This is a genomic window from Adhaeribacter sp. (assembly GCF_057359045.1).
This window is the reverse complement of the sequence record NZ_JBMQUD010000143.1, coordinates 1-40586: the sequence shown is the minus strand read 5'-3', so window position 1 is coordinate 40586 and position 40586 is coordinate 1. Positions and strand designations below refer to the sequence as shown.

Here is a 40586-nt window from a genome sequence, read left to right as displayed (position 1 = left end):
CCCGAAATATTTACCGATGCCAGCGGCAAAGCTACCCCGGTAGCCAAAATGAATAACGAAGGCGTAACCGGTAAATACATAAGCAGCGAGGGCAAACAAGGCGACGATGTGTGGGGTACTCGCGCCAAGTGGGTAAACTTAACCGGCACCATTGGTCAGGAAAGAGTTTCTTTGGTATTGCTGGATAATCCGCAGAATGTTGGTTACCCCACTTACTGGCACGCCCGCGGTTACGGTTTATTTGCGGCTAATCCTTTGGGGCAAAAAGCCATGAGCAACGGCAAAGAAGAACTAAATTATAAGCTGGCTCCCGGCAAATCGGTTACTTTCCGGCATAAGCTTATTATTCATTCGGGTAGCAACCTCACTACCGAGCAAGTAAACACCGAGTTTGGGAAATTTTCGGGTACTAAATCCTGAGTTTACCTGATAAGTTTAAGTATAAAAAGGCTGTTGGTTTACCGGCAGCCTTTTTTATTGTTTTTTGCTTCAAGTCTCAGTATAATCTTGTCTTAATCAAAAGAAGTTGCACCGGGTACTTAGACCAGTAAAATAAGAATGTTGATTTGGGTAAATTACTTATTTTAATGGATACCAATTTTTATAGAAATAAATAAAATTTATAGCCAAATTTGAAGCAGGAGATTTAAGCTAATTTTCTTTTGTATGCACCGCCTTATTTGTTTAACCTTCTTTTATTCCTTTTTAGTTGTAATTACGGCCCAGGCTCAATCCGATTCGGTGCAAGTGGTAAAAGCAAAATGGCGCGTAAAACGCCTGGCTCCGGGCGTTAAATGGAAACAATATTGGTTTAATCACTCGCTTTTTAATTCCAATCAAAATATAAACATACTCGAGGTTAAACCTAAACGCCGGATAATATTTGATTTAGGTTTTGAGCCGCAGGAGTTGGTGCTCACGAGTAGTTTTGGCCAACGAGCCAATGCCTTAGCAGCTTTAAACGGCACCTTTTTCGATGTTAAAAACGGCGGTTCGGTAGATTATATCCGGGCCGATGGCAAAGTAATTAACGAAAGCCGGTTAGGCAAAAGCGGTAGCCGCGCTCCGCACCAGCGGGCCGCCTTGCTTTTTGATAAAGGTAAAATACAGATAGCTAAGTGGGACAGCACACCCGATTGGGAAAATAAGCTACCGGCCGAAGACGTAATGGTATCTGGTCCCTTGTTAGTTTTAAATAAAAACGCCGAACCCCTAGACTCGAGTGCTTTTAACCGTACGCGCCACCCCCGCACCGCCGTAGCCGTTACTGCTAAAAACCGCGTATTGTTAATTACCGTTGATGGCCGGCACGAACAGGCTGCCGGCATGAGCTTATTTGAACTACGCGATGTTTTGCGGTGGCTAGATACCCGCGATGGATTAAACCTGGACGGCGGCGGATCTACAGCCCTCTGGCTGCAAGGTCAACCCGAAAATGGCATTGTTAACTACCCTACCGATAATAAAAAATGGGACCATGCCGGCGAACGCAAAGTTGCTAACGTGGTACTGGTAAAACGCCGAAGAAAATAATCCGGAAAAGAAATAATTACCGGGGTTAAAATATAGTTGCCGTTTAATTTATATTTTATCGGCAAAGCCTATCCTATTGGGAATATTTTTTTATCGGATTGATTCTGCAAAAAGGTAACACAAAGGGGGGCGATTAGGTTAAAAAAAGATTTCTGAAAAAATAATAAATATTACGCCAGCGTTTATTTGGGATATAGCACATTATTGCTTAAATCTGTACCCGTAAAATCAAAAGGGCATAATTATTGAAATTGATTATTTGGTTGCGCCAAGCAGCCGCTAATCAGTTAAAGAAATATTTAATTTAGGTAAAAGTAAAAATCAATGAAAAGGAGTTTATCAAACTGTTTTAAAGCTGCCGGGGTGCTGGCAATTGTGTTAGGTTCATTTGCCTTTACCGGCAAACCTGTAGAAAATGCAAATGAAGTTTACCAGGCTGGTGGTGCTGCTGCCCTTAAAGGCAAAGCTTTAATGGACAAAAGCGATTGTAATGCCTGCCACTCGGTAGATAATAAAATTGTAGGTCCGGCTTTTAAAGAAATTGCCAACAAATACAAAGGCGATAAAGCTGCGGTAGCCAAATTATCCGAAAAAATCATTCAGGGTGGTGCCGGCAACTGGGGCGAAATTCCCATGAGCCCGCACCCGCAAATTTCACAAGCCGATGCCGGTGAAATGGTAAAATATATTCTTTCTTTAGCACCGGCTGCACCGGCTGCTAAACCCGCCGCCAAGCCAGCCGCTAAACCGGCTACCAAAGCTCCGGTTAAGAAAAGCTAATTAATAATTACGTTAACCTGATTTAAAGGCTGGTACTGGTGTATCAGCCTTTTTTATTTATTTTTTAGCTGTTGCTGCATTTATTTCGTTTTAACCATCTAAAAACACTAACCCAACGATGAAAGCAATTATTTTACAGGAAGCCGGTGGCGTAGAAAACCTGGTACAACAGGAAATTCCGCAGCCGGAAATAAAAAAGAACGAAGTATTAATTAAAGTAAAAGCCATTAGCCTGAACCCCGTAGATATAAAAACCCGGAGCGGCAAAGCGCAATACAACCAGCTTAAAACCGAGCCGCCCGTTATTTTGGGTTGGGATGTAGCCGGTACGGTAGAATCGGTAGGCGAAGAGGTTAGCAAGTTTAAGGCTGGCGATGAAGTTTTTGGTATGGTTAATTTTCCGGGCCACGGCAAAGCTTATGCCGAGTACGTAGCCGCCCCGGAAACTCATTTGGCAATTAAGCCGGCCAATATTTCGTTTCAGGAAGCACCCGCCGCAACCCTGGCCGCTTTAACGGCGTGGCAGGTACTAGTGCACCAGGCCAAAGTGCAGCCGGGGCAACGGGTGTTTATTCAGGCGGCCGCCGGTGGAGTAGGCCATTTTGCGGTGCAAATAGCCAAACACCTGAACACCTATGTAATTGGTACCGCCTCCGGCGCCAACACCGAATTTCTGCAGGAGTTAGGCATCGACCAGCACATAGATTATACCCAGGAACAATTTGAAGAAGTACTGCCGGTAGTTGATTTTGTGCTGGATACTTTGGGTGGCGATACCGTGCCCCGATATTTTAAAATATTAAAAAATGAAGCGCAACTCATTAGTATTGTGGGCGGGGTAACCGACGAGATGAAAAAACGAACCGAAGCCTTACACATTAAAGGCGCTAATTACCTGGTGCATTCCAGCGGTGATGATATGGCAAAACTGGCCGAACTTTTAGAAGCCGGTATTATAAAAGCCCATGTATCGCAGGAATTTGCCTTTACCGACATGGCCGCCGCGCATAAGCAAATAGAAACCGGTAAAACCCGCGGCAAAATAGTCGTAAATGTGTATTAGATTGGCAAGGGAACAGCTTTTAATGTAGATGGCACTGTAAATTAAAATGGCAGTTTAACCAGCGTATTAGAATAGCCCGGAATATTCAGGTAAAAGTTATTTTAGATTCTTTAGATAATATTGCCCTACTTAATTTGCCTAAAGGCTTTTAAAGTAGGGCAATATTATTTAAACTGGTGATTTATAAAGGAATGGTGCGTTTTTCGGTGTTGCTTTGCTGTGCGGCTTCTATAATCCGGATACCCAACATGGCTTCTTCGGGCTTAACGGCCAGCTCTTTCCCCTCGCGAATGGCCTCGTACATGTTCTGGTAAAAATGCTGGTAATTGCCGGCTAAAGTTTCGATGGTACCTTGCAAATGCAGACCGTTTACCTGGGTATTGAGTAAGCCCCAATAATTTTTTTCTTCGGTACCCCAGTTGGTTTCGGTGGGCAGGCGACCGGCTTTTAAAGCATCTTCCTGCGGATCGAGGCCATGCTTTATAAAAGAACCTTCGGTGCCGTGTAAAATATAGCGCGGGCCGGGTTCGCGTACCAGGTAACTCGATTTTAAAGTAACCCGCAAGCTGGCGTAATGGAGGGTAATGTGGTAATAATCATCTACTTTGCCTTGGGGCCGCTGAATGCCTATGTCGGCGGTTACGGCGGTGGGGGTGCCAAATAATACCAATGCCTGGTCTATCATGTGCGAACCTAAATTATAGAGTATGCCGGTGCCCGGTGCGGCTTCTTCTTTCCAGGTGTTGGCTTCTATGTAATTGCGGTAGCGGTCGTAATGTGCTTCAAAATAAACCAACTGGCCCAATAAATTTTGTTTAACTACTTGTTGTACCGTCAGGAAATCGCCGTCCCAGCGCCGGTTCTGGAAAACACTAAGCACCCGGTTATTCGCTTTGGCTAAATTTATTAAAGTTTGCGCATCCTGGCTGGTAACGGTAAAAGGCTTTTCTAAAATTACGTGTTTACCGGCTTCCAGTGCCTGTTGCGCCATGGTTAAATGCAGTTCGTTGGGCGTGTTAATTACCAGCAATTCCAGCGCATCGTCTTGGAGCAAATCGGCAAAGGTTTTAACTACTTTTACCGCAGGATACCGCTCCGCCGATTTATTAGAAGAACGTTCCAGTACGGTTTGTAGCTTAAATCCGGGGTGGCTCGCTACCAAAGGCGCATGAAAAACCAATCCCGACATGCCATAAGAGGCCAGGCCAACGGTAATGGGGGTAGAAGCTTCGTTCACGTTTTTAAAGTTTTAGTTAAACGTCTAAAATTAAAGAAGTCTTTTAAATATTCAGGTATTAATTATGCAGGTATTAAATTTTAGGCAGTCTGCTGAAAAGGCTCCGCAGAGAAATGGGGTAAATTATTAGGCAATTAATAACGCTAAAGAATATATTTATAAAATAAACCCTAAAATCTGGCTATGTTAAAATTATATGTGTTGCTCGGTTGGGCAGTTTTATCGGTTTTTACCGGCGTTGCGCAGTCGGTACCTAAGCCCACAGACCGGCAGTTGGCCTGGCAGCAAATGGAAACTACGGCTTTTCTGCATTTTACGGTAAACACCTACACCGATAAAGAATGGGGCGATGGTACCGAAAGCCCGCAAATATTTAACCCAGTAAATTTTAACGCCGATAAGTTAGTAGGCATTTTAAAAGAAACCGGTTTTAAACTGGTAATAATTACTGCCAAACACCACGATGGTTTTTGTTTATGGCCGTCTAAAGTTACCAGCCATTCGGTGGCCAGTAGCCCTTGGCAAGCCGGTAAAGGCGATGTGGTAAAAGATATAGCTGCAGCCTGTAAAAAGCACGGTCTTAAATTTGGGTTTTATTTATCGCCCTGGGACCAGCACGAGCCTACTTACGGCACCGCACAATACAATAATTTTTACAAGGCCCAACTGCGCGAACTGCTCACCCATTACGGCGAAGTATCGGAGGTTTGGTTTGATGGTGCCAAAGGTAAGAATGCCAAAAATATGGAATACGATTTTAAGGGTTACTGGGAGTTGGTGCGCCAGTTGCAACCAGGAGCCGTTATGTTTTCGGATGCCGGGCCCGATGTACGTTGGGTTGGTAACGAAGCGGGTAACGCCGGCGAAACCTGCTGGTCTACAATAGATACTACAGGCATGGCACCCGGCAAAGCCGATTCTAAATATTTAAATACCGGTGACCCCAACGGCAAGTTGTGGATTCCGGCCGAAACCGATGTGTCTATCCGGCCAGGCTGGTTTTACCACGCCGCCGAAGACAGCAAAGTAAAAACCGGTAAGCAACTGGTTAATTTGTATTACCAATCGGTGGGGCGCAACAGTTTACTTTTATTAAATATTCCGCCCAACCGCCAGGGCCTTTTTGCCGAACCAGATATAGCGAGTTTGCGGGAGTTCCGGGACATTTTAAACGAAACTTTTAAAGATAATTTACTCGCCGGTCAGAAGAATAATAAAAGCCTGACCGATACTAAACTAAATACATTTATCTCCCTGCCTGTTGGTAAACCGGTGGTCTTTACTTTACCCCAGCCAACTACCTTCGACCGGGCCTTGTTCCAGGAAAATATTGCCGCCGGGCAGCACAACGAAACCGCTTTACTGGAATATTGGGACGGTAAAACCTGGCAGAAAATAAACGAGTTTACTACTATTGGCTACAAACGGCTGTTGCGGTTCCCGGCCGTACAAACAAATAAAATCCGGCTAACGGTGGTTAAAGCCAAAGCGCCCGTGCAATTAGCCGAAATTGGTTTGTTTAAAGCATCGGCGCGGGAATAAAATAAGGCTTAATGCGAGTAGTAATATTTTATTAAACGCAAATTTTCGCGAACCAACAGAAATAAGTGAGCAGAAAATTAATATTGGGAGAGGTTGGGTGTAAGTCTCTATTACAAAACAAAAGCGCCGGCATAATAGCCGGCGCTTTTGTTTTGTAAACGAATACTATTATTTCACCATCGACCAATCGGCGAGCCAATCAACCAAAAGCGTTGTCCAGCTTTTGAGGGCGGGATTATCGAGGGCCATGCCTACCCCGTGTTTGCCGTGCGGATACACGTGTAAAGCATACGGTACTTTGTTTTTAGAGCAAGCAGCGGCAAAACGCAGACTGTTTTCTACGGGTACACCGGCATCGTCGGCGGTATGGAACAAGAATGCCGGTGGATTTTGGGCCGTTACCTGCTGGTCGTTCGAGAATTGCTGCAGTAATTTTTCGTCGGCATTTTTTCCTAACAAAGCTTCGGCAGAACCTTTGTGGGCAAATTCCTGGAAAGAAATTACCGGGTAGCCCAATATTACCCGGTCGGGCCGCGCCGAAACTTTGCCGGCTAAATTATCTTGTGGGTCTTTAAATAATTCGGGTTGAGTAGCAACCGTAGCCGCTAAGTGGCCGCCGGCGCTAAAGCCCATAATGCCAATGCGGGCCGCATCAATATTTAATTCGGTGGCCTGGTTGCGGAGCAGTCTAATGGCCCGGCAGGCATCGGCATAAGGCAAGGTATGTTTTTCCGGCGATATGTGGTAGGTTAATACCGCACCTACAATGCCTTGGGCCGCAAATAATTCGGCAAAAGGTTGGCCTTCGTGGGGAGCCAGGTTGCGGTAACCGCCGCCGGGGCACACTACAATAGCCGCTCGCTTTTGCGCCGAGGTACCTTCGGGAATATATAGTTCTAAACGGGGGCGGCCAAATTTTTCGTGTACCTGGTTGTTCGGCGATTTATCGGGCCAGAGGTTAATGGTTTTGCGCACAAAATTAAGATTGTTAAGTTCTTTTTCGGGAGTGGTGGCCGTAGCAGGTAAAGATGCCAGCCCCAAAGCACCAACCAGGAGCGAACTATCTTTTAAAAACTGCCGACGATTAGGAGAAGCCATAGTTACTATTTTAGGTTTATGGTAGATAATCTGTTGCGGCTTAAATTACCTAATTTTACCTAAAACAAATAAGTTTAATCTTTAATTTCTGGCGGGTAAAGCTCTTTTTTATTCAGCCAATATTAAGGAGTATCTAAATGTATTTGATTGCCGGTTTTGTATAACCAGTTTCCAGGTCTTTATTTTGTCAATTAATTTAAACCTAAGTTGAGAAGAACCGGGTTTTCGGAAAAGTTTAAAGGAAGCCGGCGTTCGGCAATAATGCCGTATAATGATAAAGGTAAGTTTAAAGAGTTTTGCTAAAATGGGAGAATTGTTTTTTTTAGAAAGCTGGTTTGTTAAAAGGTTAACAATAAAGGTTTTACTTTAAGAAGTTACCAGCCCCATCGAACTTTTTACCGGCTAGCCCGTCTATTATGCTAAATTCCGGCAGCAAGAGCAGCTAACAAACAGCCGGCGTAATATTTAAAAAATATTGGTAAAGTTTAGTCCCGGTTTTAGATTTTTGCGCAAGAGGCAGAATTAAACCAGTTAATCATTGATTTAAATATTCCGGAATAATCAATCTAAATACAAATAAATAAGAGAGTTAAAAATGAAGTACAATCAATTAGGCGATAGTAATATTAAAGTGTCGGCGATTACGTTTGGGGCCTGGGCTATTGGTGGCTGGATGTGGGGTGGTGCCGACCGGCAAGATGCGCTGGCCGCTATTCAGAAAGCAGTAGATTTAGGTATTACTACCATTGATACGGCTCCCATTTATGGGTTTGGTTTAAGCGAAGAGCTGGTAGGAGAGGCCTTGGCTGGCAAGCGCCAGCAAACCCAGATTTTAACCAAATACGGTATGCGCTGGGATAATAATGAGGGTAATTTGGCTTTTATGTCGAAAGATAATAACGGCCAAGATATTCCGATTCATAAATTTGCCGGTAAAAAAAGTGTAATCCAGGAGTGTGAAAACAGCCTCCGGCGCTTGCGTACCGATTATATAGATTTATACCAGATTCATTGGGCCGACGTAACAACCCCCATTGACGAAACCATGGAAGCGGTGGCGCAATTAATACAAGAAGGTAAAGTATTGGCCGCCGGGGTTTGTAATTATACCGCTGAGCAAATGGCTACTGCGGAGCGTACGGTAAAACTGGCCACCAACCAGGTGCCTTACAGCATGGTAGAGCGCGACATAGAAAACGATGTTACGCCTTATTGCCTGGAACACGGCAAAGGCATATTGGCGTACAGCCCGCTGCAAAGAGGTTTATTAACCGGCAAAATTACGAACGATTACCAGTTTGAAGAAGGCGATCATCGGCCGGGCACCAAACACTTTAAACAGCCTAACCGCGAACGAATAAATAATTTTCTGGACCAGATTAAACCTATTGCCGAAGGGTACGGCGCTACTTTGGGGCAGTTAGTTATAAACTGGACCATACAGCAACCAGCCGTAGTTTCGGCTTTGGTAGGAGCCCGTAATCCGGCACAAGTAGCCGAAAACGCCAAAGCCCTGGATTTTATGCTTACCCCCGAAGAGATAACCCAAATAAATAATTTGCTGGATAAACTAGAAATAGTGGGTTAGGCATTTGGTGCTAAATATTTAAAAGCTTTGTGTTACAATATAAAAAGCCGCCGGATATTAAATCCGGCGGCTTTTTATAATTATTTTTTATCTACGCCAACTACTTAGTCGCAATGGCCCGGACCGGTAATGCCGTTGTTATAAGCATCCAGAATACCGGCTAATTGGGTAAACTGGTCTTTCAAAGATTTACTGGCAGCAACTTGTGCGGGCGTATTGTTCATAAATAAACTGGTTGCCGTGTTATAAGCCGTCATTACAGCACTTGGAGCCGTAGCACCCGCGGCCAGGTTAAGCTTGGTGGCCACGTATTGGTGGGCTAAAGTATAGTAAGCATTGCCGCGTGGCTGTACTCCCAAAATAGAGTAGTAAGTTTCTCCGCTTGAGAAGAAATTAGTAGTTTCTATACCGGCCCACGCATCATCATAGTGTTTAGAATCTGAAGCGTGATTTTTCCAGTAGCCCTGGGTACGGGTACAACCGGTTTCGGGCACTTCCCGCGTAAACATAATATCATCAATAGCGCCGGAACCATTGGGTACATTGGGAGGTGTAGCCCCTTGGCCCTGGATTATTTCCATCCAAACCACGCCGGCCGTATTATTTAAATCTATTACTTGTGAGGTGCCATCGCCGGCATCGCCCATACCCGGAACTACTTTCTCATACAACAAATTAGACTGATCGGATGAACCATATAGTCTTATAATAATGCCTTCTTCATTATCCAGGTAAGTTAAGCTATTTAAAGTAACCGTGCCCATCGAAGAGAAGTTAACCGACATAACCCCACCCCAGGCATAGTCATCGGGTACCTGGTAGTTACTGTTATGGTTAATAATTAAAGCATTACCGGAGTTGGCGGCGGCAGCTAAATCACTGTCATCGCTCGGCGAAATAGGGTCGCTACTGGTATTAAATAAATTGGCCCGGTTATCTGTAGAATATTGGCCGGGGTTGGTTGCAGAGTAATTGCCGGCCCCACTATAAAATCTTTGGCGGGCGTCTACAGTAACAAGTGCGCCTTCCTGGCTGGTAACGGTCGTAACAAAGCCAGAGCCATCTCGGGTTGCACCATTATCAAAAGTAATTTTATCCGCTATCATTGCGTCATGAGAACTGCTGATTTTTGCCAATTCGGCCGCACCTTGCTCATCGGGATTACAGGCAAACAGGAAAGAAGCCATAGTGGCTACTAAACAAGATTGGAATAGAGTTTTTTTCATGGTGATTTAAAGAATAAAAGGTTGAAAAATTTATAAAGCGCAATAGCTTACAGGTCAAAAAAAATTACCTGTAACGTGGGGTAATAATTCTAATAGAAAAAACGGGTCTAAAGTTTTACCGTTGAATTGTAGTGCAATTGTAAATTATAAAAATTATAATTACAAGCATTCTTACGATTATTTTAGTAATAATGTTCAAGAATAAATCAAAATAATTATAAATAAAATTTTTGAAATAATACCTTTTAGAATGGCTGGAGAATTCCTGTTTACAATAAGTACGTTGCTTTAAAAAATGCTTCAGTCTTATAATAAAGTAAAATATACTTAATTTTTAACAACCTTGGTTTTTGTTAATGTAGCTTATAAGATTGAACAAATAGTTGCTCATAAATTTTAATAAAATATTTGTCTTATTTAATAAAGTGAAATAGTAATATTTGGTATTAGAAAAATTATTAATCGTCTGGTTTGCTAATGTGCTTTACTTATAGCTAAATTTATAGAATTTAGAATTAAAAGTTTTCTGAATTCCTTTATACCAATTGCGTGGTTTTGGAAATAGGTGGCGGGGCTTTAAGAATAAATTTAGGAATTATAAGTGGAAAGTATTCAAAATTCTGAATTATCGGATTTGCCAGATGCGCTTAAACCTAACAGCGGTTTACCGGAAGTAAATACTTTGCTCACCCCCAAAGCCACTGTTACCGACAAAGAATTATTTATCAGGCAGGCCTTTACCTCCGACCCCCAATTAGGCTGCGAATTGCTGTTCCGGCATTACTACCAGGCTCTTTGCAGCCATGCCGTCCGGTTGCTTTATTCCAAAGCTATTGCCGAAGATTTAGTTTCCGAAGTTTTTTACCAGTTTTACCAAAAAGGTACGTACCTGCACATAACTACCTCTTACCGGGCTTACCTATATAAAGCCGTCCGAACGCGTGCTATTAATTATTTGCGCTGGGAAACCAAACGTACGAGCACATTAGATAATCTCTCAGATATTTTAGAAGCGGCAGGTCCGGACCCGGATGCCCTGGCCCAATACGAAGAACTTTACCACCAGGTAGAAAATGCCCTGAATGCTTTACCCGCCAAACGCCGGCGCATTTATTTAATGCATCGCTTCGAAAACAAAAAATACGCCGAAATAGCTGAGGAACTGCACCTGTCGGCGCGTACGGTTGAGGTGCAAATTCGGAAAGCCAGCCATTTTTTACGCGATTTACTGAGCCGGTATTGGATGCTCCTGATTTGCGTAGCTTACGCCTTTGGTATGCATTAAATATTGTTGGCAGAAGTTTATATCGGCTATACCAATTTAACTTTATCCTAATTCTTCTATCTTTTCTAACTTACCCGCAGCGGAACAACTTGGCCGCACCCCCAGGCTATTAGCACGGAAAATATTAGCTTTTAAAAATAAATAAAAAAATATTCGCTTTTGGGTAAGGGTTTTTTCTCACCTACTTGTCTTATCATCAGAAACACCCTAAAGGATTTCGGGCTTATGTCTTTAAATACTTCCATAACCAAAGAACTGCTGTTTGCCTACTTCTCCGACCAGGTTTCGGCGCTGCAAAAGCAAATGATTTTGCAATGGCTGGAAGAACCGGGCAACGAAGAGTTTTTTTTTATGTGCCTGCACGAGTGGGAAATTAAAAATCTGCAGTATGCGGCCAATACCAACCAGGCCATTGGGCATTTTGATGAAAAACTCCGGCAAGCGCCCGACCTTGTTGCCAGCAACTATGCGGTTAACTATAATACGTACCAGGCGCCGTCGGTTAACTGGTATAAATGGCTGGTAGCGGCTTCCGTGATTTTGGTTTTGGGTTTTGGCAGTTGGTTTTGGCGCGATACTATTTTATACAAAAGTTACAGCACCGGCTATGGGCAAACGAGCCAGATTCATTTAAGCGATGGCAGTAAAGTGGCCTTAAATGCCAACTCGGTGTTACGGGTACCACGTTTTGGTTTTGGTAGTGCCAGCCGCCAGCTATTTTTAAAAGGCGAAGCTAATTTTTCGGTGGTGCACCAGGTTAATCATCAAAAGTTTACGGTATTAACCGATTCGGTGTTTAAAGTAGAGGTATTGGGTACTGAGTTTACGGTGTTTGCCCGGCCCCGGCAAACCAAGGTTGTGTTGTACAAAGGCAAAGTAAAAGTTTTATACGGTCAGCTGGAAAAGGCTCCTGTAACCATGGCACCCGGCGATTTAATAACCGTTGATAAAAAACAGAAGAAACTGCAACGTAAAAAAGTATCGCACCCCGAAAATTTTGCAGCCTGGCAGCAAAACCGTTTTGTTTTTGATAATACCTCTTTAACCGAAATAAAATCGATACTGGAAGAAAACTATGGCTTGCGCGTAGCGCTTAACGGCGAGAACTTAGCCCATAAAACCATTTCGGGTTCGTTTAAAGCCAAAACGGCCAGCGAACTGTTGCAGGCAATTTCTGAAGTACTGGAAATAAATGTAATCCGGGAGAATGAACAGGTAACCTTAACGGATTACCATTAAATAAATATAATCCACCCAAATATAAAACCATGCAAAACAAAAGACTTATTACCCTTAGCCCATAACCGCTTACCCCCGCTGCAGTTGTAAATATTACAGCTAGCCTCCAGGCATATCTTTAAATATTTATAAAGTATTTAGCTTTTGTAGTTGCGGCATTTTTGCGGCCTGGAAATGTATTGTGCTTTTTTTAAGAGCCAGATTAAGTTAAAACTTAGCTGACTGGTTCTAATCCGTTTAACTTTTTAGCCCCATTAAAAATGAAGAAAAACGTATACAAATTGGGTTCCTGTGGTATGTTGCTGGCTTATCTGGCAACCTGGCAACCCCAAAGCCAGGCGCAGGCACTAGCTTATACTAAGCATGTGCAGCATGCCACCGGCGGCGCATCGGCTACGGTAACTACGGTTAAAGTAAAAGATGCCCTAAACGATCTCCGGCGCTATTATAAAGTAGATATTTTATTTTCGGACCAAATGGTTAAAGATTTGGATGTGCCCCAGAACCTGGTGGATTTAAGCCAAACTTTAGAGAAAAACCTGGAAGCCGTGTTAAAACCGGCCGGCCTGAAATTTAAAAAAGCAAAAGATGGTTCTTATTTAATTACGCGGTCGGTAATGCCAGCCAGAAAAGCCGAGGTGCCGTTGCGGTCGGTATTGGGATTTGCCACTACCCAAAGCCCAGCTAGTTTAATTGAACGGACAATAACCGGGCAGGTAACCTCTGATACCGGCGAACCCTTAATTGGGGTTACTGTGGTGCAAAAAGGTACTACCAATGGTGCTACTACTGATATTAGTGGAAAATATACTTTAACCGTACCAGATAATGGCGGTACCCTGGTTTTTTCGTTTATCGGGTTTGTAACCAAAGAAGTGGCCATTGGGAATGGCGCAACGCTTAATGTTTCTTTGGTGCCAGATGCCAAAGCCCTGGAAGAAGTAGTGGTAGTGGGTTACGGTACCCAACAAAAAAGCCTCGTAACTGGTGCAATTTCGTCGGTTAAAGCCGAAGAATTGGCTACGGTATCTTCTACCCGGGTAGAGCAGGCTTTGCAAGGCCGTACCGCTGGGGTTACTGTTTTGCCCGCTTCCGGTTCGCCGGGTGCCGGTATGCGTATCCGGATTAGGGGAACGGGTTCTAACCGCGGTTCTGAGCCTTTGTATATTGTAGATGGGGTACGGGCCGGCGGCATTGAGTACCTCGATCCTTCAGAAATTGCCTCGATTGAAGTACTGAAAGATGCTGCCTCAGCGGCTATTTACGGGGCCGAAGGAGCCAATGGGGTAGTTATTGTCAGTACCAAAACCGGCCGGTCCAATACTTCAGAAATCAGTTATAGTGCCCAGTATGGCCAGCAATCGGTAGGTAAATTAATGCCTATGATGAACCCCCAGCAGTACCAGCAATATTTAACCGCTGCCGGTAGCATTGGTGGGCCAACTGCGGCCGATGTAGAAGCGGCCGGAGGTGGTACCAATTGGTTCGACGAAATATTTAAAACTGCTCCGCAGCATCACCATTCTTTAACTTTTAGCGGCGGTACCGAAAACTCTACTTACCTGGTGGGCGGCAATATTTTTTCGCAGCAAGGCGTAGTGGGCGGCGATAAAAGCCGGTTTAACCGGTACACTTTGCGCTTAAACTCCGACCATAAAATAAAATCGTGGTTAAATATTGGCGAACGCTTGTCGTACTCGCATTTTAATCGCCGCAGTGTGGCCGAAAACGATGAATTTGGTGGTTTAATCAGCAGTGCCTTGTCGCTGGACCCGCTTACGCCCGTAATTTATACCGGTACTTTGCCAACTCACGCACAAACCGCCTTAACCGCCGGTCAGCCTTTAACCCGCGATGCCAACGGTAATTATTACGGCATCTCCAATTTTATCCGCGGTGAATACGGCAACCCTTTGGCCCGCATTCAGAACGCCCAGGGCGGCATCACGCAAAATAAAATAGTAGGTAATGTTTACGCTGATATTGAGCCGATTGCAGGCTTGAAATTTACTTCGCGCTTTGGCGTAGATGCAGCTTTCCAGCGCGAACATAACTGGACGCCCAGGTTCTGGTATTCCAGCGAAAGCCTGAATACGGTAGCCAATGGTTCTGATAGGCAAGACAATTGGTTTAACTGGCAATGGGAAAACTACGCTACTTACCAAAAACAAATCAGCGACCACAACTTTACCTTGTTATTGGGTACATCGGCAGTTAAACGGATGTGGAATTATATTAATGGATCCTATTCTGGTTTGTTTAGAGAAGAAGACCGTTTTTCTTATGCCGATGGTACACCCAACGATTTGGATAGAATTGGCAGCAACGCCAATGTAAGCACTTTGGCCTCTTATTATACCCGCTTATCTTACGATTATAAAGGCAAATATTTATTTAATGCTACCATTCGGCGCGATGGCTCTTCTTTATTTGCTTCCGATAAAGCCTGGGGTACTTTCCCGTCGGTATCGGCGGGTTGGGTAATCTCTAATGAAAATTTCTTCCCGCAAACGGCTATTAATCAAATGAAGTTACGGGCCAGCTGGGGTCAAAATGGTTCTTTGTCTAATGTAAGCATCGGCGAATGGGTGTCGGCGGTGTCGGTTACAGGGCGTTATCCCGATGCCAGTAATAATTATTTGGTAGGCGCGGCACCCACCACGCTGCCCAACCCCGATTTAACCTGGGAAACCAGCGAACAATTAGATTTTGGTATTGATTTGGGTTTACTGAGTAATCGCTTAACCTTTACCGCCGACTTTTTTAACAAAAAAACAAAAGATTTGCTTACTCCGGGCGTAGCACCGGGCTTTGTGGGCGCTTCTTTACCGGTTGTGAATGGCGGTGATGTGCGGAATCGCGGCTGGGAATTTGAACTGGCTTACCGCAACAATGCCGAAAACCCTTTTCAGTACGAGATATCGGGTAATGTTACCATGCTTAAAAACGAAGTGACGTATTTAAACCCGAACGTAAACGAGATTAGTGGTGCCGGCGTGGGTACCGGCTGGACAGCTTCTGTCTTTAAACAAGGTTTCCCTATCTGGTATTTCCGCGGCTATAAAACCGATGGTATTTTCCAGAACCAGGGCCAGATAGACGAATATTTAACCTCAACGGGTATTACCGGTTATAAGCCCAAGCCCGGCGAGCCGGTTGTTTTAGATACCAACGGCGACAAACAAATATCGCCCGCCGACCAAACCTTTATTGGTAGCCCGCATCCTAAAATGGTTTTTGGTACCCGGGTAAACCTGGCTTACAAAGGTTTCGATTTACTAGCCTTTATTCAGGGGCAGTTTGGTAACGAAATATTAATGGGCTTTAGCCGCACCGACCGGCCGACCGCAAATAAGCCGGCCTTCTTTTACGAAGACCGCTGGACCGGCGAAGGCAGTACCAATAGCTGGTTTGCCCCCAATACTTCCAGTGTTTATATGTATAACAGCGACCTGATGGTATTTAGCGGTTCTTACGCCCGGATACGGCAATTACAATTAGGCTATACTTTCCCCAATGCACTTACCAGCCGGGTTAAAATGCGCAATGCCCGGTTTTACGTGTCGTTAGATAACTTCTTCACCTTTACCAAATATCCGGGTCTGGACCCGGAGGCCGGTAGCAACAATGCCAACAGTTTAGGTATAGACCGGGGCACTTACCCGGTACCCCGCTTATTCATGACTGGCCTTTCCGTTAATTTTTAATTTGTAAAAGAAGCAATTATGAAAAATATATCTTTTAAAAGTGCGGCTTTGGGTCTGGCAATATTATTTACCACCGCTGGTTGTAAAGATTTTCTGGACCAGGAAATACCGGGTAAATTATCGGATACAGAATTTTATAATACCGATGCCGATGCTTTACAAGCCACCACGGCCGTTTACGATATGATGCAGGCCCATTACAACACCGCTTGGAGCAGCATTTATATGGTAAAACTTATGCCTTCCGACGAGAGCAATGCCGCCGGCAGTGGCCCCGGCGACCAACCCGGCTACCAAACCCTCGATGATTTTAGCTTTGATGCCGAAAATGATATGGTACGTTGGGCCTGGCGCATCTCGTACAACGCAATTTACCGCGCGAACAAAGTTATAAACAATGTGCAACCCGAAAACGATTTACGCAAAAGGCTGATTGCCGAAGCCAAAGTACTGCGGGCTTACAATTATTTTGAGCTGGTAACCCTTTGGGGCGATGTGCCTTTGGTATTAGGCGATATTTCGGCGAGCCAATGGTCTAGCACGCCCCGTACTGGCAAAGCCCAGATTTACGAACTTATTCAGAAAGATTTGCAGGAAGCTATCCCGGATTTACCTTTAAAAAGTGCCTACACCGGTGGCGACCGGTTCCGGGTTTCTAAAGGCACGGCGCAAGCGTTGTTAGGCAAAGCGTTTTTATACCAGCAAAAATGGCCCGAAGCCGTGCTACAGTTTGAAGCGGTTATTTCTTCGGGACAGTATAGCCTGGAGTCGTCGGTAGGCAAGGTGTTTTCTAAATCCGGGGAATTTGGCCGGGAGTCGTTGTTCGAGATTTCGTATACCAACACCGAAAATTATGACTGGGGAAATTTCCCCTGGGGTGCGCAGCCCGAAAGTAATATTCACATTCAGTTAATGGGGCCCCGGAGCGATTTTTATACCAAAGCACCCAACGATTCGCTTATTGGTGGTTGGGGCTTTAACTCGCCCAAAGCTAAACTTTACCAGGCCTACGTAGCCGCCGGCGACGTAGAAAGAAGAAGTGCCACGGTTATGTCGGAAGCGGAGCTAATAGCCAGCGGCGGCAAATGGACGGCCCCCAATGCTTACGATTACGAAGGCTATTTCCAACGTAAATACGGCACCTATAGCATGCAAACCGGTAATCCGGTATCAGAATTGAACTATGGCACTAACTGGCGGCTTATACGGTATGCCGATGTGCTGTTAATGGCCGCCGAAGCGCATTATCGGGCCGGACTTGATGGTAAAGCGCGGGAATATTTAAATGCTGTGCGGGTTCGCTCTAAATTAGCTCCCATAAACCCAACGGGCGAGGCGCTGTTTGCTGCTATTGTAAGAGAACGGCAATTAGAATTAGCTTTTGAAGGTTTCCGGTACCAGGATTTAATTCGGTGGGGGTTAGCCGCTCAGGAATTAGGGCCGCTGGGTTTCCGGGCAGATCGCCACATGTTGCTGCCCGTGCCGGGCGAAGATGTCCGGACCGCCGGTTTACCGCAGAACCCCAATTATTAGTGTGTTTTTTTAATAGCAGTAAAAAGGCTACCTCCATAAGGTAGCCTTTTTATTTTTGTATAAGTACCCGGTAATAACGAAAATATATTTTTGAATAAACCTGGTTTCTTAAATCATGAACCTGTGAATAAATGATTACAACAGGTAAAAGGTGCATTAGAGAAATTGTAGTAGCTGAATATTTAAAGCCGAAATAATTCTTATTTATAAGTTAAAATATATTACTTACAAGAATATGTTGGCAGCTTTTCCTACTTTAAAAACCGACCGCCTGATACTGCGGCAAATAACTCCGGCTGACCAGATGCACGTGTATTTGGGGCTATCTAACCGGCAGGTAATAAAATATTACGGAGTAGAATACCATCGCTACAACGATACCGCCGAGCAAATTGAGTGGTACCAGGAGCTTTACAAAACCCAGTCCGGGTTATGGTGGGCCCTCAGTACACCCACCGATGCGGCTTTAATGGGTACCTGTGGCATTTATAATTGGCAGGCGCAGCACCGAAAAGCCGAAATAGGTTTTTGGTTATTGCCGGAATATTGGCAAAAAGGCTTTATGGCTGAGGCTTTACGGGTAATAATTGATTATTTATTTACGCAATTAAACCTGCACCGCCTCGAGGCTTACGTCGAAACGCCTAATTTGGCCTCGGCGAATCTACTGCAACGTTTAGGCTTTGCGCCGGAAGGAACGTTGAAAGACTGCGAAATCAAAAAAGGCAATTTTATCAGTTTACATATTTTTGCCCGCTTAAACAAATAAATTCCGGCAATCTGCTCTTAGAACCGATTAAGCATTTGGAGCACACTTTTCATGTAAGTAGCCCCAATGGGAATATATTTATCGCCAATAATAATGCTGTTATCTTCTATAGAGCCTATTTTATCCAGGTTAACAATAAACGAGCGGTGCACCCGGATAAATTTATTGGCCGGAAATTTACTCTCAATCGACTTCATGGTAGAGTAAACAATGGTCTTTTTATCTTTGGCAACAATGTGTACATAATCGCCGAGGGCTTCAATGTAATATATATCGGCAAACGGAATTTTAACGAGCTTTTGCTCTACTTTTACAAAGGTAAAATCAGTAGAATTGTTCTGGTTTTGTTGTTTTACTTTGTCGAGGGCGCGCTGGGCGGCAATCAGGAACCGAGGATAGGTAACGGGTTTTACCAGATAATCTATTACGTTTTGTTCAAAGGCTTCCACGGCGTAGTCGCGGCTGGCGCTGGCCATAATTACCATGGCCTCTTTATTTAAGGTAGACAGCAGATCTAAACCCGACATCTCCGGCATTTCTACGTCCAGCAGCAATAAATCTACGGGTTGCGACCGCAGGAGTTTAGACGCCTCGAGGCTGCTGTTACATACCGAAACCAACTCCAGAAAATCTGTGTTTTGTACAAACTTCTCTAATACTTTAGCCGAAAAAGGATCGTCATCAATTATCATGGTTTTAATGCTGATGCTTTCGGTGTTGGTGATTATTGACATATTGAAGCTGGTTAATGGGTGGGGGTTAATTTAGTTGCAGGAAATTATTCTAATATTCTGACAATGTTAGCTAATAACTTTAAAAGTAATAAAATTTAATAAATACAATTTAAAACAGGGCTAAAATTACAAAAAATATTCTCTTACCCAATAAGGTGGTACTAATTAATGTACTCCCTCATTAGGTAGTTCAGTTTTTTACTTAACCTGTAGTAAAAGTGGTGGTTGCTACAACTCCAGCTTTTAACTGTTTTGCCTTACGATTGTTTAATGGTTGGGTTATATTAAGAAAAGTTTAATAAAAGTTAGTTAGGCCTGGTCAGCACAAAGCTTCTTGTATAAAGGCCGGGACTGGTTTATGGGGTAAAAGCATTATACAACTTAATAAATAAATTTACATTGTTACACCTCTCCTGAAGGCAAACAATGCCATTCAGGTTTGTCTTGGCCAGGCCTGAATGGCAAAATTATCTGCTTCTCTTCTTGAGAAGTACTTGTAAAGAATTATCTACCGTTCGTATAAATCCTGAATATCGGCGTGGGCCAGTTCTACCAGAAACCCAGCTATTTTTTGACAAGTAGCTTCTAAATAAATGCGTCCTTTTTCGGCAGTGGCCTGGGCCGGATTGCCTACGCCGGTATCGTTGGTAGCTTTGCTCCATTCGCGCTGGGTCCAAACCCAACCTTCCCGTAAGCCTTTTAGTTTAAATTTATTCAATTTGCCATCGCCGGCCTCGGTTAAAGGCAAGACCAGGTGCGGCGCAATGTGCATCATGGCACTGGTTTCCATTTCGCCGGCGTGGTCGCCGGGTTCAGCAAAATATTTGTTCCAATCTACGGCCCGGAACCAGTGCATGGTACACAAAAACATTTGGGGGTATAACAACTGTACTTCGCGTATCATTTGTTTAAAATCATTACCGCCGTGGCCGTTCAGAATTACCAGTTTATAAATACCCTGTCCGGCCAAGGCTTGGGCAACATCTTTCAGCACGGCTAATTGGGTGCTCGGGTGCATGTTTATATCCAGGGTAATATCCATTTGGCCGGTGTTTACCCCAAACGGAATAGTAGGCAGGGTAATTACTTTAGCGCCTTGTTCCCAGGCCAATCTCGCCGATTCGGCGGCTACGTAATCACATTGAGCCACATCGGTATTGTAAGGCAAGTGGTAATTGTGGGCTTCGGTAGCTCCCCAGGGCAAAATAGCTACCTGGTATGGGGTTGCTTTAACGTTTTTCCAGTTGGTTTCGGCCAGAATATAAGGGCGGGGTGCATGCATAAACATTCAATTAAAAGCGATTTAGGCGCTTTGTGGGTTTAAGTTAGTAAGTAGCAAGGTAAACGTTTAAAGAATACGGTACCAGCGTTTTTTAAAGAGTTAATCAAACTTTTTAGGGTACAACTGCCTGTTCTGGTCGGAAATATTATGTTAGGTTGGGTTAGCAGTTATATTCTCAAAAAAAATCTATCCAAAACAACTTTTCTTCTGCTCTACAAAAAACAAAATCCATGTAAAGTTTTTAGTAAGTTTAAAAAATGTTTAGTGCGTTGGTTTAAATAAACAATGCGGTTACAGATTAGATATATCCGGAAAGCTGCTTTCTTTTTTCGGTTTTTTATAGAACTTTAGCCTAAACTTTGCTATTGCCTAACCTCTATTATTAATACCTTGAAAAAATTAGCCTTTTACACCGTTTTTATCTTTTTAGCGGCTTGTACTGTTCAGAAATCCACCGGTAATTTAAAGTGGGAGCAATTATTTAACGGCAAAAACCTGGATGGCTGGACCGTTAAAATTAAAGGTCATGATCTGAATGATAATTATGGAAATACTTTCCGGATGGAAAATGGCAATATGGTGGTGCGCTACGACCAATACACCAATTTTAACCGGCAATACGGGCATATTTTTTACAAGAAACCTTACGGATATTATTTATTGGGGGTAGAATATCGGTTTACCGGCAACCAGGCACCCGGCGGTGAGGGTTGGGCTTTCCGGAACAGCGGCGCCATGTTGCATGGCCAGGACCCGGCCACCATGACCAAAGACCAGGATTTTCCGAACTCCATTGAGGTGCAGTTTTTGGGCGGCAATGGCTCTGGTACCCGGCCAACGGCTAATTGCTGTACGCCCGGCACCGATATAGTAATGAATAATAAATTGGTAAAAGTGCACTGCACCAATTCTAAATCGCAAACCTACCACGGCGACCAGTGGGTGCGGGTAGAAGTACTGGTGCTGGGCGATTCTGTAATAGCCCACTATGTAAACGGTGAGCCAGTAATGCGTTACGAAAGGCCCCAATTAGACCCGGAGAAAGGTGCCCAGGAAGGCAAACTGATTACGTCCGGCACTATTTCTTTACAATCTGAGAGCCACCCGGTTGATTTTAGGAAAGTAGAAATTATTGATCTCGAAAAATATGCAAATAACCCCAAAAAGCTGGCCCAGGTAGTAGAAACCTTAATGGCCGAAAAGCGGGTAGCAGCCCAGTAAATTATTTAAACAATTTATTCAGATTTAAAATATTGGTCGGGTAATAAATAGTTAATGAGCATCCGGCTCTTGCCTATTTATATCCGGCACCTGATTAAACTAGGGTGTCATTTTCTTTCGGGAAGTATCAACCAGAAAAAAGAACCGGAATAGTTGTTATCAATAAGCAGCGTGTAATCCTTTAGCTAAGTGCCCTTTGCTAAACTGTGCCTTGCATTGGTCGATAATATTCTGCCAAACTCAACAAAAAACAACATCCAGAACGGCAGCATTATATCTCCTTTTTTTCGGCTAATGGTTAAGCGCCTTATATTTCCGACTATGCACTACTGGTTTTAGCAAATAATGCCGCCACTTGTGTTACCACAATAAAATATTAGTTTACCCGCAAACAAGCCGTAAATAATTAATTTTTGCCAGATTTTTAAAGTAGATTAATCTTTAAATTGCAAAAATTTAACTAAATTAGTTATAAGTAAAATAGTGTGTTTTTTAATGAAATACTCAACGGCACCTAAACAGACAGGCTGCTTGCCGGCACTTTAAAAAATTACCCTTATCGACTAAATATTTACTGCCCACCGCTTTTAATAATTAAAATGAAAAAAAAGATTCCTCATTTACTACAGAAAAATAAAAAACTCTTATACGTTTCTACGCTTTTGCCCGCCCTGTTCTTATCCGGTTTTCAGGACAACCCCATCGATAAAAGCATTAAACGGTTAAAACCCGACGAAGCCGTACAGATGGCGCAGGCCGTAGAAGCGCTGGTTAAACCCGAATTGGCTCCTGGCCTTAATTTACGCTTGTGGGGGGTAGATTCTTTGGTAGCCGACCCTATTGCTATTAATGTTGATAACCAGGGTCGCTTATTTTTTACCCGTACCAACCGGCAAAAAAGTTCGGAGTTTGATATTCGGGGCCACCAGGATTGGGAAATTGAATCTATTCGGTTGCAAAGTGTAGAAGACCGGCGGGAGTTTTTACGCCGCGTATTAGCTCCGGGCAACAGTGACAAAAATACCTGGCTGGCCGACCTGAACAAAGACGGCTCCCGCGATTGGCGTGATTTAACAGTGCAAAATGAAAACGTGTACCGCGTAGAAGATACCAACGGCGATGGCGTAGCTGATATGCGGCAGTTGGTGGTAGACGATTTTCACGAAGAAGTAACGGATGTAGCCCACGGCGTAATGGCCTACGGCAATGATTTATACGTGACTGTAGCTCCTGATTTGTGGCGCTTGCAAGATAAAAACGGCGACGGCATTATGGACGAGAAAACTTCCGTAGCGCATGGCTTTGGGGTACACGTTGGGTTTAGCGGCCACGGCTTATCTGGTATAGAAATGGGGCCCGACGGCAAAATTTACTGGCAAATTGGCGATATTGGGTATAGTGGACAAGATAAAACCGGTAAAAAATGGGCGCACCCCAACAGTGGCGTAATTGTGCGGGCCAACCCCGATGGCAGCGACTTTGAAGTATTTGCTTACGGTAACCGCAATACCCACGAATTTGTGTTTGATGAGTACGGCAACCTGATTAGCCACGATAACGATGGCGACCACCCCGGCGAAAAAGAACGCTTGGTTTACATTGTAAACGGCTCCGATACGGGCTGGCGCACCAACTGGCAGTTTGGTAAATACCGCGACCCTGACAATAATACCTACAAAGTCTGGATGGATGAAAAAATGTATTTGCCCCGCTTTGAAGGTCAGGCCGCTTACATTACGCCCACCATTGCCAACTACGTGAGCGGACCAGCCGGTATGTTGTATAACCCCGGTACAGCTTTGAGCCCGAAATATAAAAATACTTTTTTTGTGGGTGAATTTGTGGGGAATGCCGCCCGTTCGGGTATTCATGCCTTTAAATTAAAACCCAAAGGCGCATCTTTTGAGTTGGGCGAAAGCAAAAAAATATTAGGTAATATTCTGGCTACCGGTATCGATTTTGGTCCGGATGGTGCCATGTACGTAGCCGACTGGATTAACGGCTGGAACACCAAAAACCAGGGCCGCATCTGGAAACTCGACGATGCCGAAGGCGCAGATTGGGCCGACCGGAAATTAACCAAAACCTTACTGGCCGCCGATTTTACCAAACGCAACGAGAAAAGCTTAGGCGATTTGCTCAAGAATCCGGATTATCGGGTACGGCAAAAAGCCCAGTTCGAGTTAGCTAAGCGCGGAACTAAAGGGGCCTCGGTTTTAGAGAAAAGCATTAAACAAACCGGTAACCAATTGGCCCGCGTGCACGGCGTCTGGGGTATTAGCCAGATGGCGCGCCAGGATAAAAAATACGCCAAAGTGCTGATGCCGTTGCTGAAAGACAAAGACCCCGAAATTCGGGCGCAGGCCGCTAAATGGATGGGCGATATTCGTTACCAAGAGGCCGGCGCAGCTTTAATTCCAATCTTAAAAGACGACTACAGCCGGGCCCGTTTCTTCGCGGCCGAAGCGTTGGGCCGGATAGAATATGAACCCGCCATTGCCCCTATTATTCAGATGTTGGAAGCTAACAACGATGAAGATGCCTTTTTGCGCCACGCCGGTAGTTTGGCTTTGGCCCGCATTAACAAAGCCGAGCCCGTTGTAGCTTTAGCCAAACATCAAAATAAAGGTTTGCGCATTGCGGCGGTAGTAGCCTTGCGGCGGATGAGCCACCCGGGCGTAGCTAATTTCTTAACCGACCAGGACGAGTTTGTAGTAACCGAAGCCGCCCGCGCCATTAACGACGACTTATCTATTCCGGCGGCTTTGCCGGCTTTGGGTAACGTACTCACGAAAACCCGCTTTACGAATGAGCCTTTAATCCGGCGGGCCATTAATGCCAATTTACGGGTTGGTACCCCGGAGGCGATGCAAAACTTACTGACTTATGCGCAGAAAGAAGGTGCGCCGGTAGCCATGCGGGCCGAAGCCGTAGCCGCCCTGAGTACCTGGGCGAAGCCATCGGTATTAGACCGGGTAGATGGTCGTTACCGCGGCGAAGTTACCCGCGATCCGGTTCAGGTAAAAACTAAAGCAACGGCTCCTTTTATGCAATTGCTCAGCCACCAAGAGCTGCCTTTGCGCATGAGTGCGGTTAAAGCCATTGGTAAACTTCAACTAACCCAGGCTGCGCCGCAATTATTTACCCGGTTAAAAAGTGATGCTAAACCCGAAATGCGGGTAGAAGCTTTACGGTCTTTAGCGGCTATGGAAGATAAACAAATTGGTAAAGCCATTGAATTAGCTCTTGCCGACCAGGAAAAGAGCGTTCGGGTAGCTGGGTTAGATTTATTGGGCAAAACCGATATTGCCAAAGACCAAATGGTAAGCCTGTTAGCAGATGTAATTAATACCCGCACTACCGAAGAAAAACAAGCCGCTTTGAAAACCTTAGGCAAATTGCCGGTTAAAAACAGCCAGAAAACATTCGATGCGTTGTTAGCCAAAATGGCCAATGGTACGCTGGCGCCCGAAATATACCTGGAGCTGGAAGAAGCTATTGCCAGTACCGGTTCGGCACCATTAATCGCCCGGCACAAAGAAATAAATTCTAAATTATCGCCCGAAGCCATGACAGCAGCGCTTAAAGGTAGTTTAACGGGTGGTCAGGTTAGTTTGGGTCGGAATATTTTCTTCAACCACCAAACCGCCCAATGTATCCGGTGCCACTCTTACGACGACTTAGGCGGGAACGCTGGCCCCAGGTTAAATGGTGTAGCCAACCGGTTATCCAAAGAGCAGCTGCTGGAGGCCGTAATTAACCCTAGTGCCCGTTTAGCACCTGGTTTTGGCTCTGTTACTTTAGCCCTGAAAAACGGCAAAACCGTGAGCGGTATTTTGCAAGGTGAAAATGAAACCGAGATAACCGTAAAAGTAGGCGACCAGGAAACGGCTGTCCGGAAAGACCAGGTAGCCAAACGCACCAATGCTCCTTCTAGTATGCCCAACATGCAATACCTGTTAACCCAGCGCGAAATTCGCGATGTAGTGAGCTTCCTGGCAACACTAAAAGAAGAACATTAATCTGAGTGATTTTTTAATCCGGCGCCAGAATTGATTATTTTTTTATCAGTTCCGGTGCCGGATTTTTCTTTGCCCGATTCTTTTATGCTTATTTTATTGGGCGTTAAAATAGAAATATATTTAGTTAAATATAAGGTTGGAAACTGCGTTTATAATGGATTGATGTTTATTTAAATTAGTTTATATATATAGCTGTTTGGTAGTTAATTATTTCAAAAGGGCTTAATTTATAATAGGGTAAGTCTTAGAGGAAAAACGCTTATAATCCTAGTTTCGAGTTTTGTTGTTAAATATTAATTATAAGTATGAAGAATCAGTACAATATAATAATTGGGTTAGCCTTACTCGCTTCTATTGCAGCCTGCTACGGATTTAAAAAACACAAATACTTTTCTATTAAAATAGGAGAAGAGTTAAAGATTGAACGCTATACTAACTATAAAGAAAATGATAATTATAATTATTTAATCAGGGAAGAATCTTCTCTTAATTATGAGGCCGGTTTAACCGCCGGCATTGTAACTTTAGGCATATGCTTTCTTTATATCGGGCTATTGGGGAAAAGCAAAATTTAATAAATTCCTATTTTGCTTCAATGTAAATTAAAGATGCCAAAAGCTCCTTTTTTCTATTATTCTTACTATTTCATGAAAAACGTTCAAAGCTTCTTCTTTCTCTTATTGCTACTTTTCTCTTCCTGCTTTGCCCTTGCCCAAAATTCACCGGCCCCCTTAAAGCTGATTGATTTTGTACTAACGCCGGACGCCAAAGACTGGCAGTATGCGGTGGGTAAACCGGCTACCGTTGAGGTGCGGTTGCTGCGGTTTGGCGTACCGCTGGAAAACGTAACTGTAAATTATGAAATAGGTCCGGAAATGCTGCCGGCCGATAAAAAAGGAACGTTAACTTTTAAAAACGGAGTAGGTAAGATTGAAATGGGCACCAGTAAAGCACCTGGCTTCCGGCAGTTAGTTGTAAAAACCGATTATCAGGGCCTGAGCTACAGCAACCAGATAAAAGTAGCGTACGCACCCGAAAAAATTATTCCCACCGTCATGTTACCCACTGATTTTAACCAATTCTGGGAACAGGCCAAAGCCGAGGCCGCTAAAATACCTATGGATGCCCGCCTAACGCTATTGCCCGAGCATTCTACACCTACCGTAGAAGTGTACCTGGTAAATCTGCAGAACTACAGAAAAGGACAGCGCTTATTTGGGTACCTGGCCAAACCCAAAGCGCCCGGCAAATACCCGGTTTTGTTCTCGCCACCCGGCGCGGGGGTTAAGCCCATGAGCCCCAGCACCGCTTACGCCGACCAGGGGTTTATCAGCTTTAGCATAGAAATTCACGGCATATCGCCTTTGCTCGATAATCAAACGTATGCCAACATTAGTAATGCTTTTGGGGATTACTGGTTAACCAAGCTCGACGACCGCGATAATTATTACTACAAAAGCGTATACCTGGGCTGTGTGCGGTCGATTGATTTTTTGTGCAGCTTACCGGAATTTGATGGCAGGAATGTAGTAGTTACGGGTGGTAGCCAGGGTGGGGCTTTGGCTATTGTTACGGCGGCTTTAGATAAACGGGTAAAAGCCCTGGCGGCCTTTTACCCAGCCCTGAGCGACATAACAGGTTATTTACACGGCCGGGCTGGTGGCTGGCCCCATTTACTAAGTCCGCGCAACCAACCAGTTAACAACACCCCCGAAAAACTTAAAACCATTGGCTATTACGATGTCGTGAATTTTGCCCGGCAGCTAACCGTACCGGGTTTTTATTCCTGGGGCTACAACGACAATACCTGTCCGCCCACCTCGGTATATGCGGCCGTGAATGCCATAAAAGCCCCCAAAACCATTGCCATTACGCCCATATCCGGGCACTGGCGTTTTGAAGAAACGAACCAGGAGTCAATTGCATGGCTGAAGCAGCAAGTAGAAAAAACGGAACAGCAGGGAAAGTAAGCTTGGCTTTTAGGCTTTTGCCAATGGTGTAAACCTTTAGCCAGATACATTGAAAAAGGTGTGGGCTTTCGCAACACCATTGGCTACGCAGCAAATTCTCCCTTTCAGGGGAGATACAGAGGGGTATTCTAAATAAATCAATTACAACAGTGCAATCTAAACGGCTAACTCCCTTTCGGTCCCCTCAAGGGAACAGTTGCGTTGCAGTTAATGCTTTTCCATATCGTAAAGTTATTGTGAAGAATGCCGGAGAAAAAAGGCGCGGGCAAAGCACGCCCGCGCCAGCATTAAGACAGTTACTCCGGAATAAATTAAGATTTTAATTCCAGCACAATTACCGAGAAAGGCGGTATGGTCACGTTCAGGCTGCTGCCTTTTAGTTTCGCATCTTTAAAGTTTGCCGGTTTTATTTTGTTGGGCTCGTTAAAAGTATTGTGGTCTTGCAGGGTTTTAGCCGTAAGTATGCGCCCGCTCACCGACTTAAATTTAGCGCCATCAATATTTAAAGATATTCCCTGGGCTTTTTTAGCATCAATATTTACGAGCGAAACGTGCACCAAACCATTTTTATCGCGCGAAGCCGAAGCCGAAACAGCAGGTAACTTGGCGTTGCCAACGGTATAATCGTTGCTATTTACGGTAAGGGGCAGGAGCGAAGCATCCTGGTGTACATTATACATCTCCATAACGTGGTAAGTAGGGGTGAGCAGCATCTTTTCTTCTTCCGTCAGGATTACGGCTTGCAGCACGTTAATGGCCTGGGCCAGGTTTGCCATCCGTACGCGGTCGCAGTATTTATGAAAAATATTTAAGGTAGCGCCGGCAATCATGGCGTCGCGCATGGTATTTTGCTGATACAGGAACCCCGAATTGGTGCCGGGTTCTACGTCGTACCAACCACCCCATTCGTCTACCACTAAAGCTACTTTTTTCTGCGGGTCGTACTTATCCATAATGGCGGTATGTTTCTGAATAAGCTCATCCATAAACAAAGCGCGTTGCATGGTGGTAAAATATTGCTGCTCATTAAAAGTGGTAGACGGGCCTTTTTTATCCCAATCGATTACGGAATAGTGGTGCAGGGCTACGCCTTCAATCAAGTTTTTTGGAATATTTTTCATGAGTACCTCGGTCCAGTTGTAGTCGGCGGAATTAGCGCCGGAAGCAATCCGGAACAGCCCGCCGGAGTTGCCCCAATCTGATACAAAGGTGGCGTATTTGCGGTATTCGTTGGCGTAGTAATCGGCGGTCATGTTGCCGCCGCAACCCCAGGCTTCGTTGCCAATGCCCCAATACCGTACTTTCCAGGGTTGGTCGCGGCCGTGTTGCCGGCGCAGTTTAGACATGGGGCTTTCGCCGGCAAAATTTACGTATTGCACCCAATCGGCTAGTTCTTGCACGGCACCGCTCCCCATGTTACCGGCCAGGTAAGGCTCGGTGCCCAGCAGTTCGCACATATTCAGAAAATCGTGCGTACCAAAGCTGTTGTTCTCGGTTACGCCGCCCCACCAGTTGTTTACAATGGTAGGCCGTTGCTCTTTGGGACCAATGCCGTCTTTCCAATGGTACGTATCGGCAAAGCAGCCACCAGGCCAGCGTAAGTTGGGTATTTTTAATTTTTTCAGGGCATCTACCACGTCGTTTCGTATACCGCGGGTATTCGGAATTTTGGTGTTGTTTTCGCCTACGTAAAAGCCACCGTAAATACAGCGGCCTAAGTGTTCGGCAAAATGGCCGTAAATATGGCGGTTAATTACTTTGTCAGGGCTGGTTTGTACTTTTAGCTCGCCGGTATTCTGCGCCCAAACTGCTAAACTGCAATACCACAATCCTACGCTTAATAAAATTTTTTTCATACTACTGCTAAAATTAATCGGGTGATGGAATAATGTACTGAGATTAAAAAACGAAAATAATAGCCAAAAACAAGGTTTAATTTTCTAAGTGTAAACTTAACACCTAAAAGTTAAAACCCGATGCTTTATCGGCAACAAATCTTAGTAGCAGCTTCTGTTTACTAGAAAATATTTCTCTCCGGATTAAATTTACCTTTTAGATTTATGAAAATAAATGCTTCGTTGGGGCTGCAAGCGGTTATAAAATAATCTGATTTTATACCGCTGCAGAAACGCATATTTAATTAAATTTTACCGGTGAGCGCAGATAGAAGAATAAAAATATGGGCAGCACTTACCTGGGATTAGGTATCCAGGCGCCTTTGTTGCCCTGCCAAACCCACATGCGGTGGTTGCCCGCCATTGGTTGTTGCGGTGCCTGGTTGCGGTGGGCCCGCCACATAGCTGTTACAAACGGGTCGAAGGTGGTTGTCTCGGCTTGGGGACGGGGATAGTTGCCCCGGGCACTGGCATACGGGGCGTCTAAGCGCATCCAGCGGTCTACGTAATCGAAATACGCATCGTGGTTCCACAATTTAATGGCTTTTAAATACCGCGCGGCTAAGGCGGTGCCGGTCCAGGCTACCGCATTGCAGCACAAACGGTAACTTTCCGAAGTCTTGTCCCATTTCTCCCACTGTTCAGGCCGCTTTTCTTCGTAGCGATCGCGTTTGCCGTGGTGCATCACCATCCAGTACAAAGCCGTTTGCCCAAACCAGCCTTTACCATAGTACGTTTGGGTATCTTCCTGGAAAAAAGCCGTTTCGGGGAGTTGCAGTAAGGTAGGATTCTCCAGCATTAGGCGGGCAAAAACAATGGGCCACTTGCGACCACTGGAGTGGCCGCCGCCTTCGTTCCAGTAGCCACCTGCCTGGGCTAACCCGTACAAATCAATGCCCCGCTGAATTAAACCAATGGTTAGTTTTTCTTTTTGTTTTTGCGGTACATCCAGCAAAAGCATTAAACTGGCCATGGATACAATGCGGGCATGTTCGCGGCCATAATTGGGGCCATTTTCGTTTGGTACCAGTTCCTGCTGTTCCCAACTCATCAGGTGGTCTAACCAGGGGCGCTGAAGATAGCGTTCAAACTCAGCCCAGTCAGGTACTTCGCCCGCCGCTTTTAGTTTAGGTAGTTTTTGCCAGTTTATATTTTTTGCCCGGAAAATTGGTTTCTCGGTACCGGCGTAAGGTGGCCGGAACGCATCGGGCGGCGGCACGGCAGCTAAACAGGTTAATACGGCGGCGGCTTTCATTACTACCTGGCATTTCTTTTCTGATTCGGGCAAAATATTCTTTGCAAAATTATCGACGGGTAAAGAGGTGTTGCTGATAGAAGAAATTAAGGAACGGTTGGGCGGTAGCTGCAGCGGCAGTTTGATTATATCCTGCGGACTGTAAGAATTGGACCGGGAATCGTAGCTTTGCCCGTTGCCTACTCGCAGTACCACCATGGAGCCGTTGCGCATAGAGGTGTCGGTTTTCAGGCTGGTATCGCCCCAGTGATTAATGTTAATTTTGGATTCTTCTGGTTGCACCGGGCCCGGTGCGGGGGTAATTTTTACAATAGTTACCGGACCAACTACCCACCAATCGCCAGTAATAAATTGTCCGCTCGGCACGGGCTTATCAAAAGTCCAGGTTATGCCGTACTGGCTAATTTCCTGCCGCATCTCAACCTTACCCAAATCAGAAGCACCTGGCCGGTTGCCCGGTAAAACCGGTTTAGAGCAGGAAAGCAGCGCCACGATAAAATAGAGCAGGGTAATTGGCTGGCGTAGCGTGCATATTTTTGAATATTTTATCTGGTTAAACATAGGCATTTTTCTGCTTTGTCCGGAATATGTATGGCGCTTGCGATAGGCTTTTGCTTGTACTAAAAAAATTACCTGGATTTTAATACCGGAATAATGGTTTTTTATGTGATTATTGGGTGAAACTGAAACTAATAAATCTTATTCAACTAACTACAGCTTGATTCAGCGGGTATTAGCGAGCCTGATGTTCTGGGTGTTGGTATATTTTCCCTGTAATAGCATTGCTGCTTAAGCAACTAGAACAGTTTTTGGTACTTTGATTTTTACGGGTAGTTCCGAAATTCTGCTGCAAGCCTATAATATTAAATATTAATGGTTTAAACCAGCTAAAGCTTAAATTTTAAACAATCTTTTCTGCCCACTTTCGCCAAATGATAAATATCATGTCGTAGGTATACGCCCGTCATTACTTAAAAGTGTGCTGGCATTTAATTTTATACTAATACCGTAACCCGGAAAAATCTGGGTATGGTGTCTATATATTTATTATAAAACGCTAAAGCCTAGCCTCATGAAAACGATTCTGGTACCTACCGATTTTTCTAAAAACGCCCAAAATGCGTTGCAGTACGCCGCTGCCTTGGCTTACCAGGTAAGCGGAAAATTAATTATTGCCCACATTATTAACCTGCCGGTTACTCCTGTAGAAAGTGGCATTGTTTTTTCGCCGGATGCCGAACTGGAAGCGGAATATAAAAATGAATTGCAAAAAGCAGCGCAGGCGTTGCGGTTAACCTACGGCTTTCAGCTACAAATAGAAACCGTTTGCCAGTACGGCTATTTTCTGGCCAATTTAAACGAATTGGTAAAAACCAAAGCTGCAGATTTGGTGGTAATGGGTACCCGGGGTGCCACTAACTTTTTAGATAAACTGGTAGGAACCAATACCTCATCGTTTATGAAAGACGCAGCCTGCCCGGTACTGGCTATTCCGGCCGGGGCTATTTTTACTGGTATTAAAAAAATAGCTTATGCTTCTGATTTTGAATCTGATGAAAAGGTATTTCTGGAACAATTATTCTCTTTGGCCGAGCCGCTCCACGCCGAAGTTACCGTAATCAATATTTTAACCGAGCGCCAACTGAATATTTTCTCCGATAACCAGGTAGTCCGGAATATAACCAAAGAGTTCCCGGAAAAGAACTACAGTATTGCGCAAATTCAGGAGAAAAACGTGGTGCGGGCCTTACAGGAGTTTGTAGCCGATAACCACGCCGATGTACTGGCGGTGTCATTGCACGAACGCAGCGTGCTGGAGAATTTATTGCATAAAAGCATTTCTAAACAGTTGGTGTACCAGGCTGCCTTGCCTTTGCTAACCTTACCCGAAAAATCTTACCGGAAACCCGCTTTACAAGTTAAAACTATAGAATATCAGGATTTTACGCTTTAAATGGTGCGACTAAAGCTGCTTTTTAGTAACAAATTTGCCCGGTTTAAAAGCCGGCTGGCACCCTGGAGTAATTAAGTTTATTAGATTAAAATGATTTGGAATTGGTTATGGATAGCGTTGTTTTTGGGGTATGGGATTACCTGCCCCTTAGCGGCCCAGCCAACGAAACCTTGGATACAGGCCCAGCCCGAACTTTTATTAAATAATCGCACGCACTATCAAAAAATTGCGGAAACAAATACCTGGGCCCATTTCCCTCTTACTATTTGCCTAAAGCCCTGGAGTACCGACTCCTACGTTGCTTTGCTGCGAAACAACTTACTTTTAACCGGCGATTTAAGCCAGCCTACCGATTCGGCCACTACTTATTTTGGCCCTGACCTGGTAGCAGCCGTAAGACGTTTCCAGCAAAGGCACGGCCTAACCGCCGATGGCGTAGTGGGAGCCCACACCCTGATGGCTTTAAATGTGCCGCCAGCCGAACGGATAAAACAAATAGAAGTTAACATAAGCCGTTGGCAGGCCCTTGCCGAAACTACTTTTCCGCTGATACTGGTAAATATTCCGGATTATATGTTGTACTTATTTTTACCCAATGGGCAGGTAATCTGGCAGACAAACGTAATTGTAGGCCTTTCTGGTAAAGCGTACCAAACCGTGCCGCTGGCTAGTAAAATTAGTTACCTGGTACTACAGCCCAGTTGGAATGTGCCCAAAAGCATTATTCAGCGCGAAATATTGCCACTCCTGAAAACCGACCCCCATTACCTGAACCGTAACCACATGACCTTGTACCAGCAAGATAATAAAGGCAATAAACTACCCCTAAACCCCAGTACGTTAAATGCGAGTACCTTAGATGCTAATAAATTAACGGTCATTCAAAGCCCTGGCCCCGGGAATGCCTTGGGGAAAATAAAATTTATTTTTGCCAATCCGTACGATATTTACCTGCACGATACTCCGGCTAAAAACTTGTTCTCTCATCCGGTGCGGGCTTATAGCCACGGCTGCGTGCGGGTGCAAAATCCCGAAAGACTAGCCACTTATTTACTTAGCCCAGATTGGCAAAATCCGGTGCCGGCCAATGTACTGCGACAAAATACCCCCGATAAAATAATGTATTTACCCAAGCCTGTGCCCATCCAGTTAGGTTATTTTACCGCCTGGGTGGCTGCCGACGGCACCCTGCAGTTCCGCAACGATATTTACCAACGCGATAACTTAATTTCTTTTAATCTTTAACCGAATACAAATTTTACCTATATGGCTACCCCCGTTTTAGAACCTGTTTTACCGGCACCGCAGACCCAAACCAACGCTACCGAAGAGCGCTATTTTTTAGAAGGTCCTCATTCCCGGAAACGCGAATTCTTTTTTCTGCTGAAAGTAATGCTGGAGTTTATCCGGGGTTTTCGGGCTTTGCATTTTATTGGCCCTTGTATTACCGTATTTGGCTCGGCTCGTTTCGGGCAGGAACATCCGGCTTATAAGCAAGCCCGAGCCACCGGTTACGCCCTGGCCCGACTAGGTTTTACCACCATGACCGGGGGCGGACCCGGTATTATGGAAGCGGCTAACCGGGGCGCTAAAGAAGGTGGTGGGCTATCGGTAGGGTGCAATATTTTACTGCCCCACGAACAACACCCTAATCCTTACCTCGATAAATGGATTAACTTTAAATATTTCTTTGTCCGGAAAGTATTGCTCTCTAAATATTCTTACGGGTTTGTGGTAATGCCCGGTGGGCTGGGTACGTTAGACGAATTTTTTGAAGCCTTAACGCTTATCCAAACCCGAAAAATGAAAAAGTTTCCGGTGGTGCTGTTGGGCAAAGATTACCATGCCGCCCTGTACGACCATTTTGTGAAAATGGCCGCCGAAGGTACCATTAACCCCGAAGATTTAAATTTATTTTTGCTTACCGATTCGGTAGAAGAAGCCGTGGCCCATCTCGAAAATTACGCCATTGCGCCTTTCGGCCTGAAACGCCGTAAACTCGAACCTCTGGCCTGGCTGGGAGAAGAAAAATAAGTATTCTGGGTAAGATTTCGGGTTGGGAATATTAACCGCACCTTAGTTAATCTGCGAGGGAAAACCGGTTAAAAACGGCCAGGTTTTCCTTCGTAGCGGAAAAACAAAAAAGCACTGCTCGCTGCGGTGCTTTTTTGTTTTTCCGCATTAAATCTAAAAATTATTGCGCTTGTCTAGCACCTCTGATTAACTCTTCTAAAACCTTTCTTTTTATCTAAAGCTATCTTTTCGGTGGCTGTGTATTGGCAAACTAGTTCCGGCTGCAGTAGCCTGCCCGGTAGTATTTAACGCTTAATAACAGTGCTAATTTTTTTCGATGCAGGCCGGGTATCGCGGTTCTGCGCGCTCGGCTGCTTAAGCTAATCTTAAATAATTATAAGTTAGGTATTTAACTGGTAAAATTTGGCATTCAGGGCTTTAGTTCTGTCGCTGGTCTACAATTATTTTTAGCGGCCTGTTTTATTGCCCAACTTTGTACTGCTGCCGGGTAAAGTGCCTGATATTCAAGATATAGAATAAACCAATCAAGTAGTTTTTAACTGCAACCGAAATATCTCTAAAACCAATCGCTAAAACTATAAAACTATGAAAACCGAAAAAATTTTATTCGCCAATTTCCCTGCCGATGGACATTTCAATCCGCTTACCGGGCTAGCTGTTCATTTAAAAAGCCTGGGCCACGATGTGCGCTGGTACACCGGTCGGCGGTACGAAGAAAAGATTACAAGCCTGAATATTCCGTATTATCCTTTACAGCATGCCCTTGATTTTTCTTCAGCCGATATAAATACCTTATTCCCGGAGCGGGAAAATTGTAAGAGCCAGGTAAGTAAACTTAAATTTGATATTGAACACGCCTTTTTACGCCGGGGCCCCGAATATTACGACGACATAAAAGAAATAAACGAAACCTTTAACTTCGATTTGCTCATTGCCGATATTGCTTTTACCGGGATACCGTTTGTACGCGAAAAATTGCACAAACCCATTATTTCGGTGGGCGTTTTTCCGCTGGCCGAAACCTCGAAAGATTTAGCTCCTAATGGCTTGGCTATTACTCCATCTGTTAGTTTCTGGGGCAAACGCAAGCAAGATTTAATGCGCCTGTTTGCCGACAAAGTTTTATTTGCCGAATCGAATAAATTAATGCGGCAAATATTTAACCAGTACGGCATTAAACACGAGAATTGCAGTTTGTTTGATATGCTTTACCGCAAATCTGATTTGGTATTGCAAAGCGGTACACCTGGCTTTGAGTACCAGCGCAGCGATTTAAGCAAAAATATTAGGTTTATAGGGCCATTGCTGCCGTACAGTAAAAAACAGAAAGCCGGTTTCCGGTACCACGAAAAAGTAATGGCTTACCCCAAGGTTATTTTGGTTACCCAAGGCACCGTAGAAACCGACCCGGAGAAAATTTTAATTCCAACCTTAGAGGCTTTTAAAAACAGCGATCGGCTGGTAATTGCCACCACCGGCGGCGCGGGTACGCAGGTATTAAAAGAGCGGTATCCGCAGCAAAATATTATTATTGAAGATTTTATTCCGTTTAACGAAGTAATGCCTTTGGCCGATGTGTACATAACCAACGGTGGTTACGGCGGCGTGTTGCTGAGCATCCAGAACGAGTTGCCCATGGTGGTAGCCGGCGTACACGAAGGTAAAAACGAAATAAATGCCCGCCTAGGTTATTTTAAACTGGGCATTAACCTGAAAACCGAAAACCCTACACCGGAGCAAATGCGCTTAAATGTAGAACAGGTACTCGCTAACCCGGTGTATAAAAACAATGTTGTAAAGCTGAACCAGGAGTTTAACCAATACAATCCCTTGGCTTTGTGCGAAAAATACGTGACTGAAGTTTTAGGCGAAAAAATGGGTTCTAAAACTATAGAAAAAGCTAAAGTATTGCCGGCTATCAAATCAGAAAAAGAAGTAGCGATTGCTTAAAGTAAAGCAACTGTACGTTTTTTAAGTAAAAGTAAACCCTAAAAAAATAAACCACCCTGGCCGTTGCATTAGTAACAGCTAAGGTGGTTTGTTTTTTATGTGATGTTACCCGCCGCAGCGGCTTTATATTTAAACGTTGGCAACAGCAGCGACCTGTTTTTGTATGATATTAGTTTCTTCTTCGGCCAGGGTAACCAGTTTTTCCGGCAAAGTTAAAAGGGGAATCTGGTGTTGATAGAGTATTTTCTCAGAAACGCTGTCGTGTAAAATGGTTTCCAGGAAATCACGTTGTCGGAGCGAAATGGCCAGTACATCGGGGTGCTCTGTATTTACATATTCCCAGATACCAGCCACTACTTTCGCATGCTGCATTTGCACTACTTTAAAATCTGTAGCGGGCAAACCAGCTTTTATTTCTTCCAGCACCTGGTGGTCTGCTACAATATCTAATTGTTCGTCGGTTTTAATATTTAAAACGGTTAAGGCCAGGGCGTAAGTTTTAATAAACCGGTGCAGTGGGTTCAGAAATAAGCTTTCTTCGCGCTCCAGGTCAGAGGCATAAACAATGGTTTTAATTTCCTGGTAGTGGGTTTGGGCCGGAATTGCCAATACCGGGCAACTGGCTTCGCGGATAAAAGTAGCCGTTTGGGTGCCAAAAACCTTACGGCCCAGGGTGTTGGCGCCTTGGGTGCCCATTACCACCAGGTCTACGCCTTTGCGTTGCACCAAAGATCTTAAATGCGGAATAAGTGCCCCGTGCACACAAACCATTTCTACAATAAAAGTAAAACCATGTTCCCGGCGTATTTGGGCTGCCAGTTGGTTTAACTTCTCGTAATAAAAAGGTTCTAAGCGGGCATCGGGCCGCATAACTACTTTGCCCCAGTCGTCGCTGAAAACCTGTAAATCTATGGCGTGTACTATAATTATTTTGCCTTTGGCCTGGCGGGCCATGGCGGCAGCGTAATGTAAAGCATTATTTGCGTTATCGGAAAAATCGGTCGGAACCAGTATCGTTTTCATAAACCTGAAATTATTAGAGTTTACCTTTATTTGGTTTTGCGTAGAAAGGTGTCTCGCTGCTTTTTCAAAGGTAGAAAAGCCCTATGGCGTCGCCAATGATGTTGGTTAGTAACCCCGCTGATAAATATCAGTAGATTGGTCTGGACGGGAAAGCAATTTTACAGGCGTAAATTGTTGGATAAACGGATTTTAGCTGCCCGTGCCAGCCTCTATAAAAGTGAAAATGTAATAATAATCCGGGTTTAGATTTAGCGGTTAATAGAAGAGCACTTAAATAAAAAAATTACTATATGTAAAAAGAATTACCTATTCTTATAAAATAAAACAGGCTTTCCTTTATCATTAGTCATTATATTTTTATTTAAATATTTTCTATGTCACAATACAGCAAGTGGTATCATCCTTATGATATAAACGAGAAATACAGCGAGCGGGTAGCTTATTTTAGTATGGAGTTTGGCATACACCAGGCCCTGAAAATTTATTCGGGCGGTTTGGGTTATTTGGCCGGGTCGCACATGCGCAGTGCCCGCGACCTGCACCAGAACCTGATTGGCATTGGCATACTCTGGAAATACGGTTATTACGACCAAGTACGCAACGACGACCAAACCATGCGGGCGCAGTTCATGGAAAAATATTATACTTTTCTGGAAGATACCGGCATTAAAGTACCCGTAACCATTCATGGCAATACTGTTTGGGTAAAAGCCCTGGTGTTAAAACCCGAAAGTCTGGGCACGGTGCCCTTGTATTTACTTACCACCGATATTCCGGAAAATGATTATTTAAGCCAGACCATTACGCATAAATTATACGATGCCGATGCCGCCGCCCGCATTGCCCAAAGCATTGTACTGGGGGTAGGTGGAGCCAAAGTGGTAGAGGCTTTGGGCGGGGCAGCCATTTACCACATGAACGAAGCCCATGCTTTGCCGTTGGCCTTTTACCTCTACGAAAAATGCCGCGACTTAAACGAAGTAAAAAAGCGCCTGGTATTTACCACTCATACCCCCGAGAAAGCCGGTAACGAAGAGCACGAAGTGTATTTACTGAATAAAATGACTTTCTTTGGCGGGGTGCACGTAGATGAAGCCCGTTTTATTACCGGTATGCACGGCAATATGTTTAGCCATACGTTGGCGGCCCTGCGGTTGGCCAAAGTGGCCAACGGTGTATCACAGTTACACGGTGAAGTAGCCCGCGACATGTGGGCCGGAAATGAGAATATCTGCGAAATAAAAGCCATTACCAACGCGCAAAATGTACCTTTCTGGCAAGATGTAGAACTGCGCCAAGCCCTGGATGCCAACAACGACGAAGCCCTGGTACAACGCAAAGCCGAAATGAAAAAGCCTTTGTTTGAGGTGGTAGCCGACCAAACCGGTAAATTATTCCGGACCGATGTGCTGACGATTGTTTGGGCCCGCCGTTTTGCCGGTTACAAACGCGCCGATTTATTACTCCGCGATTTACACCGTTTCTTCGATTTAATTAGCCACGAAGGCCGACCCGTACAGGTAATTTGGGCCGGCAAACCTTATCCCTTCGATCAGGGTGCTATAGATGTGTTTAACAAACTGGTAAAGCTATCGGTTGGTAAAAATAATTTTGCGGTTTTAACCGGTTACGAGATTGAGTTATCGCGCAAATTAAAAATGGGGGCCGATATTTGGCTGAATACACCGCGTCGTCCGCGCGAGGCCTCCGGTACCAGCGGCATGACGGCCGCCATGAACGGGGCTATAAACTTTACCGTACAAGATGGCTGGATTCCTGAGTTTGGTCGCCACGGCGAAAACAGCTTTTTGTTTCCGGTGGTAGATACCTCGTTGCCGGAGTTTGAGCAGGACGAACAAGACTATAAAAACATGATGCAGATCCTGGAAAACGATATTATTCCGGCTTATTACCAAAAACGCAGCCAATGGCTACACATCATGAAACAAAGCATGCGCGATGTTATTCCTATGTTCGGTGCCGACCGCATGGCCGACGAATATTACCGCCATATATACCAGGTAGCGTTTACTGATAAAGGAAAGTAGTCCTTAGTTCTTAGACTAGAATAGCCGTAAAATATTTATTTAAAATCTGCCACGTATCTAAAAAGCCTCTGCTGTTTATCGCCAGAGGCTTTTTATTTAAACCAGTGGTTGGGTTAAGCAAGCCGTTAAACAAATAATCATTCCTGGCTCTTTTAAAGGCTAATCTGGTAGGGGTAAATACAAAGTACTTGTAAATAGAATGGAGCAAGTTTTCAAAAGATGCACAAAGCACCTCAATTTTCACCTTTAGCGGTTCCTAAAAGTTTCCCTGCCAGATTAGCTCCAGGAGATGGGGGAGTGGTCTGACGGTTATTAAATTACAATACTTTTTATTTAAGTTGCTGTGGTTAACCCTTCCGCCCTGCGGGCACCTTCCCTAGAATAGGGAAGGAGTTGCGGCTGAACCGGAATGTTGCAAAATGGCTGGATTGGGAAAAAGAAGTTTTTGGTTCGTGTAATCCTCCCCCTACCCCCTCCGAAGGGGGACGTTCAATGCTGTGAAATATGCTTGCTTAAATTATTGAGTTAAATTAGAACAGCGGTAACTAAGAGGTAATTACAGCAGTCGGTGGAGTGAAGACCTTCTGGAAGATTCTCT

At 44.6% G+C, this 40586-nt stretch carries 28 protein-coding genes; 20 read left to right on the top strand and 8 right to left on the bottom strand.

The features are described from left to right. From ACO1R6_RS22340 to ACO1R6_RS22325, 4 genes are all read left to right on the top strand, one after another. Nucleotides 1–420: DUF6807 family protein (locus ACO1R6_RS22340; protein ID WP_486267484.1), on the top strand; the 420-nt coding region annotated here is incomplete at its 5' end. A 246-nt stretch (nucleotides 421–666) separates the two neighbouring features. Beyond that, a complete protein-coding gene (locus ACO1R6_RS22335) occupies nucleotides 667–1533 on the top strand; it encodes a phosphodiester glycosidase family protein (RefSeq protein ID WP_486267482.1) in 867 nt (288 codons plus the stop codon). 324 nt (nucleotides 1534–1857) lie between these two features. Continuing rightward, the gene (locus tag ACO1R6_RS22330) at nucleotides 1858–2313 is read left to right on the top strand and encodes a c-type cytochrome (protein ID WP_486267480.1); all 456 of its coding nucleotides are present in this window, start codon (nucleotides 1858–1860) and stop codon (nucleotides 2311–2313) included. Nucleotides 2314–2431: 118 nt separating this feature from the next. Next, nucleotides 2432–3376, top strand: a complete 945-nt coding sequence (locus ACO1R6_RS22325) for an NADP-dependent oxidoreductase (RefSeq protein ID WP_486267478.1) — start codon at nucleotides 2432–2434, stop codon at nucleotides 3374–3376. A 181-nt stretch (nucleotides 3377–3557) separates the two neighbouring features. Here the strand turns inward: ACO1R6_RS22325 and ACO1R6_RS22320 are convergent, their stop codons facing one another. After that, nucleotides 3558–4613, bottom strand: a complete 1056-nt coding sequence (locus ACO1R6_RS22320) for an oxidoreductase (RefSeq protein WP_486267476.1) — start codon at nucleotides 4611–4613, stop codon at nucleotides 3558–3560. Between the two features lie 183 nt (nucleotides 4614–4796). Between ACO1R6_RS22320 and ACO1R6_RS22315 the strand changes: the two genes are divergently transcribed. Then, on the top strand, nucleotides 4797–6155 hold the full coding sequence (locus ACO1R6_RS22315; protein ID WP_486267474.1) for an alpha-L-fucosidase: 1359 nt from the start codon (nucleotides 4797–4799) through the stop codon (nucleotides 6153–6155). A 168-nt stretch (nucleotides 6156–6323) separates the two neighbouring features. Here the strand turns inward: ACO1R6_RS22315 and ACO1R6_RS22310 are convergent, their stop codons facing one another. Next, a complete protein-coding gene (locus ACO1R6_RS22310; protein WP_486267472.1) occupies nucleotides 6324–7253 on the bottom strand; it encodes an alpha/beta hydrolase in 930 nt (309 codons plus the stop codon). A 595-nt stretch (nucleotides 7254–7848) separates the two neighbouring features. Between ACO1R6_RS22310 and ACO1R6_RS22305 the strand changes: the two genes are divergently transcribed. Then, nucleotides 7849–8841 (top strand): aldo/keto reductase, encoded by a 993-nt coding sequence (locus tag ACO1R6_RS22305; protein WP_486267470.1) that lies wholly within the window; start codon nucleotides 7849–7851, stop codon nucleotides 8839–8841. Between the two features lie 104 nt (nucleotides 8842–8945). On the opposite strand, the gene ACO1R6_RS22300 is transcribed toward ACO1R6_RS22305, so the two are convergent. Then, nucleotides 8946–10067 carry a hypothetical protein gene (locus ACO1R6_RS22300; protein ID WP_486267468.1) on the bottom strand — a complete coding sequence of 374 codons (1122 nt, stop codon included), beginning with the start codon at nucleotides 10065–10067 and terminating at the stop codon, nucleotides 8946–8948. A 601-nt stretch (nucleotides 10068–10668) separates the two neighbouring features. Here ACO1R6_RS22300 and ACO1R6_RS22295 point away from each other — a divergent pair. The 5 genes from ACO1R6_RS22295 to ACO1R6_RS22275 all read left to right on the top strand — a co-directional run bounded on the left by ACO1R6_RS22295 (nucleotide 10669) and on the right by ACO1R6_RS22275 (nucleotide 18600). Next, nucleotides 10669–11352: an RNA polymerase sigma-70 factor gene (locus ACO1R6_RS22295; protein ID WP_486267466.1), complete on the top strand. Its 684-nt coding sequence runs from the start codon at nucleotides 10669–10671 to the stop codon at nucleotides 11350–11352. 225 nt (nucleotides 11353–11577) lie between these two features. After that, complete coding sequence (locus tag ACO1R6_RS22290) at nucleotides 11578–12591, top strand: FecR family protein (protein ID WP_486267464.1); 1014 nt, start codon at nucleotides 11578–11580, stop codon at nucleotides 12589–12591. Between the two features lie 260 nt (nucleotides 12592–12851). Next, nucleotides 12852–16298, top strand: a complete 3447-nt coding sequence (locus ACO1R6_RS22285; protein ID WP_486267462.1) for a SusC/RagA family TonB-linked outer membrane protein — start codon at nucleotides 12852–12854, stop codon at nucleotides 16296–16298. An 18-nt stretch (nucleotides 16299–16316) separates the two neighbouring features. Further along, nucleotides 16317–17831, top strand: a complete 1515-nt coding sequence (locus tag ACO1R6_RS22280) for a RagB/SusD family nutrient uptake outer membrane protein (RefSeq protein ID WP_486267460.1) — start codon at nucleotides 16317–16319, stop codon at nucleotides 17829–17831. A 235-nt stretch (nucleotides 17832–18066) separates the two neighbouring features. Continuing rightward, complete coding sequence (locus tag ACO1R6_RS22275) at nucleotides 18067–18600, top strand: GNAT family N-acetyltransferase (protein WP_486267459.1); 534 nt, start codon at nucleotides 18067–18069, stop codon at nucleotides 18598–18600. Nucleotides 18601–18617: 17 nt separating this feature from the next. Here the strand turns inward: ACO1R6_RS22275 and ACO1R6_RS22270 are convergent, their stop codons facing one another. Next, nucleotides 18618–19334 carry a LytR/AlgR family response regulator transcription factor gene (locus tag ACO1R6_RS22270; protein ID WP_486267458.1) on the bottom strand — a complete coding sequence of 239 codons (717 nt, stop codon included), beginning with the start codon at nucleotides 19332–19334 and terminating at the stop codon, nucleotides 18618–18620. Nucleotides 19335–19842: 508 nt separating this feature from the next. Next, on the bottom strand, nucleotides 19843–20616 hold the full coding sequence (locus tag ACO1R6_RS22265; protein WP_486267457.1) for a creatininase family protein: 774 nt from the start codon (nucleotides 20614–20616) through the stop codon (nucleotides 19843–19845). Nucleotides 20617–21006: 390 nt separating this feature from the next. Between ACO1R6_RS22265 and ACO1R6_RS22260 the strand changes: the two genes are divergently transcribed. The 4 genes from ACO1R6_RS22260 to ACO1R6_RS22245 all read left to right on the top strand — a co-directional run bounded on the left by ACO1R6_RS22260 (nucleotide 21007) and on the right by ACO1R6_RS22245 (nucleotide 27829). Then, on the top strand, nucleotides 21007–21837 hold the full coding sequence (locus ACO1R6_RS22260; protein ID WP_486267455.1) for a 3-keto-disaccharide hydrolase: 831 nt from the start codon (nucleotides 21007–21009) through the stop codon (nucleotides 21835–21837). Between the two features lie 599 nt (nucleotides 21838–22436). Beyond that, nucleotides 22437–25859, top strand: a complete 3423-nt coding sequence (locus ACO1R6_RS22255) for a DUF7133 domain-containing protein (RefSeq protein ID WP_486267453.1) — start codon at nucleotides 22437–22439, stop codon at nucleotides 25857–25859. Nucleotides 25860–26164: 305 nt separating this feature from the next. Then, nucleotides 26165–26434 carry a hypothetical protein gene (locus ACO1R6_RS22250; RefSeq protein ID WP_486267452.1) on the top strand — a complete coding sequence of 90 codons (270 nt, stop codon included), beginning with the start codon at nucleotides 26165–26167 and terminating at the stop codon, nucleotides 26432–26434. 72 nt (nucleotides 26435–26506) lie between these two features. Continuing rightward, nucleotides 26507–27829: an acetylxylan esterase gene (locus ACO1R6_RS22245; protein ID WP_486267450.1), complete on the top strand. Its 1323-nt coding sequence runs from the start codon at nucleotides 26507–26509 to the stop codon at nucleotides 27827–27829. Between the two features lie 311 nt (nucleotides 27830–28140). On the opposite strand, the gene ACO1R6_RS22240 is transcribed toward ACO1R6_RS22245, so the two are convergent. Together ACO1R6_RS22240 and ACO1R6_RS22235 are read right to left on the bottom strand one after the other, a co-directional pair. Then, nucleotides 28141–29685: an alpha-N-arabinofuranosidase gene (locus ACO1R6_RS22240; protein ID WP_486267448.1), complete on the bottom strand. Its 1545-nt coding sequence runs from the start codon at nucleotides 29683–29685 to the stop codon at nucleotides 28141–28143. Between the two features lie 334 nt (nucleotides 29686–30019). Beyond that, nucleotides 30020–31540, bottom strand: coding sequence for a hypothetical protein (locus tag ACO1R6_RS22235; RefSeq protein ID WP_486267446.1), 1521 nt, complete (start codon nucleotides 31538–31540; stop codon nucleotides 30020–30022). 511 nt (nucleotides 31541–32051) lie between these two features. Here ACO1R6_RS22235 and ACO1R6_RS22230 point away from each other — a divergent pair. The 4 genes from ACO1R6_RS22230 (at nucleotide 32052) to ACO1R6_RS22215 (ending at nucleotide 36917) form a co-directional block, all read left to right on the top strand. Further along, entirely contained in the window at nucleotides 32052–32933 is an 882-nt protein-coding gene (locus ACO1R6_RS22230; RefSeq protein ID WP_486267444.1) for a universal stress protein, read from the top strand. Nucleotides 32934–33023: 90 nt separating this feature from the next. Next, nucleotides 33024–34178, top strand: coding sequence for a L,D-transpeptidase family protein (locus tag ACO1R6_RS22225; protein ID WP_486267442.1), 1155 nt, complete (start codon nucleotides 33024–33026; stop codon nucleotides 34176–34178). A gap of 21 nt (nucleotides 34179–34199) precedes the next feature. Next, complete coding sequence (locus ACO1R6_RS22220; RefSeq protein WP_486267440.1) at nucleotides 34200–34967, top strand: LOG family protein; 768 nt, start codon at nucleotides 34200–34202, stop codon at nucleotides 34965–34967. Nucleotides 34968–35552: 585 nt separating this feature from the next. Beyond that, on the top strand, nucleotides 35553–36917 hold the full coding sequence (locus tag ACO1R6_RS22215; RefSeq protein WP_486267438.1) for a glycosyltransferase: 1365 nt from the start codon (nucleotides 35553–35555) through the stop codon (nucleotides 36915–36917). Nucleotides 36918–37046: 129 nt separating this feature from the next. Here the strand turns inward: ACO1R6_RS22215 and ACO1R6_RS22210 are convergent, their stop codons facing one another. Continuing rightward, entirely contained in the window at nucleotides 37047–37940 is an 894-nt protein-coding gene (locus tag ACO1R6_RS22210) for a universal stress protein (protein WP_486267435.1), read from the bottom strand. 374 nt (nucleotides 37941–38314) lie between these two features. Here ACO1R6_RS22210 and glgP point away from each other — a divergent pair, with 374 nt between their 5' ends. Then, nucleotides 38315–39988: an alpha-glucan family phosphorylase gene (gene glgP / locus ACO1R6_RS22205; protein WP_486267433.1), complete on the top strand. Its 1674-nt coding sequence runs from the start codon at nucleotides 38315–38317 to the stop codon at nucleotides 39986–39988. Nucleotides 39989–40586: the final 598 nt, after the last annotated feature.

Coding starts and splice junctions, on each gene's coding strand:
- ACO1R6_RS22305 (WP_486267470.1), top strand. CDS start 7,849: ATGAAGTACAATCAATTAGGCGATAGTAATATTAAAGTGTCGGCGATT.
- ACO1R6_RS22255 (WP_486267453.1), top strand. CDS start 22,437: ATGAAAAAAAAGATTCCTCATTTACTACAGAAAAATAAAAAACTCTTA.
- ACO1R6_RS22325 (WP_486267478.1), top strand. CDS start 2,432: ATGAAAGCAATTATTTTACAGGAAGCCGGTGGCGTAGAAAACCTGGTA.
- ACO1R6_RS22265 (WP_486267457.1), bottom strand. CDS start 20,616: ATGCATGCACCCCGCCCTTATATTCTGGCCGAAACCAACTGGAAAAAC.
- ACO1R6_RS22235 (WP_486267446.1), bottom strand. CDS start 31,540: ATGTTTAACCAGATAAAATATTCAAAAATATGCACGCTACGCCAGCCA.
- ACO1R6_RS22230 (WP_486267444.1), top strand. CDS start 32,052: ATGAAAACGATTCTGGTACCTACCGATTTTTCTAAAAACGCCCAAAAT.
- ACO1R6_RS22335 (WP_486267482.1), top strand. CDS start 667: ATGCACCGCCTTATTTGTTTAACCTTCTTTTATTCCTTTTTAGTTGTA.
- ACO1R6_RS22285 (WP_486267462.1), top strand. CDS start 12,852: ATGAAGAAAAACGTATACAAATTGGGTTCCTGTGGTATGTTGCTGGCT.
- ACO1R6_RS22330 (WP_486267480.1), top strand. CDS start 1,858: ATGAAAAGGAGTTTATCAAACTGTTTTAAAGCTGCCGGGGTGCTGGCA.
- ACO1R6_RS22270 (WP_486267458.1), bottom strand. CDS start 19,334: ATGTCAATAATCACCAACACCGAAAGCATCAGCATTAAAACCATGATA.
- ACO1R6_RS22310 (WP_486267472.1), bottom strand. CDS start 7,253: ATGGCTTCTCCTAATCGTCGGCAGTTTTTAAAAGATAGTTCGCTCCTG.
- ACO1R6_RS22290 (WP_486267464.1), top strand. CDS start 11,578: ATGTCTTTAAATACTTCCATAACCAAAGAACTGCTGTTTGCCTACTTC.
- glgP (WP_486267433.1), top strand. CDS start 38,315: ATGTCACAATACAGCAAGTGGTATCATCCTTATGATATAAACGAGAAA.
- ACO1R6_RS22215 (WP_486267438.1), top strand. CDS start 35,553: ATGAAAACCGAAAAAATTTTATTCGCCAATTTCCCTGCCGATGGACAT.
- ACO1R6_RS22300 (WP_486267468.1), bottom strand. CDS start 10,067: ATGAAAAAAACTCTATTCCAATCTTGTTTAGTAGCCACTATGGCTTCT.
- ACO1R6_RS22280 (WP_486267460.1), top strand. CDS start 16,317: ATGAAAAATATATCTTTTAAAAGTGCGGCTTTGGGTCTGGCAATATTA.
- ACO1R6_RS22220 (WP_486267440.1), top strand. CDS start 34,200: ATGGCTACCCCCGTTTTAGAACCTGTTTTACCGGCACCGCAGACCCAA.
- ACO1R6_RS22240 (WP_486267448.1), bottom strand. CDS start 29,685: ATGAAAAAAATTTTATTAAGCGTAGGATTGTGGTATTGCAGTTTAGCA.
- ACO1R6_RS22250 (WP_486267452.1), top strand. CDS start 26,165: ATGAAGAATCAGTACAATATAATAATTGGGTTAGCCTTACTCGCTTCT.
- ACO1R6_RS22245 (WP_486267450.1), top strand. CDS start 26,507: ATGAAAAACGTTCAAAGCTTCTTCTTTCTCTTATTGCTACTTTTCTCT.
- ACO1R6_RS22315 (WP_486267474.1), top strand. CDS start 4,797: ATGTTAAAATTATATGTGTTGCTCGGTTGGGCAGTTTTATCGGTTTTT.
- ACO1R6_RS22225 (WP_486267442.1), top strand. CDS start 33,024: ATGATTTGGAATTGGTTATGGATAGCGTTGTTTTTGGGGTATGGGATT.
- ACO1R6_RS22275 (WP_486267459.1), top strand. CDS start 18,067: ATGTTGGCAGCTTTTCCTACTTTAAAAACCGACCGCCTGATACTGCGG.
- ACO1R6_RS22210 (WP_486267435.1), bottom strand. CDS start 37,940: ATGAAAACGATACTGGTTCCGACCGATTTTTCCGATAACGCAAATAAT.